The 56,379-nt window shown below is 66.4% G+C and carries 56 protein-coding genes, 2 pseudogenes and 1 riboswitch (2 of these 59 only partly in view); of the genes and pseudogenes, 27 read left to right on the top strand and 31 right to left on the bottom strand.

All coding sequences use genetic code 11. The annotated features are described in order from the left end of the window. From MTY59_RS15425 to MTY59_RS15385, 9 genes are all read right to left on the bottom strand, one after another. Positions 1-1,121 carry the 5' portion of a cytochrome P450 gene (locus tag MTY59_RS15425; protein ID WP_221041920.1) on the bottom strand. The gene continues 148 nt to the left of window position 1, outside the view, so only the first 1,121 of its 1,269 coding nucleotides appear in the window; the start codon lies at positions 1,119-1,121; its stop codon lies off the left edge, out of view. Positions 1,122-1,651: 530 nt separating this feature from the next. Next, on the bottom strand, positions 1,652-2,281 hold the full coding sequence (locus MTY59_RS15420; RefSeq protein ID WP_221041919.1) for a maleylpyruvate isomerase family mycothiol-dependent enzyme: 630 nt from the start codon (positions 2,279-2,281) through the stop codon (positions 1,652-1,654). Positions 2,282-2,332: 51 nt separating this feature from the next. Next, positions 2,333-3,817, bottom strand: coding sequence for an aldehyde dehydrogenase family protein (locus tag MTY59_RS15415; protein ID WP_221041918.1), 1,485 nt, complete (start codon positions 3,815-3,817; stop codon positions 2,333-2,335). Between the two features lie 114 nt (positions 3,818-3,931). Next, positions 3,932-5,146: a cytochrome P450 gene (locus MTY59_RS15410; RefSeq protein WP_221041917.1), complete on the bottom strand. Its 1,215-nt coding sequence runs from the start codon at positions 5,144-5,146 to the stop codon at positions 3,932-3,934. A 10-nt stretch (positions 5,147-5,156) separates the two neighbouring features. Beyond that, positions 5,157-6,161 (bottom strand): SDR family NAD(P)-dependent oxidoreductase, encoded by a 1,005-nt coding sequence (locus tag MTY59_RS15405; protein WP_221041916.1) that lies wholly within the window; start codon positions 6,159-6,161, stop codon positions 5,157-5,159. After that, positions 6,154-7,296 (bottom strand): spirocyclase AveC family protein, encoded by a 1,143-nt coding sequence (locus MTY59_RS15400; RefSeq protein WP_221041915.1) that lies wholly within the window; start codon positions 7,294-7,296, stop codon positions 6,154-6,156. The genes MTY59_RS15405 and MTY59_RS15400 overlap by 8 nt, the downstream gene beginning before the upstream one ends. After that, positions 7,296-8,414: an ABC transporter substrate-binding protein gene (locus tag MTY59_RS15395; RefSeq protein WP_221041914.1), complete on the bottom strand. Its 1,119-nt coding sequence runs from the start codon at positions 8,412-8,414 to the stop codon at positions 7,296-7,298. Before MTY59_RS15395 ends, MTY59_RS15400 begins: the two co-directional genes overlap by 1 nt. Before the next feature lie 85 nt (positions 8,415-8,499). Further along, positions 8,500-9,366 carry a CbbQ/NirQ/NorQ/GpvN family protein gene (locus tag MTY59_RS15390; protein ID WP_065141988.1) on the bottom strand — a complete coding sequence of 289 codons (867 nt, stop codon included), beginning with the start codon at positions 9,364-9,366 and terminating at the stop codon, positions 8,500-8,502. 56 nt (positions 9,367-9,422) lie between these two features. Further along, the gene (locus tag MTY59_RS15385; RefSeq protein ID WP_415823142.1) at positions 9,423-11,147 is read right to left on the bottom strand and encodes a nitric oxide reductase activation protein NorD; all 1,725 of its coding nucleotides are present in this window, start codon (positions 11,145-11,147) and stop codon (positions 9,423-9,425) included. Between the two features lie 124 nt (positions 11,148-11,271). On the opposite strand from MTY59_RS15385, the gene MTY59_RS15380 reads away from it, so the two are divergent. The 9 genes from MTY59_RS15380 to metE all read left to right on the top strand — a co-directional run bounded on the left by MTY59_RS15380 (position 11,272) and on the right by metE (position 21,557). Further along, positions 11,272-12,246, top strand: a complete 975-nt coding sequence (locus tag MTY59_RS15380; protein WP_221041913.1) for an SDR family NAD(P)-dependent oxidoreductase — start codon at positions 11,272-11,274, stop codon at positions 12,244-12,246. Between the two features lie 2 nt (positions 12,247-12,248). Further along, a complete protein-coding gene (locus tag MTY59_RS15375; RefSeq protein ID WP_064952475.1) occupies positions 12,249-12,818 on the top strand; it encodes a nuclear transport factor 2 family protein in 570 nt (189 codons plus the stop codon). A gap of 44 nt (positions 12,819-12,862) precedes the next feature. Further along, complete coding sequence (locus MTY59_RS15370) at positions 12,863-14,029, top strand: acyl-CoA dehydrogenase family protein (protein ID WP_221041912.1); 1,167 nt, start codon at positions 12,863-12,865, stop codon at positions 14,027-14,029. Then, entirely contained in the window at positions 14,026-15,147 is a 1,122-nt protein-coding gene (locus tag MTY59_RS15365) for an acyl-CoA dehydrogenase family protein (RefSeq protein ID WP_221041911.1), read from the top strand. The genes MTY59_RS15370 and MTY59_RS15365 overlap by 4 nt, the downstream gene beginning before the upstream one ends. Continuing rightward, on the top strand, positions 15,147-15,794 hold the full coding sequence (locus MTY59_RS15360; RefSeq protein ID WP_221046462.1) for a nitroreductase family protein: 648 nt from the start codon (positions 15,147-15,149) through the stop codon (positions 15,792-15,794). The genes MTY59_RS15365 and MTY59_RS15360 overlap by 1 nt, the downstream gene beginning before the upstream one ends. A 138-nt stretch (positions 15,795-15,932) precedes the next feature. After that, entirely contained in the window at positions 15,933-17,210 is a 1,278-nt protein-coding gene (locus MTY59_RS15355; RefSeq protein ID WP_221041910.1) for a TetR/AcrR family transcriptional regulator, read from the top strand. Positions 17,211-17,306: 96 nt separating this feature from the next. Then, positions 17,307-18,149 carry an SDR family oxidoreductase gene (locus MTY59_RS15350; protein ID WP_221041909.1) on the top strand — a complete coding sequence of 281 codons (843 nt, stop codon included), beginning with the start codon at positions 17,307-17,309 and terminating at the stop codon, positions 18,147-18,149. Between the two features lie 99 nt (positions 18,150-18,248). After that, positions 18,249-18,896: an SDR family oxidoreductase gene (locus tag MTY59_RS15345; protein ID WP_221041908.1), complete on the top strand. Its 648-nt coding sequence runs from the start codon at positions 18,249-18,251 to the stop codon at positions 18,894-18,896. 48 nt (positions 18,897-18,944) lie between these two features. Beyond that, positions 18,945-19,145: riboswitch (cobalamin riboswitch) on the top strand. A 141-nt stretch (positions 19,146-19,286) separates the two neighbouring features. Continuing rightward, complete coding sequence (gene metE / locus MTY59_RS15340) at positions 19,287-21,557, top strand: 5-methyltetrahydropteroyltriglutamate--homocysteine S-methyltransferase (RefSeq protein WP_221041907.1); 2,271 nt, start codon at positions 19,287-19,289, stop codon at positions 21,555-21,557. Between the two features lie 51 nt (positions 21,558-21,608). Here metE and MTY59_RS15335 read toward each other — a convergent pair whose 3' ends face one another. Continuing rightward, positions 21,609-23,360 carry a DUF3556 domain-containing protein gene (locus tag MTY59_RS15335; RefSeq protein WP_221041906.1) on the bottom strand — a complete coding sequence of 584 codons (1,752 nt, stop codon included), beginning with the start codon at positions 23,358-23,360 and terminating at the stop codon, positions 21,609-21,611. Between the two features lie 125 nt (positions 23,361-23,485). On the opposite strand from MTY59_RS15335, the gene MTY59_RS15330 reads away from it, so the two are divergent. The 4 genes from MTY59_RS15330 (at position 23,486) to MTY59_RS15315 (ending at position 26,873) form a co-directional block, all read left to right on the top strand. Beyond that, positions 23,486-23,698, top strand: a complete 213-nt coding sequence (locus MTY59_RS15330) for a hypothetical protein (protein ID WP_221041905.1) — start codon at positions 23,486-23,488, stop codon at positions 23,696-23,698. A gap of 177 nt (positions 23,699-23,875) precedes the next feature. Then, positions 23,876-25,240, top strand: a complete 1,365-nt coding sequence (locus MTY59_RS15325) for a flavin monoamine oxidase family protein (RefSeq protein WP_221041904.1) — start codon at positions 23,876-23,878, stop codon at positions 25,238-25,240. Positions 25,241-25,368: 128 nt separating this feature from the next. Further along, positions 25,369-25,515, top strand: a complete 147-nt coding sequence (locus tag MTY59_RS15320) for a hypothetical protein (protein ID WP_221041903.1) — start codon at positions 25,369-25,371, stop codon at positions 25,513-25,515. After that, positions 25,512-26,873 (top strand): HNH endonuclease signature motif containing protein, encoded by a 1,362-nt coding sequence (locus MTY59_RS15315; protein ID WP_221041902.1) that lies wholly within the window; start codon positions 25,512-25,514, stop codon positions 26,871-26,873. The genes MTY59_RS15320 and MTY59_RS15315 overlap by 4 nt, the downstream gene beginning before the upstream one ends. On the opposite strand, the gene MTY59_RS15310 is transcribed toward MTY59_RS15315, so the two are convergent. Further along, positions 26,874-27,398 carry a DoxX family protein gene (locus MTY59_RS15310; RefSeq protein WP_221041901.1) on the bottom strand — a complete coding sequence of 175 codons (525 nt, stop codon included), beginning with the start codon at positions 27,396-27,398 and terminating at the stop codon, positions 26,874-26,876. 221 nt (positions 27,399-27,619) lie between these two features. Between MTY59_RS15310 and MTY59_RS15305 the strand changes: the two genes are divergently transcribed. Both MTY59_RS15305 and MTY59_RS15300 read left to right on the top strand, forming a co-directional pair. Further along, positions 27,620-29,200: a pyruvate, phosphate dikinase gene (locus MTY59_RS15305; RefSeq protein WP_221041900.1), complete on the top strand. Its 1,581-nt coding sequence runs from the start codon at positions 27,620-27,622 to the stop codon at positions 29,198-29,200. Next, a complete protein-coding gene (locus MTY59_RS15300) occupies positions 29,197-29,811 on the top strand; it encodes a MarR family transcriptional regulator (protein ID WP_221041899.1) in 615 nt (204 codons plus the stop codon). The genes MTY59_RS15305 and MTY59_RS15300 overlap by 4 nt, the downstream gene beginning before the upstream one ends. Here MTY59_RS15300 and MTY59_RS15295 read toward each other — a convergent pair whose 3' ends face one another. The 3 genes from MTY59_RS15295 to MTY59_RS15285 all read right to left on the bottom strand — a co-directional run bounded on the left by MTY59_RS15295 (position 29,812) and on the right by MTY59_RS15285 (position 32,563). Further along, positions 29,812-31,053: a WS/DGAT domain-containing protein gene (locus tag MTY59_RS15295; RefSeq protein ID WP_221041898.1), complete on the bottom strand. Its 1,242-nt coding sequence runs from the start codon at positions 31,051-31,053 to the stop codon at positions 29,812-29,814. Positions 31,054-31,069: 16 nt separating this feature from the next. Beyond that, positions 31,070-31,978 carry an alpha/beta fold hydrolase gene (locus MTY59_RS15290; protein WP_221041897.1) on the bottom strand — a complete coding sequence of 303 codons (909 nt, stop codon included), beginning with the start codon at positions 31,976-31,978 and terminating at the stop codon, positions 31,070-31,072. A gap of 108 nt (positions 31,979-32,086) precedes the next feature. Further along, on the bottom strand, positions 32,087-32,563 hold the full coding sequence (locus MTY59_RS15285; RefSeq protein ID WP_221041896.1) for a VOC family protein: 477 nt from the start codon (positions 32,561-32,563) through the stop codon (positions 32,087-32,089). A 122-nt stretch (positions 32,564-32,685) separates the two neighbouring features. Here MTY59_RS15285 and MTY59_RS15280 point away from each other — a divergent pair, with 122 nt between their 5' ends. Continuing rightward, positions 32,686-33,549: an alpha/beta fold hydrolase gene (locus tag MTY59_RS15280; RefSeq protein WP_221041895.1), complete on the top strand. Its 864-nt coding sequence runs from the start codon at positions 32,686-32,688 to the stop codon at positions 33,547-33,549. A 4-nt stretch (positions 33,550-33,553) separates the two neighbouring features. On the opposite strand, the gene gnd is transcribed toward MTY59_RS15280, so the two are convergent. Further along, positions 33,554-34,576 carry a phosphogluconate dehydrogenase (NAD(+)-dependent, decarboxylating) gene (gene gnd / locus MTY59_RS15275; RefSeq protein WP_221041894.1) on the bottom strand — a complete coding sequence of 341 codons (1,023 nt, stop codon included), beginning with the start codon at positions 34,574-34,576 and terminating at the stop codon, positions 33,554-33,556. A gap of 13 nt (positions 34,577-34,589) precedes the next feature. Further along, positions 34,590-35,999 (bottom strand): glucose-6-phosphate dehydrogenase, encoded by a 1,410-nt coding sequence (locus MTY59_RS15270; protein WP_221041893.1) that lies wholly within the window; start codon positions 35,997-35,999, stop codon positions 34,590-34,592. A gap of 121 nt (positions 36,000-36,120) precedes the next feature. Here MTY59_RS15270 and MTY59_RS15265 point away from each other — a divergent pair, with 121 nt between their 5' ends. Then, positions 36,121-36,954 (top strand): adenylate/guanylate cyclase domain-containing protein, encoded by an 834-nt coding sequence (locus tag MTY59_RS15265; protein WP_221041892.1) that lies wholly within the window; start codon positions 36,121-36,123, stop codon positions 36,952-36,954. Here the strand turns inward: MTY59_RS15265 and MTY59_RS15260 are convergent. Continuing rightward, entirely contained in the window at positions 36,906-37,115 is a 210-nt protein-coding gene (locus MTY59_RS15260; protein ID WP_221041891.1) for a hypothetical protein, read from the bottom strand. The two genes, MTY59_RS15265 and MTY59_RS15260, sit on opposite strands and share 49 nt — an antisense overlap. Before the next feature lie 155 nt (positions 37,116-37,270). Between MTY59_RS15260 and MTY59_RS15255 the strand changes: the two genes are divergently transcribed. Then, positions 37,271-37,951 carry a guanylate cyclase gene (locus tag MTY59_RS15255; RefSeq protein WP_221041890.1) on the top strand — a complete coding sequence of 227 codons (681 nt, stop codon included), beginning with the start codon at positions 37,271-37,273 and terminating at the stop codon, positions 37,949-37,951. 7 nt (positions 37,952-37,958) lie between these two features. Here the strand turns inward: MTY59_RS15255 and MTY59_RS15250 are convergent, their stop codons facing one another. The 7 genes and pseudogenes from MTY59_RS15250 to MTY59_RS27955 all read right to left on the bottom strand — a co-directional run. After that, positions 37,959-38,282 carry a putative quinol monooxygenase gene (locus tag MTY59_RS15250; protein ID WP_221041889.1) on the bottom strand — a complete coding sequence of 108 codons (324 nt, stop codon included), beginning with the start codon at positions 38,280-38,282 and terminating at the stop codon, positions 37,959-37,961. A 360-nt stretch (positions 38,283-38,642) separates the two neighbouring features. Continuing rightward, positions 38,643-39,220: pseudogene (locus MTY59_RS27965) on the bottom strand (peptidoglycan endopeptidase). Positions 39,221-39,546: 326 nt separating this feature from the next. Beyond that, positions 39,547-39,933: an Mtp family mycobacterial-type pilin gene (locus MTY59_RS15240; protein WP_221041888.1), complete on the bottom strand. Its 387-nt coding sequence runs from the start codon at positions 39,931-39,933 to the stop codon at positions 39,547-39,549. Positions 39,934-39,995: 62 nt separating this feature from the next. After that, positions 39,996-40,394: a VOC family protein gene (locus MTY59_RS15235; protein ID WP_221041887.1), complete on the bottom strand. Its 399-nt coding sequence runs from the start codon at positions 40,392-40,394 to the stop codon at positions 39,996-39,998. A gap of 104 nt (positions 40,395-40,498) precedes the next feature. Further along, positions 40,499-41,050, bottom strand: a complete 552-nt coding sequence (locus tag MTY59_RS15230; RefSeq protein WP_221041886.1) for a VOC family protein — start codon at positions 41,048-41,050, stop codon at positions 40,499-40,501. Between the two features lie 90 nt (positions 41,051-41,140). After that, complete coding sequence (locus tag MTY59_RS27960; protein WP_415823199.1) at positions 41,141-41,422, bottom strand: hypothetical protein; 282 nt, start codon at positions 41,420-41,422, stop codon at positions 41,141-41,143. Positions 41,423-41,551: 129 nt separating this feature from the next. Beyond that, a pseudogene (locus MTY59_RS27955) lies at positions 41,552-41,737 on the bottom strand (helix-turn-helix domain-containing protein); the annotation flags it as partial. Between the two features lie 102 nt (positions 41,738-41,839). On the opposite strand from MTY59_RS27955, the gene MTY59_RS15220 reads away from it, so the two are divergent. From MTY59_RS15220 to MTY59_RS15210, 3 genes are all read left to right on the top strand, one after another. Next, on the top strand, positions 41,840-42,577 hold the full coding sequence (locus tag MTY59_RS15220; protein WP_221041885.1) for an SDR family NAD(P)-dependent oxidoreductase: 738 nt from the start codon (positions 41,840-41,842) through the stop codon (positions 42,575-42,577). Between the two features lie 107 nt (positions 42,578-42,684). Further along, positions 42,685-43,116: a hypothetical protein gene (locus tag MTY59_RS15215; protein WP_221041884.1), complete on the top strand. Its 432-nt coding sequence runs from the start codon at positions 42,685-42,687 to the stop codon at positions 43,114-43,116. Positions 43,117-43,301: 185 nt separating this feature from the next. Then, complete coding sequence (locus MTY59_RS15210) at positions 43,302-43,940, top strand: methyltransferase domain-containing protein (protein WP_221041883.1); 639 nt, start codon at positions 43,302-43,304, stop codon at positions 43,938-43,940. Between the two features lie 66 nt (positions 43,941-44,006). On the opposite strand, the gene aqpZ is transcribed toward MTY59_RS15210, so the two are convergent. The 3 genes from aqpZ to ychF form a co-directional block, all read right to left on the bottom strand. Next, complete coding sequence (gene aqpZ, locus MTY59_RS15205) at positions 44,007-44,777, bottom strand: aquaporin Z (RefSeq protein WP_221041882.1); 771 nt, start codon at positions 44,775-44,777, stop codon at positions 44,007-44,009. 149 nt (positions 44,778-44,926) lie between these two features. Further along, entirely contained in the window at positions 44,927-45,409 is a 483-nt protein-coding gene (locus MTY59_RS15200) for an SRPBCC family protein (RefSeq protein WP_221041881.1), read from the bottom strand. 65 nt (positions 45,410-45,474) lie between these two features. Beyond that, a complete protein-coding gene (ychF, locus tag MTY59_RS15195; protein WP_221041880.1) occupies positions 45,475-46,548 on the bottom strand; it encodes a redox-regulated ATPase YchF in 1,074 nt (357 codons plus the stop codon). A gap of 142 nt (positions 46,549-46,690) precedes the next feature. Between ychF and MTY59_RS15190 the strand changes: the two genes are divergently transcribed. Beyond that, positions 46,691-47,914: a DUF6542 domain-containing protein gene (locus MTY59_RS15190; protein WP_221041879.1), complete on the top strand. Its 1,224-nt coding sequence runs from the start codon at positions 46,691-46,693 to the stop codon at positions 47,912-47,914. A 111-nt stretch (positions 47,915-48,025) separates the two neighbouring features. Here MTY59_RS15190 and MTY59_RS15185 read toward each other — a convergent pair whose 3' ends face one another. Next, positions 48,026-49,024: a 4-hydroxy-3-methylbut-2-enyl diphosphate reductase gene (locus tag MTY59_RS15185; protein WP_221041878.1), complete on the bottom strand. Its 999-nt coding sequence runs from the start codon at positions 49,022-49,024 to the stop codon at positions 48,026-48,028. Positions 49,025-49,113: 89 nt separating this feature from the next. Here MTY59_RS15185 and MTY59_RS15180 point away from each other — a divergent pair, with 89 nt between their 5' ends. The 4 genes from MTY59_RS15180 (at position 49,114) to MTY59_RS15165 (ending at position 52,375) form a co-directional block, all read left to right on the top strand. Continuing rightward, on the top strand, positions 49,114-49,713 hold the full coding sequence (locus MTY59_RS15180; protein WP_221041877.1) for a lipid droplet-associated protein: 600 nt from the start codon (positions 49,114-49,116) through the stop codon (positions 49,711-49,713). Further along, the gene (xseA, locus tag MTY59_RS15175; RefSeq protein ID WP_221041876.1) at positions 49,710-50,954 is read left to right on the top strand and encodes an exodeoxyribonuclease VII large subunit; all 1,245 of its coding nucleotides are present in this window, start codon (positions 49,710-49,712) and stop codon (positions 50,952-50,954) included. The genes MTY59_RS15180 and xseA overlap by 4 nt, the downstream gene beginning before the upstream one ends. After that, on the top strand, positions 50,944-51,213 hold the full coding sequence (locus MTY59_RS15170) for an exodeoxyribonuclease VII small subunit (protein WP_250160572.1): 270 nt from the start codon (positions 50,944-50,946) through the stop codon (positions 51,211-51,213). Before xseA ends, MTY59_RS15170 begins: the two co-directional genes overlap by 11 nt. A gap of 61 nt (positions 51,214-51,274) precedes the next feature. Further along, a complete protein-coding gene (locus MTY59_RS15165) occupies positions 51,275-52,375 on the top strand; it encodes a 3-beta-hydroxysteroid dehydrogenase (protein WP_221041875.1) in 1,101 nt (366 codons plus the stop codon). Here the strand turns inward: MTY59_RS15165 and MTY59_RS15160 are convergent. The 3 genes from MTY59_RS15160 to MTY59_RS15150 are packed head-to-tail and all read right to left on the bottom strand — an operon-like array spanning position 52,372 to position 55,470. Continuing rightward, positions 52,372-53,916 carry a carboxylesterase/lipase family protein gene (locus MTY59_RS15160; protein ID WP_221041874.1) on the bottom strand — a complete coding sequence of 515 codons (1,545 nt, stop codon included), beginning with the start codon at positions 53,914-53,916 and terminating at the stop codon, positions 52,372-52,374. The genes MTY59_RS15165 and MTY59_RS15160 overlap by 4 nt on opposite strands. A gap of 25 nt (positions 53,917-53,941) precedes the next feature. Next, entirely contained in the window at positions 53,942-54,739 is a 798-nt protein-coding gene (locus MTY59_RS15155; protein WP_221041873.1) for a dienelactone hydrolase family protein, read from the bottom strand. A 32-nt stretch (positions 54,740-54,771) separates the two neighbouring features. Beyond that, positions 54,772-55,470: a DUF4245 domain-containing protein gene (locus tag MTY59_RS15150; RefSeq protein ID WP_221041872.1), complete on the bottom strand. Its 699-nt coding sequence runs from the start codon at positions 55,468-55,470 to the stop codon at positions 54,772-54,774. 55 nt (positions 55,471-55,525) lie between these two features. Between MTY59_RS15150 and glpX the strand changes: the two genes are divergently transcribed. Beyond that, positions 55,526-56,379, top strand: partial view of a class II fructose-bisphosphatase gene (glpX, locus tag MTY59_RS15145; RefSeq protein WP_221041871.1) — the 5' portion only. Its footprint extends 226 nt past the window's final position; 854 of the gene's 1,080 nt are visible here — the first part of the coding sequence; the start codon lies at positions 55,526-55,528; its stop codon lies off the right edge, out of view.

Raw genomic sequence — 56,379 nt, 5'->3', positions numbered from 1 at the left:
GATATCCGCCCCTCCGCGCGGGCCAGCGGCGCACCGGGACACGAATGACTGCCCCGCCCGAAGGCCACATGCTCACGAACATTCGGGCGGTCCACCCGAAATTCGTTGGGCTCCTCGAACTTTCTTGCGTCCCGATTGCTCGCTCCGGGCAGCAGCATCACCGTGCTACCGGCCGGGATGACGGTGTCGCCGATGGACGTCGATGTGCGCGCCATCCGGAAGTGACATTTGACCGGGCTTTCCATGCGCAGCGTCTCTTCGACGAAAGCCGGTATCTTGCTTCGGTCTTCGCGGAGCAGCGTTTCCAGCTCGGAATTTTCGGCGATCATTCGCATCCCGAAGCTGAGCAGCTTGGTGGTGGTTTCCTGGCCGGCCGCAAACAAAAACGTAGCGAGCCGCACCACATCGATGACGTCGGGAGTCGACCCGTCCGGATACTTCGCCGTGGCCAGCTCGGTGAGCACATCCTCGCGCGGCTGTCGGCGACGTTCGGTGATATGGGTGGTGAACTTCTCGTCGAGGTATTCCAGCGGATTGTGGTCACGCGTGACCGAATCGTCCCCGATATCGCCAACCACCTTGCCGGAGAACACCGCCCGGAACTCCTCGTGATCCTCGGGCGGGACTCCCAGCAGATCGGCGATAACCAGTCCCGAGAAGGGCCGCGCATAGTCGTCGAGGAATTCACAGCTGCCACGGGAGACGAACTCGTCGAGCTGCTGGTCGGCGAGTCGCCACATGAAGTCTTCATTTTCTTTGAGCCGCTTGGGCGTGAGCAGGCGGCTGAGCAGACCCCTTGTCCGGCTGTGCTCCGGTGGATCTTGGGTCACGATGTGTTCGCTCATCGGGATCTGCGAGCGATGTTGCTCGATCAAGCTGCCGATGTCGTCGCCCGCGGGCTCGAACGGCAGTCCGGAAAACGGGCCGGCGACCGAAACACACGAGGAGAACGCCGAATCTTTGTAGACGGCGAGCGCTTCCTGGTGGCCGGTGATCGCCAAGACGCCCTGATCCGGTCGGGGCATCACCGGGCCACGGCTGCGCAGATGGTCGAAGTACGGGTACGGGTCTGGGATCAGGGCAGGGTCGGTGAAGAAATCGACCGATTCGAACTCACTCAAAAGGACTCCTAGGCATCCGGGTAACCGCCCCCTCAACGTCACCCCGGGGGACACAACCTCTTCTGGTAATCTAGAGCTGAACAAATATTAGGTCAAGCCGGGTCCCGCGGCGATTGCGCGGTGCGTGCGGGCCGGGCCCGCCGACGCCACCTGCTCTTTTGACACCGGTTCTTCGGCGGCGCGTACAGCATCGGTCATTAGTAATTCATTTTCCCAGGGACGGCGGCGCATATGGTCCCGGGATGTGAGCACTCCTGCACCCCGGCCCGGTTGGTGGCTGGCATCAGATGACAGGTGGCATCCCCCGCGATGGGAGAGCACCTTCATCTCGCACACCCATGAGTCATTGCAAACGGTCATTGATGAGGCGAATCGTCTGACGAGGACCTACGGAGAGCAGGGTTGGCAAATCGTGGGGTCCTCGGTGCAACGCACTCAAGTTGCCCACCGCTTCAAGGAATACGACAGGGGTGGGGACCACCATTTCGAGTCGAGCATTGTCTGACGTTGAAACGGCCGCTACCGCCAGGCTAGCCGCATAGTTTCGGCAGCCCCGGCCCGTCGAGCGTGGGTATTAGCGCGCTGCGGCCGGTGACGGTCATCATCAAAGCGGCCGCCGGTCCGCGAATTTCCGGACCGCTCCCCCAGACCCGACAAATGTCACTGGCGCGCAAGCTGATTCCACGCAGCCGGCCGAGAGGAACGAAGCCGAACGGCCACGGGCCGGTCAGGAAGTCCATGGCCAACGCTGCTCGGTAAGAATCGGGCTCGAAGGGCATGCCAAGTGGAATTCTGATGTCACCGCTGTGTACCAGGACGTCTGCGAGCGGATCCAACGGGCCGAACAGCGGCGGACTGATCGGGCTATCGGCGCACTGGCGCCAGCCGGTAACGATCTCTGCGGCAGGCAGTTGGGCACGACGCCGGGCCAACTCATCAATCGCACGGTCCATGCTCCTATGGCGCAGCGCTAGTCGCAGGAATTCGAGAGTGCCGTCGGTCGCGGTACTGATCACATGCGCGGCAACGGTTTTCACGTCCCAACCCCTGCACAAGCTCGGCGTCGCCAACTGCGCGGCGTCCAAGCCTTCCAGCACGCAGGCAATCCGGCGCCGCTCGTCGGCGACGGCCGCGAACACGAACTCGCGGTCTAGGGGCATCGCCTGAAGATGTTGCTTAGCACCACGTTACGAACGCACCCACCCGCCAATTTATCCGGCGGGATAGGCCACCGACTTGATCTCGGTGTACTGGTCGAATCCGGCGATGCCGTTCTGGCGACCCACGCCGCTCTCCTTGTAGCCACCGAACGGGGTGTCCGCGCCGTACGGCGCACCGCCGTTGACACCCATGAAGCCGGCCTTGATGCGGCGGGTCACCGACAGGGCACGCTCGAGGGAACCGGCAAACACGTTGCCGGCCAACCCGTACACGCTGTCGTTGGCGATCCGGATCGCATCCTCTTCGTCGTCGAACGGAATGACCGACAGCACCGGCCCGAAGATCTCCTCCTGAGCAATGGTCATCTTGTTGTCGACGTTGGTGAAAAGCGTTGGCCGAACGTAATATCCCTTGTCGAAACCGGTGGCCGCACCGGGGCCGCCGACCAGCGCGGTGGCGCCTTCGTCCACGCCCTTCTGGATGTAGCCGGTCACGCGCTCGTACTGCCGTTGCGAGATCACCGGTCCACACAGCGTTCCGGGGTCCTGCGGGTCGCCGCACGTGACGTTCTCGTAGATGTTCTTGAGAATCTCGACGCCCTCGTCATAGCGGGACCGCGGCAGCAGCAGCCGGGTCGGGTTGGCGCAGCCTTGACCGGCGTGCATGCACGGCGCGATGCCGACCATGCACGCCGTGCCGAAGTCGGCGTCCTCCAGCACGATGGTGGCCGACTTGCCGCCCAGTTCTAGGAACAGCCGCTTCATGGTCGCGGCACCCTTTTCCATGATCCGCTTGCCGACCACCGTCGAGCCGGTGAACGAGATCAGGTCGACCTTCGGCGACAGCGTCAGCTCCTCGCCCACGAAGTGATCCGACGCGGTGACGACATTGACGACGCCCGCGGGGATGTCGGTCTTCTCGGCGATCATGCGGCCGAGCCGGTTCGCGTTGAACGGGGTGTTGGGTGCCGGCTTGAGCACCACGGTGTTGCCGGTGCCCAGCGCCTGGCCGAGCTTGTTGAGGGTGACCTCGAAGGGGAAGTTCCACGGCACGATGGCGCCGACGACTCCGACCGGTTCCCGCCACACCTTGCGGGTGGTCAGCGTGCCGGTCAGGCTGATCACCTTGTCGCCCAGGTCGGTTTCCCACGCGTACTCGTCTATCAGGCGTGCGGGGTACTTCAGCCCGTCTTCCAGCGGCGCGTCCAGCTGGGGTCCGAAGGTGATGGCCCGGGGGGAGCCGACCTCGAGGATGAGCTCCTCACGCAGCTCGTCGATCTCGGACTCGATCGCCTCGTGCAGCTGCAGTAGGCACCGCTTGCGCAGCTCCTTGTTGGTCGACCAATCGGTCTCGTCGAACGCGCGCCGGGCGGCATCGATGGCACGGTGCATGTCCTCCTTCGAGGCATCGGCGACCTCGCTGAGCGACTCTTCGGTCGCCGGGTTGATGTTTGTGAACGTGCCGGCCTGCCCGTCGACGAGCTTGCCGTCGATCATCATCTTCGGCTCGAAGCGGACCTTTACAGCCTCAATCATATCTGTCACTCTCTTCTGACTCGTTAGAGGGGCGTCCCGCAGCGCGCTGGTTGCCCTACGGGGAGCCTTACTGGAAACTAGCCGATTGACAAGTGAAGCCCCGCGCGGGGCCGGTTATTGGGGGTCGAACAGGACCGGCACCGACGTCGGTGACCGGAAAACCTGGCCGCGAATGTGCGGGTCGTCGCCCTCGGGGTCCAGCCGCAGGTTCGGCAACCGGTCGAGCAGAAGGTTGATGGCGGTGCGCATCTCGAGCCGCGCCAGGTGCATGCCGAGGCAGACGTGCACGCCGTGTCCCCAGCCCAGGTGGCCCTTGGGCGAGCGGAAGATGTCGAACGAGTCCGGTTCGGGGTAACGGTCTTCCTGCCGGTTGGCGGCGCCCAGCATCGGCATCACGCTCGACCCGGCCGGGATCGGCACCCCGCCGAGTTCGGTGTCGCGGGTGGCGACCCGGGTGATGGTCAACAGCGGCGGTTCCCACCGCACGCCCTCCTCGATGGCCTGCGGCAGCAGCGAGCGGTCCGCGCGGATGGCGTCCAGCTGCTTGGGATCCGACAGCAGCGCGAGCAGCAGGTTGCCCAGCGCCCGGTAGGTGGTCTCCACCCCGGCGGGCAGCAACAGGCGCAGGAACGAATAGATCTCCTCGTCCTCGAGCTTCTCGCCGTCGATCTCCGCCTGGGCGAGCGCGCTGATCAGGTCGTCCTTGGGCTCGGCGCGCCGGGCCGCCAGGATCGGCGCGAAGTAGTCGCACAGCGCCGCAGACGCGGCAAGTCCGCGTTCCGGATTCAGGATCCAGCTCAGCAGCGAGATGGACCACCGCTGAAACTGTGGGTAGTCCTCCTCAGGCAGACCAAGCAGGCCGGCGATGATCTGACTGGGATAGTCGAAGGTGAATTCCTTGACCAGGTCGGCCTTGCCGTTGGCGGCGAACTTGTCGATCAAACCATTGGCCACGCGTCCGACCAACTCGTCCTCCCAGCGCGCCAAAGCCTTCTGCGAGAAAGCCTTTGACACCAGTGACCGCAGCCTGCCGTGTATCGGCTCGTCCATGCCGAGCATGACGCGCTCCCCCAGGACGGGGCCGAACGCCGCGATCACCGCCGCCGAGGAGAACGTCTCATTGTCGCGCAGCATCTGCTGCGCTTCCTCGTGTCGGTAGACGATGAAGACAGGCTTGGATTCCTCATGCGGCATCCCGGAGCTGTCCAGCCGCTGAATCGGTTCCTCGCGCCGCAGCCGGGCCAATTCGGTGTACGGGTCGCGCACGTCCCCGGAGACCGCGTCGTCGAACGCGCCGAAGTCGTCCAGATCGTCGAAAAGTTTTTCCATGATTTGCCCCTCAATCCCCTTGCGGTGCCGCATTCTTTTGCGACGAGAACCGCCCCGCCACTGCGGCCAAACGCTGCATTACCGGCTGCGGTAGAACACGGGCGACGAAGACCATCGCCTTTTGACTTGTTGTCAACGGCCACGCCCCATCGCGCATCGACCCCTGCCGGGGTATGCCCAGCACGATCCGCGACACGTGGTGCATGCCCGACGCCGGCAGGACCCTGTTAGCCACCAACAGCATCGAGGCGTCCGGCCCGACGCCTCGGCGGCGGAATGCTCCGCGGTCATCGATCGCCTTGAGCAGGCCGTCGGTGAACCGCTCCGGCGGCCGCGCCAATTTCATCGCGAAGCGCCCGCGGCTGTTCATGGTGTTGTGCAGCCGGGCGTACGGTCCGCCGAAGTTTCGGTCGTCGGTGGTGCCGGCATCCGTGATGATCTCGGTGTCATACGTGCCGGCCACCAGGACGGTGACGCCCAGGCCAAACGGCGCGATCTCGCACGCCATCGATTCCCCCCACCGCTCCAGCGCTCCCTTGGCCGCGGAGTACGGCGCGGTGGCGGGCTGGCCACGCACCCCGGCCGCGCTGGACACCAGGACGATTCGCCCCCGGCCCGCCGCTCGCATCGACGGCAGCAGGGCCTGGGTGAGCGTGACGGGGCCCAGGACGCTGGTGGCCAGCATGCGCTGCCACAACGCCATGTCGGTCTCCTCCACCATTCCTGCGGCCGAAATACCCGCGTTGTGCACCAGCGCGTACGGAGCGCCCACGGCTTCTTCGATTGCCTTGGCCGCCGCGGCGATCGTCGCACTGTCCGTCAGGTCGAGCTGGACGCCGACCAACCGTACGTCGTCGAGGGCGGCCCCGGTAGCGTCGCGCAGCAGCGGCATTCCCTGGTCGGGTGTGCGCATGGCCGCGACCACGCGCCACCCCTCCTTGTACATCCGCACCGCCGAGGCGAAGCCCAGTCCGCGGGACGCACCGGTGATGACGACCGTGCGCGGCTCAGCCATGCTGGCCCGCCGTCGCGCACGCACCCTCACCTGGCGGCGGAGCATCGACATGAGGCCGCCCGTTGGGCTCCCCGCTCGCCCAGGTTGACCAGATGCCGACGGAGTACGGGCCCTGGGCGCCCGCTTTCTCGTAATAACCTTGCGGGTCATACACTTTCGCCTCGGGATACGGCCACGGGCAGGCCACCGAGGTTGCGGCATGACTGACCTTGATGACCCAGAACCAGCCACCGTAGGCGAAATACGACACGTTGATGATGACGAACATCACCAGGAATGTGCCGAGCGTCGGACGCGCGGGGAACAACTTCGCTTTCGCGGCAAGCTTTTCCGCCACCGACTTACCGGTGTCGTCGCGGTAGCAGAGTATCGCGGCCGGCACCATCACGAAGCACACCGAGAACGATTCCCAGATCAGCGGAAACTGGAAAGTGGTGCCGGTGAACACCGATCCCCACGGAATCACCTGCGAGTAGATGTACATGCCCCAGTGGATCAGGATGTTTTCCAGGAAGGCGTCGAAAACGAACCCGATCACCAGCGTCATCAGACCCAGGCTGACCAGGGGATGCCGCGACACATAGCTGGTGGGCCCGTACTTTGCCTGCAGTCTGCGCAGCAACCAGACCGCCGGAAAGTAGGGACCGAAGTAGAACATCACGTAGCCGAAGACCACGAACGGTTCGACGGTCGGCGACAACGACACCAACGGCCAGGATTCGGGCCAGTGAACGAGGTCGGGGTTGTAGACCGCGAACGGTGACCAGTTCATGATCGGGTCCTGCCACACGATCAGCGTGGTGCACAGGAACATCAACATCACCGGGCTGCCGGGATTTCGGCGCCAGCCCCTGAGGAAGACGATCAACAGCACAATCAGCGCCACAACCGTGGCCCAGTCCAGGAACCCGATGTAATCCAGACCGAAAGTGAATTTCACCGGCCGAGGTCGGCCCTGCACGTTCGGGTTCGCGACGCGAGGGTCAAGGGCCACACGGCAATTCGCGATGAAGAACAATGCGAAGGCGGCCAGCGCCGCGCCGGCGATCCAACCGCCCCAGCCGCGCTTGGATTTTCGCTGTGGGGCGGCCGGTTCCTCCTGGTCGGCGGGCGGTGTGGCTTGTTCGGTGGACATCAGTCTTCCTCTCCGAAGCGATCCACCAAGTGCGAGTTGATGCCGTCGGCGTCGAGGGTGCGTGCCACCAGGTATCCGGCGCCCATCCAGGCCCGGCGGGTCCATTTGCCGAACGACACGCGGGTACCGGGCGCGCCAGACGCGGCGGGCATCATCTTGACCCGCTCCAAAGCCTCTTTGACGCCCCGCGGGCTCAACGGATGTGCGTCGGTGAACGCGCGCACGAGTGTCGCGGCGACGTCGCGATTGACCACGGTCACGCAGAACTCGGGGCGACTGCCGTTGTACTTCTTCGCGTAGCTGTCGAGGAAGTCCTGGCCGATCCGGTTCGCCTCGTCGTACTGGTCGACACCGGTCCAGCCCATGAACGCGTTCCACATGATCGGGTTGACCCAGGCGTTCTGCCACGCCGTAGTGGTGAAGCGGGGCGGGTCCCAGCCGAGAGACTCCAGCGCCGGGTTGATGAAGACGATGCCGAAGCCGAAGCCCAGGTGCACGATCGCCTCGGCCTTTGCCTCGTGCAGCGTCTGCACCGCGGCGTTGATGTCCTGGGCCGTCTGCGCGATGGCGACTTCCGCGACGATCCGAATGCCTTTGCGCCGGCAGGCACTTCGCAGATTCTTCAGGTAGCTTTCACCGATGAGGCTCTGCTCGACCAGAACACCGATTTCGGTGAGCCCGCGTTTGGCGATGAGGTCGGCCAGGAATATCGGTTCATCGGTCATCGATCCCTGTGGAAAGGAGAAAGTCCACTCGCCGAGCCAGTCGTCGGTGCCGGTCACGCTGATCGCGGGTACCTTGAACCGTTCCTCGATCGCTTCGCGCAACGGCACGCAGTTATCGGTGATGTTCGGACCGAAGACCACCAGGCAGCCCTCGTCGACCAGTTCGCCATACGCATCGATCACCGCCTTGACCGAACCCTTGGGCAGCCCCTCCACCTCGCGATAGATCATCTGCACGGGACGGTCCATCAGGCCCTGGGCGACGGCCTCTTCGAAGATGAGGTCGAAAGTCTGGGTAAAGGAGGCGAACAGCTCCTCGGGGAACCCCGGCGGGAGGGTGAAGTCCATCAGATAGCCGACCTTGATCGGCTCTGCGCTGCTCTCGTAGGACATCCGACCTCCCAGGTGACTGAATTGCGCGCGCCGATCCGAAAAAACCTAATATTTGTTCAGACCCTAGCGGGGGCGGTATGCAGCGTCAATCATCGGACCCGCCGGACCCGTCCGGATTGAGGTAGATCTGGATCATTTCGCCCAGCGCCTTGCCCACCGCGACGTCGTCGGTCAGCGGGCCCGCGATGGCGGCCCGGGCCGCCTCCTGCATGCTGAGGCCCTCGGCGACCAGCCTGCCCGCGGCGATCAGCACCCGCGTCGACGCCACCTCGCGCAGCCCACCCGTTTCCAGCCGGCGGATGGCCTGACCGAACCGGACCAGCTCGGCCGCGGTGGTCGCGTCGACGCCCGCCTCGTGCGCGACGATGCTCTCTTCGATATCGGCTGTGGGGAAATCGAATTCGATGGCCACCATCCGCTGCCGTGTCGAATCCTTCAGATCCTTCAGCACGCTCTGATAACCGGGATTGTAGGACACCACCAGGCCGAATCCGGGCGCCGCGTCCAGCGTGACGCCGAGTCGTTCGATGGGCAGCTGCCGGCGATAGTCGGCGAGCGGATGCAGCACCACCGTGGTGTCCTGCCGGGCTTCCACCACCTCGTCGAGGTAGCAGATCGCCCCCTCGCGCACCGCATGGGTCAGCGGTCCGTCCACCCACACCGTCTCGTCGCCGCGCAGCAGGTAGCGGCCGACGAGGTCCGCCGTGGTGAGGTCGTCATGGCAGGCCACGGTGATCAGCGGCCGCCCCAGGTCGTGGGCCATCGCCTCGACGAACCGGGTCTTTCCGCAGCCGGTCGGACCCTTCAGAACCAGCGCGAGGCCCTGGCGGTAGGCCGCCTTGAAAACGGCCTCTTCGCCGCCGACCGCTTGGTAGTAGGGCCGCACTTCTTCCTTCCCGTCCGCTTCGGACGGACCGCCGTTGAAGTATGCAAGCCCGGACTCGTTGGCCATAGCTTCCCTTCTGCTACTTCCGGCGATAGGAGCCTAACCGGAACAGATGTTTGTTTTCAAGTGCCCTGACGGGCGGTGTTGACGTTCTCGCGCGCCAACTGTGTTCTGGGACTTGGCATCACCGATATTCTGCGACGAACCTCCGCCGAACGCAGGGCGGATCGGAAGAGCGGTCCGATCACGCCGGCGAGCTGATCGGGGTGCGCGATGGTGGCATGCGCGGTGCTGCCGAACACCCGGCGCAACGACGGCACGTCGGTGCCCGCGCCGATCGTCAGGCACACGCAGCCGGTCCCCCGGCGGCGGGCCTCGGTCAGCGCGCGACGCGCGTCGGCGGCACCGTAAGCCCGCTCGTACCCGTGGTCGTAGGCCAGTCCATCGGAGAGCACCACCAACAGCCGCCGTGACGTGCCACCGCGCGCCTCCAGGGTCGCCGAACCGTGCCGGATCGCCGCGCCCAGGCGTGAATACGCGCCCGGTTCCAGGCTGTTGAGCCGGCGGATCACTTGTGCATTCAGGTGGTCGTCGAACCGCTTCACCGGCACCATGCTCACCGCGCGACGGCCCTGCGAGTAATACGCGTACAGCGCGACGCGGTCACCCAGATCGTGCAACGCCACGGTCAGGTTGGCGACCGCCGCCCGCTGTTGTTCGTGCACCGTGCGCCCGACCGTTCCGGGTTCGCCCGACGAACCGGACACATCGAGCAGCAGCAGCACCGACAGGTCGCGACGGCGCCGCAGGCTGTCGAGGTACACGGCCTCGTCGGGCACCGATCCGGCCCGCACCTCGACCCGAGCCTCGACGGCCGCATCGATGTCGATGTCGTCGCCCTGCGACTGCCGGTGCCGACGATGCAGGCCCATGCCGAGCCGCGACAGCGGCCGCCGCACGCCGATGGCGTCGTCGATGGCCTGGGTTGCCGACGCCTTGATCTGCGGCTCCACCTCGCGCACCGTGCACCACGCCGGCCGGTAGCTCTTGCGCGCGACGTCCCATTCGGGATACCGCACGCCGTCGGCGGCGGTTTGGCCCTCCTGGTCGGCGTCCCCGTCGTCGCCGCCGGAGGTCGAGGCCAGCGATGTGACGGCGTATGCGCCGCGCTTGCCGGACTTGGTGCGATGGGTCGCGTTGTCCGCGCCGGGCGGCCCGCCCCCACTTCCGGTCTTGCGCGCCGACGACAGCATCTTCTTCAACCACTTGCCGATGAATCCGCCACCGCCAACCGGGCTGGTGAACAGGTCGGGATCGTCGGAGTCGTCGACCTCGCCGTCGTCGAGCTCCTCGAGTTCCGTTGCGCCATTGCGCCGCGGCACATGGCCGGCCTTCGCCTCTTCGTCTTGTTTGACCGAACGGGCGCATGCGGCCATCACCTTCGCCGCGCGGATCACGCCGAACTCCGGCGCCGGATCGTCCACCGCCACCCGTGCGCCGGCAATGTCGAGCGACGCGTTGGGCGAATCGCTGCGACCCGCGATCTCGCGGTCGCCCAGCGACGCCAAAACACTTGGTAGCAAAGGGGCATTGGCGACCAGCGCGCGGTGGCCTTCCACCGAGAGGTAACGCTTGGCCAGCTTGCGGCGGCGAACCAACGCGCCCACCACATCTGGCTCCAGGCTGCCGGCGGCGATCATCGACGCCTGCACGGCTACGGCTTTCAGTTGCGCGCGCGGCGCCGCCGCCGCATCGACGTGAATCGTCTGCCCGTCGGTCCATGCCGGTTCACCCGGTGGCAGCCCGGCGACCGCGACGGCCCGGCCCGCGAGCGCGGAGGCGAGCATGCCCAGGGCCTGCAGTCGGTCGGCACCGTCGCCGTCCCCCACGCTCAACCTCCAGATTGTTGACCAAATATCTGTTCCACCGTAAAGTCCGGCTGCACAGCAGTCAATGAATCAGGAGCACACGATGATTGACTTCACCGGCCAGGTGGCGGTGGTGACCGGGGCCGGTCGGGGACTCGGTCGGCTGTACGCGCTGGACCTGGCCCGCCGCGGCGCCGCCGTGGTGGTCAACGACCTCGGCGGCTCGATGCGCGGGGAGGGTTCCGACAGGGGCATCGCCGACGAGGTGGTCGACACGATCAAGCAGGCCGGCGGGACCGCGATCGCCTCGTACGACTCCGTGGACAGCCCGGCCGGCGGCCAGGCGATCATCGATGCGGCCGTGGACGCCTTCGGGCGCCTCGACGCGGCCGTCAGCAACGCCGGCATCTTCGGCAGCGTGCCCTTCGAGGACCTCACGCACGACGACTGGACGCGGATGCTGCGCGTGCATCTCGACGGCGGATTTCACCTGTCCCAGCCCGCGTATCGCGTGATGAAGAACAACGGCGGCGGGCGATTCGTCTTCATCTCGTCCTCCGCCGGGATCTTCGGCCAGCCGATGGAGGCCCACTACGCGGCGGCCAAGGCCGGGTTGGTCGGATTGACGAACGTCATCGCCATCGAGGGCGAAGCGCACGGAATACTGGCCAATTCCGTTATGCCCACCGGGTTCTCGCGGATGGTCACCGAGACCGTCGGCGACGAGAAGTTCCTCGCCGAATCCGGCTTCATGCAAGCCATCCGGCCCGAGCTCGTCGTGCCGCTAGTGACGTTTCTGGCCAGCACCGCCTGCACGTTCACCCACCGCAACTATTCCGCGGCCGCCGGCCGCTACGCGCGGGTGTTCGTCGGCCTCACCGAAGGCTGGCTCGCCGACGCCGAGGGCCGGCCCACGGCCGAGGACATCGAGGCGCATCTCGAGCAGATGTCCTCGACGGAGAAGTTCATCGTGCCGGCGTCGATCGTCGATGAGGTGCTGGAAGTGTGTGAGCGACGCGGCGTCAGCCCGATGCCGGGCAACGCCGAGGTCGCCTTCCCCGACCCTCAAGGGAGCTGAACGTGGACGGCGAATTGCGCGACCAGGTCAGGCATCTCACCGACCGCGCGGAGATCTACGACTGCATGCAGCGCTACGCGCGCGGAATCGACCGGCAGGACCGGGCGTTGCTGCGGTCCGCCTACCACGACGGCGCCGTCGACGACCACGTCGGATTCGTCGGCGAGGTAGACGATTTCATCGACTGGGCGCTCGCGTACCACGGCAGCCAGACGCGATACCAGCACTACCTGCTGAACCACACCGCCGACATCGACGGCGACGAGGCCCACGCCGAGACCTACTACCTGTTCGTCGGGACCGACCGTGAACCGGCGAACCACATGACGGTCTCCGGCGGTCGTTACGTGGATCGGCTGGAGCGGCGCGACGGGCGTTGGGCGATCGTCGATCGCGTCTGCCTGGTGGAGTTCATCAACGAATCGCAATCGCTGCTCACCGACGAAGCCATCGCCATGGTGCCCGGAACCCGCACGCCCCGCCACGACAGGACGGACGCCTCATACGATCGACCGCTCACGGCGTCGCGCATGCCCGCCAACATCGTTGACCAGATATCCGCCCAACCGTAGAGTCCGGCTTGGTCAGGGTTTTACGACGCTGAAGACAGAGGAACGTGGACTTTTCATACCCGGCGGAAGTGGAACAGTTCCGCAGCGAGCTGCGTGACTGGCTCTCGCAGAACCTGACCGACGAGCTCGTGGCGGCGCGCCGGCCCACCGGCCGCGACGACGCCGCGTTCGAGATGTTGCGCGCGTGGAACGCGACGATGGCCGACGCGGGATGGGCCGCGGTGTCCTGGCCGCCCGAATACGGTGGGCGCGGCGCAACAGTGCTCGAGCAGCTGGTCTACACCGAAGAGACCACGCGCGCTCGAGCCCCGATGCCGCTCAACGTGATTGGGCTCAACAACATCGCCCCGGCCATCATGCAGTACGGCACCGAGTCGCAGAAGCTCGCGCTGCTCCCCCGCATGATGCGCGCCGACGACATCTGGTGCCAGGGCATGTCGGAGCCCGAGGCGGGGTCCGATCTCGCGGCGCTGCGCACCCGCGCCGTGCGAGACGGCCCGGAAGATAGTGACTTCGTCGTCAACGGCCAGAAGATCTGGACCTCGCTGGGGCATCGGGCCGACTGGTGTCAGCTCTACGTGCGCACCGATCCCGAGGCGCCCAAGCACAAGGGGATCTCCTGCCTGATCGTCGACATGACACTGCCGGGCATCGAGGTCCGTCCGTTGGTCACGCTGAAGGGTGACGCCGACTTCGCCGAGATCTTCTTCCACGACGTGCGGGTGCCCGCGGACGCGTTGCTCGGCCCGCTCAACGCGGGCTGGCAGGTGGCCACCACCACGCTCAGCCACGAGCGCGCCGGGGCCGCCAGGCTGTACGCGGAGATGCAGGTGCGGCTCGAGGAGCTGGTCAACGATCTCGCCGCGGCCGGCACCGGCGCGCTGGACGATCCGGTGACGCTGCGGCGCCTCGGCGAAATCGCGGTCCGCATCAAGTATCTCGAGGTCCTGTGCCAGCGGTCGATCTCGGCGACGCTGCATGGCGGCTCGGAAAAAACAGCGTTGGGGTCGGCCAGCCTCGCCAAGACCGTGTGGGGCGAGATCGGCCAGGACCTGGCCGCGCTGGCCTTCGACGCTCTCGGCACCCGGGGTGCGGGCGCGCCGTGGGCGAACTACCGCCTGACGTCGCGGTCGCTGACCATCGCGGGCGGTACCACGCAGATCAACAAGAACATCACCGCGCAACGAGTGCTGGGGCTGCCGCGCAAATGAACCTCGAACTCACCGACGAACAGGTGGCGCTGCGCGACACCACACGGCGCTTCCTCGCCGAGAAGGCACCGATTTCGCAGCATGTGCGCGCACTGCTCGACGATCCGGCCGGAACGGACGAGGCGGTCTGGCGCGGCCTCGCCGATCTCGGAACCACCGGCCTGCTGGTGCCGGAGGAGTACGGCGGCGCCGGCATGACGATGGTCGAGGCCGGCATCGTTGCCGAAGAGCTGGGCGCCGCGCTGCATCCGGGCCCGTGGTTGTCGACCGCGGTGGCCGCCGCGCGGGCGCTGACCCGCTTCGGGGACAACGACATCGCACCGAAGTTGTTGCGCGGCATCGCCGACGGCACCACGGTGGCCACCGTCTGCATCCCCGATTCGCCGAACGCCTCGATCGCCGCGAGCCGGCGCGATGACGCGATCGTGCTGCGCGGCGAGATAGCCGCGGTGCCCGACGCCGCGGCCGCCGATGTTCTGCTCGTGGTCGCCGAAGACGACCACGGCAGCTCGCTTTTCGCGGCGCGGGCCGGCTCGTCCGGGTTGTCGGTCGCGCCCGAGCACGGCATCGACCAGACCCGCAAGCAGTTCCGCGTCACGTTCGACGCCGTGCCCGCGCAGCGACTGGCAGCGGCGCCCGCGGACGACTTGGCGGCGGTGATCGACGACGTGCTGATCGCCACTGCGGCCGACGCGCTCGGCGCCGCGCGCGCCATCATGGGTCTGGCCGTCGAATACGCGAAAAGCAGAACACAATTCGGCCAGCCGATCGGCTCCTTCCAGGCCGTCCAGCACCTGTGTGTGGACATGTTCGAGACGGTCGAGCTGGCCCGCAGCGGTGTCATCCACGCGCTGTGGGCCAGCGACGCGTTCCCGGGATCCGGCGGCCAATCCGGCGAGGAGCGCCATCTTGCCGCGATGCGCGCGAAGGCGTTCGCGGGGCGATTGGCCACCGTGGCCGACACCGCGATCCAGGTGTTCGGTGGGATCGGCTACACCTGGGAGCACGATGCTCACCTCTACCTCAAGCGCCTGCTGAGCTGGAGCGCGTTGCGCGGCGGCCCCGACGAATACCTCACCGAACTCGGTGCGCGCCTTGCCAAGAGAGGCCGTCAGTGATGGATATCGAGTACCTGCTCACCGCGACGCCTTCGGCCCGCAAAGCGCTCGACCTCGACGCGCCGGTGGACCCCGACGACATCCGCGACTGCCTGCGGATCGCCCTGCAGGCCGCGAACGGGTCGAATGCCCAGGCATGGCGCTGGCTGGTGATCTCGGATCCGGCGCTGCGCATCAAGATCGCCGAGCTGTATCGCCAGGCCTACCTGCTGCGCGTCGGTGGGCAGCTGATCGCCGACCTGATGCCCGCGGGAACTCCCGAGAGCCGGGTCATGTCGTCGACGGAGTGGCTGGTCGAGAACATTGCGAGGGTGCCACTGCTGGTAATCCCTTGCTATGAGCCCTATTTGCCTCGCATCGAGGGCGACGAATCGTTTCACCTGGCCACGTTGTACGGCTCGATCTTCCCGCCGGTGTGGAATTTCCAGCTGGCGCTGCACACCCGGGGATACGGGACGTGCATCACCACGCTGCATCTGCATCATGAAGAGGAAATCCGGAACCTACTCGGGATCCCGCCGACCTACGTTCAGGGTTGTCTGTTGCCGGTCGGGCGGCTGCGGGCGGGCCGCACCTTCTCACCGGCGCCCCGGCGCCCGCTCGAGGAGGTGGTCGCGTGCGACCGCTGGGACGGTCCGCCGCTCTAGAATGGGACTTTCACCGCTTTGTGCAGCGCATTCATCGCGCACAGTCTGATAGCCTCTAACAAAGATTTGGTTCGGCAAGAGAGGACGAATGCGAATGTTCGCCAGCCCGCAATCGTCCGGATTTGCACACCGCTAACCATGGCGAAGGCCGAGTCACTGCGAGCCAGCGGCACAGCTGATTCTCCGACCCGCCGCGCCGAGATCCTGGCCACCGCCGCGTCATTGATCGCATCCTCGGGGCTGCGGACGTCGCTGCAGGAGATCGCCGATGCGGCAGGCATTCTTCCCGGCAGCCTGTATCACCATTTCGAGTCCAAAGAGGCCATCCTGGTCGAGCTGATCTTGCGTTACCAGGAGGACCTGGAGCGCATCGGGCGGTCCGCGCAGAAGAGGCTGGACGGGCCCGACGCTCGTCCGGTCGCCGACCAGATCATCGAGCTCGGGTCGGCGATCGCCAACTGCGCCGTCGAACACCGCGCGGCGTTGCAGATGTCGTTCTACGAGGGACCGGGTACCGACCCGGAGCTGACCAAGCTGACGCAGCAGCGGCCGGCGGCCATCCAGGAGGCGATGCTGCAGACGCTGCGGGCGGGCCGGTGGAGCGGCTACATCAAACCCGACATCGATCTGCCGACGTTGGCCGATCGATTCTGCCAAACCATGCTGCAGGTCGGCCTCGACGTCATGCGCCACACTTCGTCGGCCAACCAGGTTGCCGAATTGCTGTGCCGAATCATCCTGCAGGGCTTGGCAACTCGTCCTCCAGCGGATGCCGCACTGGACCGGTCCAATGCCTTTGCCGCCGCCAAGGACGTCATCGCGACGTGGTCCGACGACAGCGACGCGGACCCGAGTGACAAGGCGGCGCTGGTGCGCGCGGTGGCGCGAACCGAATTCGGGCGCAGGGGGTACGAGGTCACCACCATCCGGGACATCGCCTCGGCGGCCGGTCTGGGCACCGGCACGGTGTACCGGGTGATCGGATCGAAGGACGAACTCCTGGACTCGATCATGCGCTCTTTCGGCAAGAAGGTGGAGGCGGGCTGGGTCAGTGTGCTGCGTTCCGACGCCACCCCCACCGAGAAGCTGGACGCGCTGAGCTGGGTCAACGTCAATGCGTTGGATCAGTTCTCCGACGAGTTCAGGATTCAACTGGCCTGGATGCGGCTCTCGCCGCCGACCGCGAATCCGGGCTGGTCCTACACGACGCGCCTTCGGCAGATGAAATCGCTGCTGTCCGAAGGGCTCCGCTCGGGCGAGATCGCGATGGACGCCCCGTCGACCGCCATGCTGGCGCGCTGCCTGATCGGCCTGCAGTGGATTCCGGAGAACATCCTTAACGAGATCGGTAAACGCCCTGCTTTGCTGCATGTTCGCGACACGGTCCTGCGTGGCGTCGCCGTCCGCGGCAAGTAAACCTCGATTGACTGCCCCGCTATTGAACCAACTAACTGGTACCCATACAGTTGAGCAGTTAGAACCGCGTTGGCATTATCCGAGAAGGGGATTTCCATGACCATTGTCGATCGGTTGCGCTACGACGGCAAGCGCGCTCTCGTTGTTGGTGGCGCGACTGGCATGGGCGCTGCGGCGGCCAAGTCAGCAGCCGAGCTGGGTGCCGAAGTCATCGTGATGGACTACGCGCCGGTGGACTACAAGGTCGCCCAGTCCGTCCAGGTGGACCTGCGCGACCCCGCGTCCATCGATTCCGCCCTCGAGCAGATCGACGGCCCCATCCACGCGGTGTTCTCCGCCGCCGGCGTCGCCGACGGCACGATCGACCTGATGAAGATCAACTTCATCGGCCACCGCCACCTCATCGACCGGCTGTTGGAGAAGAACCAGCTGCCGAACGGCGCGGCGATCTGCTTCATCTCCTCGGTGGCCGGCATGGGCTGGGAGAACGACCTGGACCTGATGCTGGAATTCCTGGCCACGCCGGACTTCGCGGCCGCCGAGGCGTGGTGCCAGGCGCACGAGGCCGAAGGCATCAACCACTACGGCACCAGCAAGAAGGTGATCAACACGTACGTGGCGACCCAGGGCTATCCGCTGGCGAAGGAGGGCATTCGGATCAACGCGATCTGCCCGGGCCCGACGGACACCCCGCTGGCCCAGGCCAACGCGGACCTCTGGCTGTCCTTCGCCCAGGACTACCGCGACGAGACCGGCTCGAAGGTGCACACCCCCGAGCAGATGGGCGACGTGATGACCTTCCTTAACAGCGAGGCGGCCTGCGGCGTCAGCGGGATCACGCTGCTGGTGGACTCCGGACACACCATGGCCTCGATTACCGGTGCCTACGCGCCCGGCAAGCCGATCATCGACATCATCATGGGCAAGGTAAAGCTCTAGCGGGTCGCCACCGTTCAGCTCTAGCGGCGATCACGAGCGCGGCGTAGCCGGGCGAAGCGGGTCGCCGCCAGCGGGATGAATCGCGCTACCGTCGGGGACATGGCTCGAATCATCGTCTTCGGCGGACACGGCAAGGTCGCGCTGCAAGTCGCCCGGATACTGACCGACCGCGGCGACCGGGTGAGCTCGGTCTTCCGCAATCCCGATCAATCCGATGATGTCGCGGCCACCGGCGCCGATCCGGTGGTGGCCGACATCGAGCGGCTCGACACCGACGCTCTGACCGACCTGGTGACCGGGCACGACGCCGTCGTCTTCTCGGCCGGGGCGGGCGGCGGCAACCCGGCGCGGACTTACGCCGTCGACCGCGACGCGGCGATCCGGGTGATCGACGCCGCCGCACAGGCGGGCGTCAAGCGGTTCGTGATGGTGTCCTACTTCGGCGCGGGTCCGGATCATGGTGTGCCGCCGGATGATCCGTTCTTCCCCTACGCGGAGTCCAAGGCGGCGGCGGACGCCCACCTGCGCGCCAGCGACCTGGACTGGACGGTGCTCGGACCCGGCTGGCTCACCTTGGAGCCCGCGACCGGACGAATCGAGATCGACCGGGAAATGCGCGAAGTCTCGCGTGCGGACGTCGCACTCGTCATAGCCGCCGCACTAGCGGAAGATGCCACGATCCGCCGAACCATCGACTTCAACAACGGCGATGTTCCCATCGCCGACGCCCTGGCCGGCCGAGGGTAAAGTCCGTCTCGCAGCTGGTCTGCTTGCGCCGCAACCGCGGCGCGGGCATCGAGCGAGGCAACGTTAGTAACGCTTCGCGAGAGGGAACCCGGTGAGAATCCGGGACTGTCCCGCAACGGTATGCAGGAACGACCGCCGTCAGAGTTTTTGGCAAGCACTGGTCACTATGACTGGGAAGCGACGGCCACTAGGAGCACCAGCCGGTGCACGCCTGCGAGTCCGGAGACCTGCCAGCCTGTGCCGGGCGCGCCGCGTCCGGCGGCTCATCGCCTCGAGGAATGGGCGCTAGGCTGCAGCCGTTGCGGTTCGTATCCGGGTACGCACCGCTAACGGATCGGCTGCACGTCCGCCGGCGGTGACCATCACGCTGATTGAAGGACGAAAAATATCGTGACCCCCCAAGCTTTCACCGCAACGGTCGTCGGCTCCCCGCGTATCGGCCCGAAGCGTGAACTCAAGCGCGCCACCGAGGGCTACTGGAAAGGACGCACCAGCCGCGCGGAACTCGAAGACGTTGCGGCCACCCTGCGCCGCGACACCTGGAAGAGTCTGGCGGACGCCGGTCTGGACTCGGTACCGGTGAACACCTTCTCCTACTACGACCAGGTGCTCGACACCGCGGTCATGCTGGGGGCGCTACCGGCTTGGGCCGCGCAGGTCCCCGACGACTTGGACCGCTATTTCGCCGCGGCGCGCGGTAACAAGGACGTCGCGCCGCTGGAGATGACCAAGTGGTTTGACACCAACTACCACTACATCGTTCCCGAGATCGAGCCCGCGACGAAGTTCATGCTGAACCCGGCCAAGGTGCTCTCCGAGCTGAAAGAGGCGCTCGAGCAAGGGATTCCCGCACGACCGGTGGTCATCGGACCGGTCACCTTCCTGCTGCTGAGCAAGGCCGTCAACGGTGGCGGCGCGCCGATCGAGCGGCTGCAGGAGCTGGTGCCGATCTATTCGGAGCTGCTGTCGCTGCTGGCCGATAACGGCGCCGAGTGGGTGCAGATCGACGAGCCGGCTCTGGTCACCGACATCTGCCCCGATGCCCCCGCGCTCGCCGAGGCCGTCTACAACGCGCTGGGCAAGGTGAGCAACCGGCCCGCCATCTATGTCGCCACCTACTTCGGTGACCCCGGCGACTCGTTGGGTGCGCTGGCCCGCACTCCCGTCGAGGCGATCGGCATCGACCTGGTTTACGGTCCCGACACCGCGGTCGCGGCAGTGCCCGAACTTGCCAACAAGATCGTGGTGGCCGGTGTCGTCGATGGACGCAACATCTGGCGCACCGACCTCGACGCGGCGTTGGCCAAGCTGGCGACGCTGCGGGGCTCGGCCGCAAGCGTGGCGGTTTCGACTTCCTGCTCCACCCTGCACGTGCCGTACTCGCTGGAACCGGAGACCGGCCTGGACGATGCGCTGCGCAGCTGGCTGGCCTTCGGCCAGGAGAAGGTCGCCGAGGTGGTGGCACTGTCTCGCGCACTGCACGAGGGTCGCGACGCGGTCGCCGACGAGATCGCGGCCTCCAATGCGGCCGTCGCCTCCCGCAAGGAGGATCCACGACTGCACAACGACGGGCTGCGGGACCGCATCGATTCGATCGTGGCCAGCGGAACTCACCGGGGTGACGCGGCGCAGCGCCGCGCCAGCCAGGAGGAGCGGCTGCACCTGCCGCCACTGCCTACCACCACCATCGGGTCGTTCCCCCAGACCGTCGAGATCCGCAAGGCGCGCGCCGCGCTGGTCGCCGGCGAGATCGACGAGGCCGAATACCAGAGGCGGATGAAGCAGGAGATCGCCGACGTCATCAAGCTGCAGGAGAGCCTGGGGATCGACGTGCTGGTGCACGGCGAGCCGGAGCGCAACGACATGGTGCAGTACTTCGCCGAGCAGCTGGACGGCTTCTTCGCCACCAAGAACGGCTGGGTGCAGTCCTACGGCAGCCGGTGCGTGCGGCCGCCGGTGCTCTTCGGTGACGTGATCCGCCAGCATCCGATGACGGTGGAGTGGGCCAAGTATGCGCAGTCGCTGACCGACAAGCCGGTCAAGGGCATGCTGACCGGCCCGGTGACGATCCTGGCGTGGTCGTTCGTCCGCGACGACCAGCCGCTGGCCGACACCGCCAACCAAGTGGCGCTGGCCATCCGTGACGAGACCGTCGATCTGCAGGCCGCGGGCATCGCGGTGATCCAGGTCGACGAGCCCGCGCTGCGGGAGCTGCTGCCACTGCGTCGGGCCGACCAGGAGGACTACTTGCGTTGGGCCGTAGGGTCTTTCCGCTTGGCCACCTCCGGCGTCGCTGACTCCACCCAGATCCACACTCACCTGTGCTACTCGGAATTCGGTGAGGTGATCGGAGCCATCGCCGACCTGGACGCCGACGTGACATCCATCGAGGCGGCACGCTCACACATGGAGGTGCTGGACGACCTGAACTCGATCGGCTTCTCCAACAGCGTGGGCCCGGGCGTCTACGACATCCACTCGCCGCGGGTGCCGAGCACGAACGAGATGGCCGAGTCGCTGCGCGCGGCGCTGCGGGCCGTGCCGGCCGAGCGGCTGTGGGTCAATCCCGACTGCGGACTGAAGACCCGCAACACAGACGAGGTGAACGCGTCGCTGAAGAACATGGTTGCCGCCGCCCGCGAGGTCCGGGCCGGCGTGTAAGACCCAAGCTGAGGCCGAGCTGGGGGCACTCCCCCAGCTCGGCCTCTGCCGTCAGTCCGGCGTGACAGTCGAGGGTGAGTCGTCCGAGAGCAGTTGCACCGGAACGTCGTCGGCCCAGGGTTGGCGGACGACCATGTCGGCGACCCGGACGATGCCGCGCTCGAATTCACCCGTCGCCGCGTCGACCAACCGGTACTGCTGGGTCTGCTTGTGAATCGGTTGCGCGTCAAGCAGAACCACCCGGACCTCGCCCGGTTCGAAGTGGCAGCGCTCCTGCAGGGCGGCGATCAGTTGCTCGTTGTGCATGTGGCCGTCGCCGAAGTTCCAACCGATCGCGGTGCTGCAGATCCGCTCGCCGTCGGTGATGACGTAGTCGTCCTCGTTCTGGCCCGCCATGGCGCGGTGCGCCAGCGTGAACAGCGCGCGTCCGTGAGTGTTGAAGCCGCGGAAGGCATATCCCATGTAGATCGGGATCTGTGCGGCCTCGGGGCTGCCGTAAAACCGCTCCAGCTGGGCCTGCGGCATGCTGGCGATCGCCACGATGCCCCTGCCGATCTTGTCGTTGGCCGAGGGTTTGATGCACCACAGCGTGGTGTCCCAATTGCCGGCGTAGTAACGCATCCCGGGCAGGAACGAGATCTTGCGCGGAAACATGTTGCCCAACACGACGATTCCCGCGATGACGACGAACAAGACCGCCACCACCACCGGGTGCCGCAGGTTGCGCAGCCCGATCTGGGTGTGCGCGACGAACAACGACAACACACCGAAGATCATGAAGACGTTCCACTCCAGCGGCACGCCCATCGGGATCGAGACCAGGATCCCCAGGTGGAAGCAGACCATTACGATGGCGGCGATCGTGACGGGCCAGCCGCCGTGACAGAAGAACAGCGGTAACGGCACCAGCATCTCGATGGCGGTGCTCAGGTGCGCGATCCACCGCGACAGCCGCCCCGGCCGCAGATCATCCGGGAAGCTTTCGAAGAAGCGCCGTTTCAGCCAGCGGGGCCGCACCAACGGATTATTGGACATCATCGTGGAGATGACGAACGGAAAGTGTTTGTTGAGCTTGGAGGTGGCGGCGCCCATCCAGATCACCAGGAACACCACCTTGGACCCGACGATCATGTCCGGCGCGGCGAACAGGAACGTCACCGCCATGGTCGCGTACACCTCGCCGCGGGCGGCCAGGAAGATCACCTTGTCGCGCAGGCCGGCCACCGCCAGCAGCAGCAGGATCAGCGCGATCTTCCATGCGGGCAGCAGCCCGATCTTGGTGCCCAATTCGGGTATCGGTCCGGTGCCGTCGGCGAACAAAGCCGCCAACGTCACCAGAAGGAACAGCGCGTACAGCGCGACGTCGACCGGTTTGCGCTTGGTGCCCTTGGTGAGCGGGACCCGATCCGGCCACGGTGGCAGCCGGATGGTGCCGAAGCGCATCCAGTACAGGATCGAGCCCATCGGCGGGAAGAACCGGTTGTTCAAAGGGCCGAAGCCGCAACCCAGCCCGATCACTTCGAAGAGCATCGTGTAGAGCACGACCTTCTCGAACACAATCGGCTCCGACCACCACGACGCGACGCGCGTGAAGCCGCCGAGGCCGTTGGTGGCCGACGCGAACAGCCACGCGCCGAGGATGTACAGCAGGATCTTGACGACATAGAACAGATGCAGCACGACCGGCGTGCCGAAGCCCACCTCGGCCCAGTGCTTGGCCATCGGCCGGATCTTTTCACTACGGGTGCCGTTGTTCCATTCGGCCATGTCGAGCTGTGGCAGCTCGGGCTTCAGAAATCCCATGGTTTCACAGACTAGAACCTGTTCTAGGGCTACGTACTGCAACCTCGGGCAAGAAACCTTTGTCTGCGCCTTTCGCGCCGATACCGTTGAAGGCGGGTCGGCGTGCGCTTAGGGGGATTGTCATCATGAGCAGGCCTTGGTCCCTCGGATGGGTAACGGTTACCGCCGTCTTCGCGATCACGTCGGCCGCCGAAGGCCGTGCCGATCCGCCGATGCCCGGTGACGAGTGCACGGTGTTGCACTCGATCACCCAGGACGTCAACAACAGACCGATGTGGTGCAACCCGACGACCACCGGACCGCATGCCCTGGTTTGGCAATACGGCGGGCCCTCGTAGCGGTTACTGACCGATTGGTCTGTGCGCCAACTCATCTCGGTCACCCACGGCGCTCGGCCCGAACACCGCCGGACGGCCGGGCGGGCGAACTCCCGCGAAAATCTGCGTTAACCGGCCATCACCGGCACCCGACCGGTGTAGTTTGCTGCTGGGGTGGACGAGGTTGAGGAGCCAACCGTGTCTGAGGTCGATTATTGCGTGGTCGGAGCGGGATTCGCGGGTTTGGCGGCCGCGTTGCGGCTCAAACAGGCGGGCCATGCGGTGGCCTTGCTGGAGGCCCGCGATCGGGTCGGTGGCCGCACCTTCACCGAGACTCGAGCGGACGGGACGTGGATCGACCGCGGCGGCGCGTGGATCGGTCCGGGCCAGGACCGAATCTATGCGCTGATGAATGAGTTCGGCGTGCCCGAGTACAAGCAGCACAACGACGGTGACGCCATGATGATCATCGGCGGCAAGAAGCACCGCTACGGCGGCACCATTCCGTGGACCGTGAGCCCGTGGGCCGTCGCCAACCTCGGGCTTGGATTGGCCGCCATCGAGAAGATGTGCAAAGCGATCCCCCGCGACGCCCCATGGGAGGCGAAGAAGGCCCAGGAGTGGGACCGCATCAGCATCGGGCAATGGATCGAAAAGAATTCCATGTCCAAGGAAGCCGCCGAGATGCTGGACATGGCCTTCGCCGGCCTCTACACCTCGGCAGCCTCGGAGACGTCGTTGCTGTGGGGGCTGCTGCAGACGGCCTCGGCGGGCGGACTCACCTTCGCGATATCGGGCAAGGGCGGCTCGCAAGATGCCCGCCCAGTCGGTGGCATGGGGGCGCTGCACCGCCCGATGGTGGCCGAACTGGGCGACGCGCTGCACCTTTCGCAGCCGGTCCGGCAGATCAGCCAGGATGGCGAAGGTGTGACGATCACCGCGACTGACCTGACGGTGCGGGCGCGCCGCGTCATTGTCGCGATCCCGCTGGCGATCGCCACCTCGATCCTGTACGAGCCGATGCTCCCGGTGGACCGAGCATTTCTGCACCAGCGCATGCCGAGCGGCGCGGTCATCAAGACCTCGCTCATTTACGACGAGCCGTTCTGGCGCGCCGACGGGTTCTCCGGCCAGTCCGCGGCGCCGGGATCCCCGGCCACCCTGACCATCGACGCCTGCACGGATACCGGGGACCCGGGAATCATGTGCGTCATCACCGAAGGACCCACGGCGCGCCGGCTGACAAGCCTCGACGAGGCCGAACGCAAAGCAGTGATCATCGACGAACTCGTCGACCGGTTCGGCAGCAAGGCCAAAACGCCGCTGGAGGTCCACGAACAGAACTGGACGGTGGACCGCTACTCCGGTGGCGGAATGATCGGCCACGCCCCCACCGGCGTGCTGACCGAATTCGGCTATACCTTGCGCGAGCCCTGTGGCCGGATCCATTGGGCCGGCACCGAGAGCTCGGCCGTCATGTGCGGGTGGATCGATGGAGCGATCCGCTCCGGCGAGCGCGCCGCGGCCGAGGTAACCGAGGCCGAGACCGCGGCGGTCGCATAGCCAAATCGCTTGTGCCACTTCGCGTAACGCATTCACCGCACCCGTCTCACCCAAATCACTTGTGCCACATTTGTTTCAGTGGTTTCGGCGGAGCATTTTTTGTCAGTGGCCGCCGATAGGATTCGAACATGAGTTCCATCGATGCTCCGTTGAACGAGGCGGCGCACAGCCGTTTCCTCTCGTCGCGCTTCGACTCGCTAACACCTTCGACGCTGCTCGCGATTTCGGAACGTTATGCCCGGAACGGCCTCAGCATTGGTGGGCGTTCGGCATGACGGTAATGGACCGTGAGCAGATTCAGGACGACGTTAAGGCGTTGTGCGCTGTGGCTTCTCGTTTTCAGGGGCATTCGTATGAGGCGCTGACCAACCCGGAACGCTTGGCGCTCTTGGAGACACTGGAATGCGCAACACGCAAACTCCAGGTGCCCAGCCACCAGCTGATCAACCAGATCGGCGAGCAGGCGGATGCGACCGAGTTGGGTGGCAAGCTGTCCTGGGCGCTGGCTGATCGGCTGCACATCACCCGGGGGGAGGCCGGACGGCGCATCGCCGAAGCCGCCGACCTGGGGCCGCGTCGAGCGTTGACCGGGGAGCCGCTGGCGCCGGTGTTGCCCGCGACCGCGGCGGCCCAGCAGCATGGGACGATCGGGGCCGACCATGTGGCGCTGATCCGGCGGTTTTTCCATCAGTTGCCCGAGTCGGTCGACCTCGAGACCTGTGTGCACGCCGAAAAGCAGCTAGCGGCCAAGGCCGCCGAGTTTCGGCCCGATCAATTCGCCAAGCTGGCCCGGCGCCTGATGAATTGCCTCAATCCCGATGGCAACTACACCGATGCCGACCGGGCGCGAATGCGCGGGCTGGTGCTCGGAAATCAGCAGGCCGACGGCATGTCGCGGCTGAGCGGATGGTTGACACCGGAGGCACGTGCCAGCTGGGAAGCAGTGCTGGCCAAGCTCGCCGCCCCGGGCATGGCCAACCCCGACGATGAAATGCCGGTCGTGGACGGCGCCCCCGCGGAAGAAGCGATCCGTCGCGACACCCGCAGCGCCGGCCAGCGCAACCACGACGGCCTCAACGCCGCCCTACGCGCCCTGCTTGCCAGTGGAAAGCTCGGCCAGCACAACGGTTTACCGGCCAGCATCGTCGTCACCACCACACTCGAGGACCTCGAACGCACTACCGGCACAGGGTTGACCGGCGCCGGCACCCTGCTACCCATGTCCGACGTCATCCGCCTGGCCCGACACGCCCACCACTACCTAGCGATCTTCGACCACGGCAAACCCCTGGCGCTCTACCACACCAAACGCCTGGCCTCACCCGGCCAGCGCATCGTCCTGTACGCCAAAGACCGCGGCTGCAGCGCGCCAGGCTGCGACGTAGCCGGCTACTACTGCGAAGTGCACCACGTCCAAGACTGGGCACACACCCACCGCACCGACATCGACCAACTCACCCTGGCCTGCGGCCCCCACCACCGCCTCCTCGACAAAGGCTGGACCACCCGACAACGCAACAACGGTGACACCGAATGGATCCCACCCCCACACCTCGACCGCGGCGAACCCCGCACCAACACCTACCACCACCCCGAAAAGCTGTTGGTGGATGAGGACGACGACGGCCCGTAACTAACCGACTTGCTGCTTAGCCGGCGGGCGGTAGAAGATCGCCAGCTGGCCGATGGCGCCGGCCAGGCCCAACCCCGCCGAGATCGCCAACCCGTGCCAGCCGTCCATCCAGTTTTTCCCGAAGACGACGTAGTCCAGGCTGAATTTGCCCGCGCCCAGCGTGGCCACGCCGACGGCGCTGACCGCCAGCACCAGGTTGTACTCCCAGCCCTCCTTGACGATGAAGAAGCCGTTGGCGCGGTGCACCGTCCAGGCCGCGACCAGCATCAGCGAGACGAAGCCCGCCGCCGGGATCGGGGTCAGGAATCCAGCGGCCAGGCCCAGCCCGGCGGCCATTTCCGTGGTCGCCGCCACGGTGGCGTGGAATTTCCCGGGCTTCATGCCGATGCTCTCGAACCAACGGGCGGTGCCCGGGATGCGGCCGCCGCCGAAGAACTTGTTGTAGCCGTGCGCGGCCAGCGTCACGCCCAACACCAGCCGCAGGATCAGTACTCCGACGTCATGGAACGTGCCATATGAAGTCATAACTGTAAACCTAGATCATGTGCCGGGTGGCACCACAAGAGCCGCCGAGCAGCTACGTCGCTTAATCCGCTGGTCCATGTGGGAACATAGCGGGCGTTCCGACGTCGGCTCGATCAGTAGCCACACCACCAAGGGGGTGCACCACGGCTGGCACCGCACCAGGCGGCGGCGCCCACCGCAAAGCGTCAAGCGGCCGTGGGTCTGCGCCTACCGAGCACTCCGTGGTGTTGCTGGACGGCACATCGAGCCACCCGCGGGAGCTGCTGGGCAACAAGGGCCACGGCATCGAGGCGATGCGCCGGCACAACCTGCCTGTGCCGCCGGCGTTCTGCATCACGACCGCGGTGGGCCTGCGGTATCTCGACGATCCCGCGGCGACCATGGACGCCGTCTGGGACGACGTGCTCGACCGGATGCGCTGGCTGGAGGCGCAGACCTCGCGCACGTTCGGCCGGGGCCCGCATCCCCTGTTGGTCAGCGTGCGCTCCGGCGCCACCCAGTCCATGCCGGGCATGATGGACACCATCTTGGACCTCGGCATCAACGATGACGTCGAGCAGGCGCTGGCGGCGACCGGTGACCAAGCGTTCGCCCGCGACACGCGCCGGCGGTTCGCGGACATGTATCGGCGCATCGTCGGCGTCACCGAGCACGAATCGGTGCCCTCCGACCCCTACGCGCAGTTGCGCGCCGGCATCGAGGCGGTATTCGCCTCGTGGAATTCGCCCCGCGCGGTCGCCTATCGCGCCCACTACGGAATCGACTATCAGCACGGGACCGCCGTGGTCGTGCAGGCTATGGTATTCGGCAACCACGGGCCCAATTCCGGTGCCGGAGCGTTCTTTTCCCGCAATCCGATCACCGGCGACAACGAACCGTTCGGCGAATGGCTGCCCGGCGGCCAGGGCGACGACGTGGTGTCGGGATCGGTCGACGTCGAACCGATCGTCGCGCTGCGCGACGAACAGCCGGCCGTCTACGACGAACTGATCGGTGCCGCCCGCACTTTGGAACGGCTGGACTCCGACATCCAGGAGATCGAGTTCACCGTCGAGGACGGCAGGCTGTGGCTGTTGCAGACGCGTGCGGCGGAACGGTCGGCGCAGGCGGCGGTGCGCACGGCGCTGCAGCTGCGCCACGAGGGACTCATCGATGACGCGGAGACACTGCGGCGGGTGACCCCGGCGCACGTCCACACGCTGGTGCAACCGGCGTTGCAGCCCGAAATACGCTTGGCGGCACCGCTATTGGCCAAGGGCTTACCGGCGTGCCCGGGCGTGGCATCGGGCAAGGCGTACACCGACGTCGACGAAGCGCTACGCGCCGTCGATCGCGGTGAGCGGGTGATCCTGGTGCGCGATCACACCCGGCCCGAAGACGTGTCGGGCATGCTGGCTGCGCAGGGCATCGTCACCGAGGTCGGCGGCGCCTCCAGCCATGCGGCGGTGGTCAGCCGCGAACTGGGCCGGGTGGCGGTGGTGGGTTGCGGCCACGGCGTCGCGGCAGCGCTGGCCGGCAAGCACATCACCGTCGACGGCGCCGAAGGCGAAGTGCGGGAAGGCAATTTGAGCCTGTCCGCGTGGTCGGAAGACGACACGCCGGAACTGCGCGAACTGGCCGACATCGCACGGCGGATCAGCCCGCTGCGTGCCCACGCCGCGGGCGACCACGTGCGACTGGACGACAGCTCCGAGGCCGCGGTGCGCGCCGCCCTGAACGGCGGGCAGGCCGACGTGGTGTCGACGACGCCGTTGATCGTGATGCTGACCGCGCTGCGCCTGACACCGGGGTCCGCGTCGTGACCGAATTGGCTGTGCTGCAAGGTGTTCGGCTCAAAGGACGGGTGAGTCCCGCCGACCTGGCCGCGACGCTGGGCGCGGACATTGCCGACATCACCCCCGTTGTCGAGCGGTTGACCGCGGCGGGACTGCTGACCGAAGGCCCGACGTTGCGGATCACCCTCAGCGGGACCGACCGGCTCACGGCGCTGCTCGCCGAGGAACGCAAGGACATCGATCCCCAAGCGATGGCCGCCGCCTACGACGACTTCCGCGCCGTCAACGCCGACTTCAAGCGGCTGGTGACGGATTGGCAGCTCAAGGGCGGACCCGACGGTGTTCCCAACACCCACGACGACGCCGCCTACGACGCCGCGGTGCTGGCCCGCCTCGACGACGTGCACGCCCGCACCATGCCGATCATCGAGGCCGCCGCGGCACAACTGCCGCGGCTGACCGCCTACGCGGCGAAACTGGTTGCGGCACTTGACAAAGTCAAGGCCGGGGAGACCACCTGGCTGACCCGGCCGTTGATCGACTCCTACCACACGGTGTGGTTCGAGCTGCACGAAGAGCTGATCGTCGCCGCCGGCCTGACCCGCGAAGAGGCGGCCAGATCCGGCGATGCGCAATAGTTAGAGCGCCGCGTCGAGCAACGCCAGGTAGGCATCGACGTCGGGCACCGCTGAGGCTGCCGCGTGCACGCTGATCGCGATGGTGTCGCCGATACCGTGCACGCCGTGCGTCAGCCCCATCATCGGTGACAGCGCCGGGTATCCCGACGTCAGCACCACCGGCGCGCCACCGAGGCTCAGGTCGGCGGCCCCGCGGTTGACGCTGGACACCACGGTGTTGCCGGACACCTGTGTCGCGCGGTGTTCGACATCGAATTGCCCGATGCCCCAGCGCAGTAGCCCGGCCGGCACCGCCGCGAAAGCGCGGTCGGCGGCCCGGGTTGCCGGGTGCTCAAAGCGCCGCCGGCCGTTGGCCAGGTCGGCCGCGATCCGCTCGGCGCGCGCCCCCGGTCCGAGCTTCGGGTAGAGCCCCACGACGATGTTGCCGAAGTGGTTGTGCGCCTGCGCCGCACCGGGCTTTGCCATGGGCACCTCGGCACCCAGCGAATCGCATTGCCCATCAAGCAGATTGCACAGGGCCTGGGATATCGCGCTCAGCACGCCGACGGTGATCGTGGGGCCGGGCAGCTGCGAACGGTGTCGCACCAACGTCCGCACCGCGCGGGCGCCCTCGGGACGCGCATTCGTCGGCAGCAGCGGACGCGACCCGGCGCCCGGAGAAAGCAGGCCCGCGCGGATGTCGCGCTCCAGCCGGCGATGGGCGCGTGCCGCCTGGACGGCTCGCCAGGGCAGAAAGCCCGGCCGTGGTTTGGGCGCCTCGGGAACCCGGTCCGGGCGCCCGAACAGCCACGCCGCCATCGCCGCGGACCGGGCACCGTCGGCCAGCGCGTGCGCGACCTGCAACACCGCGACGGCGCCGGACTCGGTGACGCCGGGAATGCCACGGACCGGGCTGAAGACGTGCAGCCGCCAGGTCATTCGCCGAACGTCCAGCTGGTCATCGGCGAGGCCGGCGACGGCCGCCAGGGCGCCATCCCAGCTGTGATCGGCGAGGTCGTGGCGAACCACCTGCTCGGACGTGACGGCCACGGACACCCACTGCGGGTAGCGCCATCGGCCCCGGTCCCGCACCCGCATCGTCAGCGCCGGCTCGGCGTTGGCCCGCAAGCAGAGTTGCTCGACGGCGCGCGCGTAGTCGGCGGGCTCACCGTCGAACGCGTAGAGCAGGAACTCGTCGCTGGGGATTTTGGCCGACATCCAGTAGAACTGCGCGTCGACGGCAGCCATCCGGTGCCTCGACATGGCCCGAGCCATGATGTCAGCCGGGTGAGCCGACGAAACCGAGCACCAAATCGGCGACCTTATCGGGCTGCTCGAGCTGCAGGAAATGGCCGGCGTGTTCGACGATGCCGATCTCGCTGCCCGCGGGCAGCACCTTTTCGGCCCAGCGCGCGAAAGCCGGTGTCATGCAACCGTCGTCGCGACCGTGCAGGTACAGGCACGGCAGCACAGGTTCTTCGGTCCACAACTCGTTCAATGCGGCGTACCGCGCCGACGGCCGGGTGTTGCGGATGGTGGCGCGATACGGTCCCAGCGCGGCGCGCCAGCTTTCCGGTGCCCCGATCGCGGCGTCGACGTGACGCAAGTCCTCGTCGGCGCGATAACCGGGCGACCACCGCCGCCACAGCAGCGGCAACACCCAGGATGCGGAACGTTCGGGCAGCCAAGGTAATTGGAAGTACATGATGTACCAGCTGCGGAAGACCTGGCGCGCCAGATGGCCGGCGAGCCGGCCCCGCTCGGCCGCGCCACCGCCGCGCCGCCGGAACGCCGCCGACGGCGGCACCGACATGATCACCGCCTTGGTGAACGGGCTGTCGGGCATGGCGGCCAGCCCGGTCGCGGCGATCGCACCCCAGTCATGGCCGATGACCACGTCGTTGTCGGTGCCGCCCGCGGCCGCTCGCACCCGCAACGCGTCGTCCATCAGCGCACCCACGTGATAGCTACCGTCGACCGGGATCGACGACGGCGCGTATCCGCGCATGAAGGGGGCGATCACCCGCCATCCCGCCTCGGCGAGCCGGGGGGCGACCTTGCGCCAGCCGTAGGGGGTGTCGGGGAAGCCGTGCAGGCACAGCGCAATGGGACCGTCTGCTGGACCCCAAGTGAGGGCTTTGAGGTCCCCCGCAGGGCCGGTCACGTCGATCCAGCCTGGTTCAGCCATGTTCCCTCCCTGCTCGACGTCTCCGCAGGGATCAACCTAACCTGTGCGGCCGGGGGACGCACCGGCCCCGGTCGACAGAGGGTCAAACCGTCGCTGTACCAGCAGGTTTCACCGTTGCAGCGCGGCGGCCCGCTCCAGTTCGGCGATGACGATCTTGCGCATGCCATACATCGCGTTGGTTGCCGCCGCCGCCCGCGTGCGGTCGGGGTCGCCGATCAGTTCGTAGAGCCGGTCCGGGACGATTTGCCAGCTCATCCCGAAGCGGTCTTTGAGCCAGCCGCATTGCGATTCCTCGCCGCCGTCGCTCAGCCGGTCCCAGTAGTAGTCGACCTCGTCCTGGTTCTTGCAATGGATCGTGAACGAGACCGCCTCGGTGAAGTGGAAGTGCGGACCGCCGTTGATCCCGATGAACCGGGTGCCGTCCAGCACGAAGCTGCCGGACAGAACCGTGCCGGGCTCCCCCGGTCCCGCCTCGGTGGTCTGGTTGAAGCCCTCGATGTGGGAGTTGGGGAACACCGAGGTGTAGAACCTGGCGGCCTCCTCCAGGTTGTCGTCGAACCACAACGACGGGGTGATCGATGGCATGGCCGGGGCCTCCTTGATGGCTGGTTGGTCTCTGTCATTGGTAGACCCCGTCGGCGACGAAAACTCATCGCGTCGTCCACCCCCGCATCAGTGCTTAACCGGCCTATGTAACGTCAGGTCGCATGAATACCGTCAGCAGCAGTCCCGAGACGGTGGAGTTCGCCGGCGTCGACGGGATCACCCTGGTCGCCGACGAATGGAATCGCGGCTCCGACTGTGCCGGGCGACCGAGCATCCTGATGTTGCACGGGGGCGGCCAGAACCGGTTTTCCTGGAAAAACACCGGCCAGACGCTGGCCGATGAGGGACTGCACGTGGTGGCGCTGGATTCCCGCGGACACGGGGACAGCGCACGCTCCCCCGACGCCGACTACGAGATCGAGACGCTAACCGGCGACGTCATGCGGGTGCTGGACGCGATCGGCCGGCCCTTGACGATCATCGGGGCCAGCATGGGCGGGCTGACCGGCATCCTCGCCGCTCACCGGGCCGGTCCCGCGAAGGTGACTCGGTTGGTGCTCGTCGACGTGGTCCCCCGGTTCGAAAAGGGCGGCAGCGCGCGCATCCGCGACTTCATGTTCAGCGGTCTCGACGGCTTCGACTCGCTGGAACAGGCCGCCGACGCCGTCGCCGCCTATCTGCCCTACCGGAGCAAGCCGCGCAGCCCCGAGGGCCTGAAAAAGAATCTGCGCCTACGCGACGGCCGGTGGTATTGGCACTGGGATCCCGCGTTCATGACCAAGCCCGGCGACGATCCCGAACTGCGCACCGAGAGCTTCGAGCAGGCCGCCAAGAACCTGACGATCCCCGTCTTGCTGATCCGCGGCAAGCTGTCCGACGTGGTGAGCCCCGAGGGCGTGCGGCACTTCCTGGCCACCGTGCCGCGCGCCGAGTTCGTCGAGCTGTCAAACGCCGGGCACACCGCGGCCGGCGACGACAACGACGCGTTCAGCGACGCGGTGGTCGCATTCGTCAACCGCCGTTGACCCGCTAGTTAGCCGGCTTCTCCGCGTGCCCGCCGAATTGCTTACGCATCGCCGAGAGCGCCTTATTGGCGAAGTCGTCGAGCTGGCGCGACGCGAAGCGCGACTGCAGCGCGGTGGTCAGCACCGGCGAGGGGACGCCCTCGTCGATCGCGGCGATGGCGGTCCAGCGGCCCTCCCCGGAGTCGGAGACGCGGCCGGAGAACTCCTTCAGATCCGGCGATTCGTGCAGCGCGATCGCCGTAAGGTCCAGTAGCCAGGAACCGATGACGCTGCCGCGCCGCCACACCTCGGCCACCTCGGGGATGTCGAAGTCGTACTGATAGAACTCGGGGTGCTCCAGCGGCGCTGTTTCGGCGTCAACCTCCTGCACCTGCTTGCCGATGTCGGCGTTGCGCAGAATGTTCAGTCCCTCAGCGAGCGAGGCCATCATGCCGTACTCGATCCCGTTGTGCACCATCTTCACGAAGTGACCGGCCCCGGCCGGTCCACAGTGCAGATAGCCCTGCTCCGACCGAGCAACCTCGCCATCGCGACCGGGCGTGCGGGCCGCGGCGTCGACGCCCGGTGCGACGGTGGCGAAGATCGGCTCGGCGTGCAGGAAAGCCTCGTCGTCGCCGCCGATCATCAGGCAGTACCCGCGTTCCCGGCCCCACACACCGCCGCTGGTCCCGCAGTCCAAGAAGTGAATACCCTTCTCCGACAACGTTTTCGCGTGACGAATATCGTCGCGGTAGTACGAGTTGCCACCGTCGATCACGATGTCTCCGGAGTCGAGCGTCTTGGCCAGCTCGTCGATCACCCCAGTGGTGATCGTCCCGGCCGGGACCATGACCCAGACCAGCCGCGGGGCCTTCAAATTTTCAGCGAGCTCCTGCAGCGAGGACACTCCGGTGATTTTGTCCTCCCCCGCCATCGCCTTGACCGCGTCGGGGTTGTGGTCGTAGACCACACACTCGTGTCCGCCCGCGACCACGCGGCGGACGATGTTCGCACCCATCCGGCCGAGGCCGATCATCCCAAGCTGCATCGTGTCAGTCTCCTTACTGTTGGGTGGGCTTGCTACGCGGCAGCCACGGCTCTTGCCAGCTGTGGTGACCCCGCAGCAGCGCCTGTGCGGCCTCGGGTCCCCACGAGCCCTGGTCGTAATGGTGAATGCGGCCCGGCTTGTCCAGCACGGGCTGCACGATTCGCCACGTCTCTTCGATGGCATCTTCGCGGGCGAACAACTGGCGATCTCCGTTGAACGCGGCGTAGAGCAACCTTTCGTAGGGTCGCACCGGTTCGCCGAGATCCTCGGCGAACGACGAGTCCAGGTGAACGTCGTGCCACGAATCGCCGGCCTGGGCGGACAACTGCAGCCGCATCCCGGGATCGGGGTCGATGCGCAGCACGATCTGGTTGCACTCGGGCGGCCGTCGATTGGGCAGGAACGAGAACCCCGGAACGTGATGCAGGAACATCCGGACCTCGGTCACCTTCTCCGGCAACGCTTTTCCGGCGCGCAAGAAGATCGGCACCCCGGCCCAGCGCCAGTTGTCGATCTCGGTGCGCAGCGCGATGTAGGTCTCGGTGGTGGAATCCTTTGCCACACCGGCGACGTCGGTATAGCCGCGGTACTGCCCGCGGACGCAACGCTCCGGATCCAGCGCGGGCATCGCCCGAAACACCTCGGCCTTCTTGTCGTTCAGGTCGTCGGCGCTCGCGCCGACCGGGGGTTCCATGGCAACCAAGGCGAGCACCTGCAGCAGGTGGTTTTGCACCACGTCGCGCAGGGTGCCCACCACGTCGTAGAACTTGCCGCGGTCCTCGATGCCGAAGTCCTCGGCCATGGTGATGTGAATCTCGGAGATGCTGTCGCGGTCCCACAGCTTGGCCAGGCCGTTGTTGGCGAACCGCAGGTATTGGAGTTCTTCGACCGGCTGCTTGCCCAAAAAGTGGTCCACGCGCAGGATTTGGTCTTCGTCGAGCACAGCGCGCAGCCTCTCGTTGAGATCGCGCGCCGAGTCCAGGTCGTGGCCGAATGGCTTTTCCACCGCCACCCTGGCCCGCTCCAGCAGGTCCGCTTTTGCCAGGTTCTCCACGATCGGCGCGAACAACGACGGCGGCATTTCGAGGTAGTAGAGCGGATGCGAGTCCGAGGGGATCTTCTTGGCGAGCTGCGTGTAGAGCTTGGCGTCGGTGACGTCGCCGTGCAGGTAGGACAGCCGGGCCGCGAGCCGGTCGAACACGGCGTCGTCGAACGTCTCCCCCGATGCCTTGATGGCGTCGCGCGCCCGATCCTGCAACTGCTCGACGGTGATGTCGTCACTGGCCACACCCACGATCGGGTGATTCAGCTCCTCGCGACGCTCGAGTCGGTACAACGCCCGGAACGTCATTTTGCGCGCCAAATCACCGGTGATTCCGAAGATCACCAGCAGGTCAGATGGGTTAGTGTCGTCCTCGGCCAAAACCGCTCCTCCCGAAAGTCACCCGATCGGCTCCCTTGAGATCACTACCCGCGGCTGGCGGAGTCAACACTAGACACTGCAGATAGGGCCGACAACCTGAGTGGACCGCGGCCTTGAAAGGATGACCGCCATGGCTGACGCGCTGCACGTCACGGTCTACCTCCTGGCCGGCATTGCCGCGATCGAGGGTGTCGCGCTGATCGTGCTGTGGCGATTGCTGGTGCGCAGCCAGCAGGAGCTCGACGAACTGCGTCAGCGAACCGACGCCCGCAATCAACTTCTGTCGGGCGGTCGCGAGGCGGTCAAAAGGGTGTGGAACACCGCCAACCTGATGCGCAAAGAGGGTTTCGGCGCGGCGGTGCGCAGCAGCATCGAGGACCTCGCGGATTGGGCCGAGGTCGAACGGCCCGACCTCGCCCGCGTCACCCCGGACGGTCGGGTGGTGATCCTGTTCTCCGATATCGAGGAATCCACCGCCCTCAACGAGCGGATCGGCGACCGGGCGTGGGTCAAGCTGATCAGCTCGCACGACAAGCTGGTCTCGGATCTGGTGCAGCGACGGTCCGGTCATGTGGTGAAGAGTCAAGGCGACGGATTCATGATCGCGTTCGCGCGCGCCGAGCAAGCGGTTCAGTGCAGTATCGACCTACAGCGCGCATTGCGCAAAGAAGCAAACAGCAAGCGGCGCGAGGTGATTCGCGTTCGGATCGGCATCCACATGGGTCGTTCGGTGCGTCGCGGCGATGACCTGTTCGGCCGCAACGTCGCAATGGCGGCACGGGTCGCCGCACAAGCGGTCGGTGGCCAGATTCTGGTGAGTCAGCCGGTGCGAGACGCGCTTTCCGATACCGACGGCATCCGGTTCGACGACGGCCGCAATGTGGAGCTGAAGGGCTTTTCGGGCACCTACCGCTTGTTCGCCGTCGAGCCTCCGGCCGATTCCGAGCCGGACTGAACGCCGTCCCCGTTGCACTCGGCCAACCGCTGATGCAGGCGGTCGCGGACCTCGTCGGCGGTGTACGCGCGCCGCTTGCGTTGGTCACGAACCACCAGCGCGCCCCCGGCGACGACACCGGCGGCACCGGCCAGCCCCAGCCACTTCCACACATTGCGCATGACACCAGGTTATGCGCAGCCACGTCGCTATGGCCCGGTTGTGATTGACTTGTGTGCCCGCAACATTCGGCAACGCATCGCGCGTGACCTAGCGGCGGGCTCATATCAGCGACGACAGTGGCGAAAGCCGCGGCGGCGGACGGGCTTACACGAAGATGCTCACTTTGAACGAAGCGCTGGAACAGACCCGCACCGGCGACCTCTGGCTGTTTCGCGGCGGTTCGGGACCCGACCGCGCCATCCAGACGCTGACAAACAGCCCGGTGAACCACGTCGGGATGACGGTGGCCATCGACGACCTGCCGCCGTTGATCTGGCACGCCGAACTCGGTGACAAGCTGGTCGACCTGTGGACCGGGACGAATCATCGTGGCGTGCAACTCAACGACCTTGCGCAGTCGGTGCTGCAGTGGTCGCAGCGTTACCACCAGCGGTGCTGGCTGCGCCAGTTGACTCCGCCGGCCAACCGGGAACAAGAGAACAAGCTACTGCGCGTGATTGCCCGGATGGACGGCACCGCCTTTCCCACCACCATGCGCTTGACCGGCCGGTGGCTGCGTGGCCGGCTCCCGAACGCCTACGACTGGACGCGCGGAATCCCGTTCGTGGACAAGAAGGTTCGCGAATCGACGGAACGACGAAAGGAACGCCAGAAACTCGGTCTGGAGGTGGCCTACTGCGCGGAAACGGTGGCCATCACCTACGAGGAAATGGGGTTGCTCAGCACGGAGAAGTACTTCAACTACTTCGACCCGGGCTCATTCTGGAGCGGGGACAGGCTTCCGCTCACACCGGGCTACGCCCTGGGCGACGAAATCGAGATCACGGTCGGCTAGTCAAGGGTTAGCCGACAGCCATCTCGCCCATCTCCGACCATCCCGTGGCATCGATGGTCTGGTTGATGATCTTGGGCGTGGACTTCAGCGCCTGCGGGACCTCTTGTATTAAGCGCTTGAAGTGGTCGCTGTTGACGTGGACGCCGCCCGCCTCATCGTCGCGGAAGGCCTCGACCAAGACGTACTCCGCCGGGTCGTCCAGGCTGCGCGACCAGTCAAACCACAGATTGCCTTCCTCGGCCCGAGTCGCCGCGGTGAACGAGGTGACGAGTTCGGGCCAGCGGTCGGTCCACTCGGGTTTGGTCTCGAACTTGACGACGATGAAGATCATTGCGGCCCCGCCTCGGTTCGCTGCTTCCGTTGCGCCCGCGCGGTGCCCGCGGGCGACGCCAGCCTATCCGTCCGCCGGGTGGCGCCGCGGCGCGTCCGGGGTGGAACATTGACGTAGTTCGCTTAAGTAATGGCTAGAGCAAAGTGTGCTCACGCGTCGCACATGACACATGAGCACACTTTTGTCGCAGGCCGATCGTGTCGACGTCAGTGGCGTAGCTCACAAATCCGCCACGCACAGCGCCATTTCACTATTTCGCATAACGGCCGCATCGGCTGGTGCATAACTACCAATTATGGCCGCCGATTTGCGTTGCATTTGTTATTGATTCGCAATTCCGCGGAGCGGATAAAAGGTGAATCAGGGTGCCGGCGGAGCCGGCGCCGGTGGCGCGGGAGCGTCGATCAAAACGGCGGGCGGCGGAGCGTCCGGCGGGGGCGGCGGAGCGTCCGGCGGGGGGCGGCGGAGCGTCCGGCGGGGGGCGGCGGGGCATCCGGCGCGGGCGGCGGCGGAGCGTCCGGCGGGGGCGGCGGAGCGTCCGGCGGGGGCGGCGCGCCACCATCTTCGGGTGCCATCGGCAGGAACATATGATGGGTGAATCCGGCCTGGTAGGCGCCCGGACCACCGACATGCACGCCGCCACGCTCGCCGCTCGACACGGACGTTCCGTCCGGTAGCGTCACCGCGGTGTGGCCACCGTTCCAGCCGATGACCAAGGCGTTGGGGGCGGTTCCGTATTGGAAGCCGCGCGCCAGCAACGCACCCTCTTCGTTTCCGGTATTGAATCGACTCCCGAAAACGGGCCTGTCAGTTGCTGCATTCGCAATCCACGACGCAAGTCCCGAACAATCGGTTCCGGCGGGCGAATCGCCGCCCGGAATATACGGCGTGCCGGAGACCTGACCGATCAACGACATCAATGTTGCAATAACGACCATGGGCAGCGAGGCTAGCAATAACATTTATAGCCAACCAAAATTTGTGGCGCACGTCATTCGCTGTGCAGCCAATGATGTGCGCCGCAGGTAGAGCACACTTATTACACATTGGTATATTTTCGGCAGCAAATACATGTGTCGCAGGCGTGCCGGGTGGGGGCTGGGCACAAGCGCACTCCCCGAGTCCAAGAGTTGCCAGGTCCCCATTCGCTGTGTGCGCTCTCAGGGTCGACGTCGGCCTGCGCCCGCATGGCGCGGGCACGCATGCGCTGCACCGGCTCCCGCCAGGGGCCGCGTGTCCACAGCCAACCCTGGGAGCGGTCTGATCAGATGGGAGTCCAGATCCCGTTGTTCCAGATTCCCCAGTTGCCGGCGCCGGTGGGGTTCCACATCATTTGCGCCCCTGGCGCCCAGGCCGGTTGAGGTGGTGGCGGCGGCGCCCACGCCGGCGGGGGTCCCCAGGGCCCCCATCCCGCCGGGCCCGTCGGGCCGCCCGGGTGTTGCCAGTCGTGGCACTGATTCCAGTTCCAGTCCGAGACGTTGCCCCAGGCCGGGTTCCATGGATCGCCAGGGCACCAATGACCCGTGGGTGCCGGGGCCGCCTCGGCGACGGTGCCGCCGGCCAGGCCCAGAGTGGACAGCGCCAACGCGCCGCCGACCAGTACGCTCGCAGACCGCCGCAACCGCGGCACCGCCCGGTTCACAGTCGCCATCTCCTAAGAATTTCCCGAGACGCACATCCGGGCAAGTAGTAATTCGCAGTCGAGTCCCCGACTCACACCCCGAACTTGGCCCGCGCCTCCTCGGTCACCGGAGTGAACAGGTTGACCAGGTTTCCGTCCGGATCGCGGAACAGCAACGCGCGGTTCCCCCAGGGCATCGTCGTCGGCGTCGTCACGACCTCGCCGACGTGCTGGCGGAGCCGCTCGTACTCGGAGTCCACGTCGTCGACGATGAACTCCAAAATGGCGCTTCGGTTGGCTCCGGCTTCGGCGGATCCTGATCCAAACAGCGGGACGGTCTTGTCGCTGCCGATGGCCAGCGTGCCGATCGGCGTCGGGATCTCGGCGAACAACTCGTTGCCCCAGATCGCGCTGACACCGGTGACCATCTCGTAGAAATCGACCAACCGCTTGACGTCGGCCGTGATGATTCGGGTCGAAATGAACTTCATGCGGTCCCCTCCAAGTCGCAGGCTGCCTATCTGAGCACCGAATGCTAAACGCCGCCTCCGACAACCTCGGCTGACATTGGACGGCGCGAACCGAATGCGCCGAATCATTCGGCCCGAAGGGTTCTCCTCGCCTGCCATGCGACGCCGGGCACCGTGTTCGCCAGGTCCGGCCGGCTCCTGGCGAAAGCACGAATCGCTCGATAGAACGACCAAAGTTGGCGGGGTGTAGGAACCTTCGGCAACCACGCCAACTCCCAATGAATCCCGTTGATCGGATCGTCGAAGAACACCGCGTAGTAGCCGGGCCAATACTGCGGGTAGTCCTTGGGTTCGTCGGTGACCGGGATACCGCGGGCGACCAGGAATTCGCGATGGAATCGGTCGACCTCTGCTCTGCTACGCGCCCACAGAGCAATGTGGTTGATGCCTACCGCCTGGTCGGTGTGTGTCAGTTTCCCCCCGGTACGGGCGGGCTGAATGCCGATATAGCTGTGCGGGTTGACATTTCGCGTCATGTAATAGGTCGACTCGTATTCCATGTTCAGAGACGAGAAGCTGCCGTAGCCGAGCCAGCCGAACAACGCGTCGTAGAACGCGATCGAATCCTCGTAGTCCAGCACCGCGAACTCGACGTGACACACTCCCCGCCAGCGCATCGTCTCAACCTTAGTCGTCCATGAAATCGAGTGCCTTGCCACGCATCGCGCTAACGGCCTTACGGGATAGCTCGCTGCGCGTCGCGAGATTCACTGTGCGGGCGAGGGAATGGCGCGCTCAATCAGAGCGGCCGCGATGCCGGCAGCGGTCGGGAAGGCGTCAGTGCCCAAGGCCCTGGTCCGAACCGAGGCGCCATCGAGCAACAGCGCCAACTGCTCACCGAGCAGGACCGGGTCGGCGGCACCGGCCTCCCGGGCGGTCTCGCTCAGGCGGGCGAAGACGGAGGTCTTGTACTCGCGGGCCCGCACGCGCGCGGGATGCTCCGGATCGGAGATCTCTACGGCGGCGGCGATGAACGGGCAGAGGGGCATCGGGTCGTGGGTGAACGCGGGCGGCTTCTCGAATACCGCGAGCAGGCGTTCGCGGGGCGTCAGGTCGGCGCGTTCGAAGACCTGTGGCATGGTGTCGACATCGTGACGCCGTAGATACTCAGCGATCAGCTCATCCTTGCTGCCGAAGTGCTGGTAGGCGGTGCGCTTGGACACCTGCGCCGCCGTGCAGAGCAGATCCATTCCGGTGTTGTTGATGCCCCGCTCGCGAAACAGCTGCTGCGCCGCGCCGAGGATGCGCTCGCGCGCTCCCCGGCCCCGCCGCCGGCCCCGCGGACCTTTTTCCAGCTCGGTCACGTCGTCCAGGGTAACGCTAAGTGTACTTAACTGGTGCGGGGTTGCATTGTCCGCTAGCTTAGGTACACAGATCGGTGTATCTAATGCAGGCGAGGAGGGGATGTGAGAAAGCTTGACGGCAAGGTTGCGGTGATCACGGGCGGATCAAGCGGTCTGGCGCTCGCCAGCGCGAGGCTGTTCGTCGACGAGGGAGCGCACGTCTTCATCACGGGGCGGCGGCAGGAAGCTCTGGACGAGGCCGTCGCGTTGATCGGCCACAACGTCACCGCCGTGCAGGGCGACGCGGCCAACCTCGATGACTTGGATCGGTTGTTTGACACGGTGAAGCGTGAGAAGGGCAGCATCGACGTGCTCTTCGCCAGTGCCGGAACGGGCGGGGAAGCGCGCAAGCTCGGCGACATCACCGAGGAGGACTTTGACACAGTCTTCGGTCTGAACACCCGTGCCACCCTCTTCACGGTGCAAAAGGCGTTGCCGCTGTTCAACGATGGCGGGTCTATTTTCATGACAGGGTCGATCGCCTCGGTCAAAGGCTGGCCCGACTACAGCGTGTACTCGGCGAGCAAGGCTGCCTTGCGTTCGTTCGCCCGCACGTGGCTCAACGAACTGAAGGACCGGCAGATCCGGGTGAACGTGCTCAGCCCGGGGCAGATCGCCACGCCGATTCAGGAGAAGATGTTCGACGCGGAGACAAAGCGGCAGTTCGAATCCCTGATTCCGCGAGGAACGATGGGCCGCCCCGAAGAGATTGCGACGGTGGCGCTGTTCCTGGCCTCCGACGACTCGAGCTACGTGAATGGGGTGGAGTTGGCCGCAGACGGTGGCACCTCGGCGATCTGACGCCCGTGCAACGCGCACTCGGCGACTCTGATCAAACATCGGCCCGGACAGCAGGAGATACATTTCCGGTCAGCTTTCTGTTTCACATCTCAACAGGAGGAGCCGATATGGCCCACGAAATACCCAGCTCCGACAACTTCACCGGTCTGTCCCGCAAGGTCATGGAATACAGCGAGCGCTTCAACGCGATTGTGGCATCGATCAAAGAGCCCGACTTCTCCAATGAACTGTGGGAGAAGCTCGAAGAACTGGTGGACGTAGACAACTTCGTCCGCCAGGGCGTCTTCCTTAACGAGACGCCGGAAACGATCGATTGGAAGACGTACAAGGGCTACATCACACAGTACGGCGGGGCCACGCACTGGGAGGCAACGCTGAGACACGTTACGGAGCAGGGCAATCGGGTGATACTGGAACTCCAGGAACGAAACACGTTCGACGGTTTCACGCACGTCGCCAATACGGTGACGGCATACGCGTTCAACGACGAGGGACGCGTCAAGACGCTCGACGTCTACGTGATGAACCTCAATCGATAGACAGCCGTGCCTACTTCTTCACGTTGACGTTGATCCGTGCCGGAATTCGACCACATCGGCGTCCGCGCCAGGTCACGACGCGCCAGACGATATTTCTTCCGTACCGGTCGTCCCTCGTGGCCAGCGCTGCCGTCACTTCATCTGATAACCGTGCCGCAGCAGTATCCGTACCCTACGGTCGAGAGATGGGTGTTCGGGACGCCGTCATGGCGGGTATTGCGAAGCAGCTCGGTCATCCAAGTGGTCTGCGCGGGCGGCTGGTTAGTGCGGCGCTCAATCGGGGCAACCGGCGCTTCGTGACCGCCGCCGCGCGGGCGCTGCAACCCGATGAAGCAGCGGTGGTGGCCGATGTCGGATTCGGTGGCGCGGTGGGGCTGAAGGTCCTGCTTGACCGTGTCGGTCCCTCGGGCAGAGTTCATGGTGTCGAGGTGTCGGAGACGATGCTAAGCCAAGCCGCGGGGCGATACCGCCGCGACATCGCAACCGGGCGGCTGTCTTTGCATTCCGGGTCGATGACGCAGCTGCCCTTTCCCGATGGGGCATTGGACGGCGCCATTACCGTCAACACCATCTACTTCGTCGCGGAGCTCGACAGAGCGTTCAGAGAGCTTGCCAGGGTGATAAACAGCCGGGGTCGACTCGTCATCGGACTGGCCGACCCCGATGTGATGGCAAAACTGCCATTCACGGGGCACGGCTTTCACCTCCGTGCGGTGCCGGACGTGATCGACACGCTGCGCAGCACCGGCCTCACCGTCGAACACCGTCAGATCAGTGAAGACGCCCAGGCGCCGCACCTGCTGATCGCCCGCGCCGTCGCGTGAAACGCCGCGAACGAGTGCGGGACTCGATCGACGCCGGCTTTCGGCTTCGTTCGAAGCCCGATGCCGTCAGTTGGCCTGCGGCGTCGTCTTTGCGGGCGCCGAATTTCGGCTCCCGAACAGGAGCGGGTAGATCACACCGCCGATAAGACCCCCGATCAGTGGCGCCAGCCAGAACACCCACAGTTGGCCCGGCGCGCCTTGCCCGTTGAAGAAGGCGACGCCAGTGGATCGGGCCGGATTGACCGAGCAGTTGCTGATCGGAATGGCCACGAGATTGATGAGAGTCAGCGCCAGACCGATGGCAAGCGGTCCAAATCCATCAGGGGCCCGGTCGTCGGTCGCGCCGAGTATCACGATGAGGAAGAACGCCGTTAGCAAGACCTCGGTGATTATCACCGCGCCCAGCGAGTAGTGGTCCGGTGAATGCTCACCGAATCCGTTCGCGGCCATGTGGCCGGTCGGCGAAAATCCGGCCTTTCCCCTCGCGATGACGAGCAGGACCAAGCCCGCGAGCAGACCGCCGACAACCTGGGAGATCCAATATCCCGGAAGATCCTTCCACGCCAGCCGGCCGCCCACCGCAGCTCCCAGACTGATCGCAGGGTTGAAATGTCCACCCGAGATGTGACCGACGGCGTAAGCCATGGTGGCGACAGTGAGCCCGAATGCCAATGACACACCGAGGAAGCCGATGCCCAATTGGAAGGTGCCGCTGCCACCCTCGGCTTGGGCGATCTGTTTGGCCGCAAAAATCGCGCTGCCACACCCACCGAACACCAACCAGAACGTGCCGAAAAGCTCGGCACCCAATTTTGAAGCGAGCGACGGCGGTGTCATGTGTCGCCTCCTTTGGAGTCCCGCGACGATCGTAATCGTCACCCGGGGAGACCATCAATCGTCAACCAGCCGGCCGACTGCCGACTTCGCGGGTTTTGTTACCTCGTTGCTTGTTGTTGCTCCGTGCCCGGAATTCGACCACATCGCGGTCAGTCTTGATCGACCCTCGCGCCAGTCAAATAGGTCGCAAGATTCGTCAACGACGATCGAAGTCCGTCAATGTGGTCTTCACGGGAGATGCCGGCGGGGACGTCATCGGCTCGGATATCAACACGGGTGCTGCCGGTGCTCACCGCGGTAACCGACCACGTCATGGTCATCGTTCCCGCAAACGACGGGTCATCGGATTCGAAATCGACTGCCTGAACGACACGTTCGTCGGGCACGATGTCGACGAACCGAACATCCACCACATCCGAGTTGGCGCTCGACTTGCCGCCGGACTCGGGCGCGTCGGCGTAGGTCAGCCTCATGCGGTAGGAACCTCCGGGGCGGATGTCGAAGTGTTCGAACTGACCCGACATCCCGTGCGGTGGAAGCCACTTGAGGAGCGCCTGCGGTTCTACCAGTGCCGTGTACACCCGACGCAGCGGAGCATCCATCACCAACGAGGCGGAATCCGTGCGTCCCATACCTCCATGTTCCCGATGGGGTCATCGGCCGAAACAGCGGGTTCTAGCGCGCGGCGGCCTTGCCGCTAGACGTTGAACCGGAACTCGACCACGTCGCCGTCGGCCATGACGTAGTCCTTGCCCTCCATGCGAACCTTGCCCGCCGCTTTGGCCGCCGCCATCGACCCCGCGGCGATCAGGTCGTCGTAGGAGACGATTTCGGCCTTGATGAAGCCCTTCTCGAAGTCGGTGTGAATCACCCCGGCGGCCTTCGGCGCGGTATCGCCCTGGTGAATCACCCACGCGCGCGCCTCTTTTGGGCCCGCCGTCAGATAGGTCTGCAGCTTGAGGGTGTGAAAACCCGCCCGCGCCAACGCATCTAGCCCACGCTCGGTCTGCCCGATCGACTCCAGTAGCTCGGCAGCCGACTCGTCGTCCAGCTCCTGCAGTTCGGCCTCGATCTTCGCGTCGAGGAACACCGCATCGGCGGGTGCGACCATCGCGCACAGCTGGGCCTTGCGGGCATCGTCGGTCAACACGGACTCGTCGGCGTTGAACACGTACAGAAACGGCTTGGTGGTCATCAGATTCAGCTCGCGCAGCAGCGAGGTGTCGACACCGGCCGCGAACAGCGTCTTGCCCGAGTTCAGTACGGCCTCCGCGGCCACGGCCGCCTCATGCACGGGCTTGCGGTCCTTGTTGTTGCGGGCTTCCTTCTCCAGCCGCGGGACGGCCTTCTCGAGTGTCTGCATGTCGGCGAGGATCAGCTCGGTCTCGATCACCTCGATGTCGGAGGCCGGATCGACCTTCCCGTCGACGTGCACGACGTCGTCGTCGGCGAACACCCGCACCACCTGACAGATCGCGTCACACTCGCGGATGTTGGCCAGGAACTTGTTGCCCAGCCCGGCACCCTCGGACGCGCCCTTCACGATCCCGGCGATGTCGACGAACGTCACCGGCGCCGGCACGATCTTCTCGGAATCGAACATCTCGGCCAGCTTGTCCAGCCGCGGATCGGGCAGCGGGACGACGCCCTCGTTGGGCTCGATCGTCGCGAACGGATAGTTGGCCGCCACCACGTTGTTCCGGGTCAACGCGTTGAACAAGGTCGACTTGCCGACGTTGGGCAAACCCACTATTCCCAGGCTCAGGCTCACGGGGAACCAAGTCTAGGGGTGCAAGCGGCGACGGGCGGCGGGGACCGTTGATCACCGCCGATACTGCAGGCCGGGAGGGCACGCCCAGGATCCCTACGAGGTATTTACGGGCCTTTCGGCCCATTCCCGGTACGGTCTACATGTGTCAGCACAGCGGGCAAGTTCGACGGTGGCGGGTGCTCACCGTTCGATCCACCCAAATATCCCAGGTATCCCCTGGTACGCGGCCCTGCTCGTCGCCGTCACAGCGACCGCCATCGGCTACGGAATCGACGCTGGTCACAAGGAACTGACCCACGTCTTCGCCGGCTTCTATATAGCCGGCTGCGTGGCGGCGGTGCTGGCGGTGCGCCAGGACGGCATCTTCACCACGATCATCCAGCCGCCCCTGATCCTGTTCGGCGCGGTCCCCGGCGCCTATTGGCTGTTCCACGACGCCAAGGTCGGCCGCCTCAAGGACCTGCTGATCAACTGCGGCTACCCGCTGATCGAGCGGTTTCCGCTGATGCTGGGCACTGCCGGCGGCGTGCTGGCGATCGGGCTGGCCCGCTGGTACTTCGGAAACGCCTACAAGACGACCGCTTCGGCGAACGCCTCCGAGGATGATTCCGGGGCCGCGAGCGCCGACGTAAAGTCCTTCTTCAACGCCATCGTCGCCAAAGCGCAGTCGGTGCTGCAGTCCGGTGCCGACGCGGACGAGGCCGACGACACCACCGATTCCCGCCGCGCGCGCAGGTCGGACCCGGCGTCAAGGACCCGCCGCACGACGCGGACCACCCGCTCCTCCACCCGGTCGGCGCGCGCCCGCTCCCGGCATTCACGCGAGCCGCTGGGCGATGGGTCCGAGCCGGTCGAGCGGCCCGAGCGCCCGAGACGCAGCAGCACGCGCCGCAGCGCAGCGTCGGCTCGCGACTACGACCCCGCCGACCCGGCCCGGCGGCCGCGCCGTCGGCCGCGGCCGGACGCCGATGCCGATCCGCGTGGCCAATCGCCCCGGGAAGCCCGTCGCGAACCGCGCACCCGCCGCAATCCCTACGAGCGGCCCACCCCGCGGAGCAGTCGTTTCGACGGGTTCGAGTCCTACGGCGACCGGTATGACCCGCCGAGCGGCCCCACTTCAGCGAGCCGGCACGAGAGCCGCTATGAGAGCCGCGAGCCCTACGAGCCTTCCTATGAACCGAGGCGGCGGCGGCCCCCGTCGAGCGGTTCCAGCGGGACGCATCACCCGATCTCGCAGGTGCGCTACCGCGGCGCCGGCTCACAAGACCCACCGCGCGAGCCGCACACCGAGCGCCACAGCCGCTCGCGAACACCGGGACGCTCGCACGGACGGTCGCCGGCGGAAACCTGGGAGTACGACGTCTAGTGACCGCGGCCGTGGCGATCGCAAGCGCGGCGCAGCCGGGCGCAGCGGGTCGCCACAACAGGGCGTAGCCGGGTGCAGGGGCTCATCACCATCGTCTGAGGCGTTGCGCGGTCAGCGACTTGATCGGATCTCGCGCGGCAGCGCGAACACCAGGGTCTCCTGCGCGGTCGTGACCGGCTGCACCACGTCGTAGCCGCACTCGGCCAGCCGCGCCAGCACGCCTTCCACCAGGACCTCGGGAACCGACGCCCCCGACGTCACGCCCACCGTGGTGACGCCTTTTAGCCACGCCGGGTCGATGTCGTCGGCCCAGTCGACCAGGTGCGCGGCGGCGGCCCCGCCGCCCAGCGCCACCTCGACCAGCCGCACCGAATTCGACGAGTTGCGGGACCCGACGACGATCACCAGCTCGCACTCCGGGGCCATCGCCTTGACCGCGACCTGCCGGTTCTGGGTCGCGTAGCAGATGTCGTCGCTGGGCGGATCCTGCAGCTTGGGGAACCGCAGCCGCAGCCGCTCGACGATTTCCATGGTCTCGTCGACCGACAGCGTGGTCTGCGAGAGCCACACCACCTTGTTCTCGTCGCGCACCGTCACGTTGTCCACGGCGGCGACCCCGTCGACCAACTGGACGTGGTCGGGCGCCTCTCCGGCGGTCCCGACGACCTCCTCGTGGCCCTCGTGGCCGATGAGCAGGATGTCGTAGTCGTTGCGGGCGAATCGCCTGGCCTCGTTGTGCACCTTGGTCACCAGCGGGCAGGTGGCGTCGATGGTGTGCAGGTTCCGGTCGGCGGCCGCGGCATGCACGGTGGGTGCGACGCCGTGGGCGGAGAACACCACGATGGCGCCCTCGGGAACCTCGTCGGTCTCCTCGACGAACACCGCGCCGGCCTTTTCCAGGGTGGTAACGACGTGCCGGTTGTGCACGATCTCGTGACGCACGTAGACCGGTGGGCCGTGCTTCTCGAGTGCGCGTTCCACGGTCTCCACGGCCCTGTCCACGCCCGCGCAATACCCGCGCGGTTCGGCCAGGAGCACACGCTTACGGGCTGCGTCGCTGGCTACCGAGCGCACCGCGCCGGGAATCCCCATGTCGATAGTCGGCGGCATGTGGTCCAGGGTACTTACTGCCGACACGGGCTTGCCAGCTCGCGCCGGTGGGCTTGGAGTTAGCCGCCGCTTAGGGCAATCTTGGACCCATGGGCACTGCACCGTATGGCGTTCGGCTGCTGGTCGGCGCGGCAACAGTCGCGGTCGAAGAGACCATCAGGCTGCCGAAAACCATCCTGATGTACCCGATGACGCTGGCCAGCCAGGCTGCACACATCGTGATGCGCTTTCAGCAGAACCTCGCCGAGCTGGCGATCAAGGGCGACAGCACCCTCGAATCGATCTTCCCGCCCCGGGATGAGAAGCCGGAGTGGGCGACCTTCGACGAGGACCTGAACGACGCGATCGACGGCGGCTTCAGCCCGGTGCAGGACGGCGGTGCGGGCGAGCGCCGCGCCGAGGGCCGGTTCGCGCTGTACTCGGTGGCCGACGCGCACGAAGACGCCAGCGCCCTGACCAAGCCCGCGCGGCAATCGAAGAAGCCGGCCGCCAACGCCTCGGTTCCGCAACCGGCGGTGGTCACCGAGCTGGACTACTCGTCGCTGACGCTGGCGCAGCTGCGGGCCCGCCTGCAATCGCTGAGCGTGGACGAACTCGAAGCCCTGCTGGCCTACGAGCAGGCCACCAAGGGCCGCGCACCGTTCCAGACGCTGCTCGCCAACAGGATCACCCGCGCGAACGCGAAGTGACCCCGGCCGTTACCTCCGAACCGAATTCCGCCGAGAACCCGTTTCCGGTGCGCGCGGTGGCCATCCGGGTCGCCGGCTGGATCGACAAGCTGGGCACCGTCTGGGTCGAGGGCCAACTCGCCCAGATCTCGATGCGGCAGGACTCCAAAACCGTGTTCATGGTGCTGCGTGACCCGGCCGCCGATATGTCCCTGAGTGTGACGTGCCCGCGCGATCTGGTGCTGAACGCGCCGGTGAAGCTGGCCGAAGGCACGCAGGTGGTGGTGCGCGGCAAGCCGTCTTTCTACACGGGTCGGGGCACATTCTCGTTGCGGCTCACCGAGATTCGCGCGGTCGGGGTGGGTGAGCTGCTGGCCCGCATCGAGCGGCTGCGCAGGCTGCTGGACGCCGAGGGGCTATTTGATCCTCGACTCAAACGACCAATCCCCTTCTTGCCCAACATGATCGGCTTGATCACCGGCCGAGCCAGCGCGGCCGAACGCGACGTGACGACCGTGGCTGCCGCACGGTGGCCAGGGGTGCGCTTCGCGGTGCGCAACACCGCGGTGCAGGGACCCAACGCGGTCGCCCAAATCGTCGAGGCGCTGGGCGAACTCGATCGCGACGCCGAGGTGGACGTCATCGTGCTGGCCCGCGGCGGCGGCAGTGTGGAAGACCTGCTGCCGTTCTCCGACGAGACGCTGTGCCGCGCCATCGCGGCCTGCCGTACCCCGGTGATCAGTGCGGTCGGCCATGAGCCCGACAATCCGCTGTGCGACCTGGTCGCCGACCTACGTGCGGCCACTCCCACCGACGCGGCGAAGAAGGTGGTGCCCGATACCGTCGCCGAGCAGCGGCTGATCGGCGACCTGCGCCGGCGCAGCGCGCAGGCGCTGCGCAACTGGGTGTCTCGCGAGCAACGGGCGCTGGCCCAGATACGCAGCCGCCCGGTGCTGGCCGAGCCGCTGGCGGCGCTGACCGCGCGCGCCGAGGAGGTGCATCGCGCCCGGTCGGCGATTCGCCGCGACATCACCCGGCTGGCCGCCACCGAGAGCGAGCGTGTCGGCCACCTGAGCGCACGGCTGGCGACGCTGGGGCCGGCGGCGACGCTGGCCCGCGGTTACGCCGTCGTGCAAGCCATCGGGCCGACGAACCGGGTGCTCCGCTCGGTCGACGACGCGCCGGCGGGCACGCGGCTGCGGGTGCGGGTGGCCGACGGCGCCGTGGCAGCGGTCAGCGAGGGGCGGACCGATGGCGCGTAAAAACGACGGCGGAGACGACGCCAGCACCCCGGAAGAGGGCGAGTCCATTACACCTATTAGTCACCTGGCCTATGAAGCGTGCCGGGACGAATTGATCGAAGTCGTCCGAGTGCTCGAGCAGGGCGGGTTGGATCTGGACGAGTCGCTAAAGCTGTGGGAAAGAGGCGAGCAGCTGGCTAAACGCTGCGAAGAGCACTTAGCTGGCGCTCGGAAGAGGATCGAAGATGCGCTGGCGGCGGGCGAGGCCGAGGACGCCTGAATGCGGGGATATCGGAGGGCTTTGTTGGAGACTTTTTTCCAAACTGGAACACGTTTCAGTTATGCTCTCAGGCATGGGTGATGCATCACTGACGGCCGACCTCGGCCGTGTCCTGGTCACCGGGGGGTCCGGATTCGTCGGCGCCAACCTGGTGACCACCTTGCTCGGCCGCGGGCATCAGGTCCGTTCCTTCGACCGTGCGCCCTCACCGCTGCAGCCCCACCCGCAGCTGGAGGTGCTGCAGGGCGACATCACCGACACGGCCGTGTGCGCCCAGGCGGTCGACGGCATCGACACCGTCTTCCATACCGCCGCGATCATCGACCTGATGGGTGGCGCGTCGGTGACCGACGCGTACCGGCAGCGCAGCTTCGGGGTCAACGTCGGGGGCACCGAGAACCTGGTCCGCGCCGGGCAGGCCGCCGGGGTGCAGCGCTTCGTCTACACCTCGTCCAACAGTGTCGTCATGGGCGGCCAGAACATCGCCGGCGGCGACGAGACGCTGCCCTACACCAATCGGTTCAACGACCTGTATACCGAGACAAAGGTGATCGCCGAGCGATTCGTCTTGGGCCAGAACGGGGTTGACGGCCTGTTGACGTGTGCGATCCGGCCGAGCGGCATCTGGGGCCGCGGCGATCAGACGATGTTCCGCAAGCTGTTCGAAAGCGTGATCGCCGGCCACGTCAAGGTGTTGATCGGGCGCAAATCGGCCCGGTTGGATAACTCCTACGTGCACAACCTGATTCACGGTTTCATCTTGGCGGCCGAGCACCTGACGCCCGGCGGAACCGCGCCCGGCCAGGCGTACTTCATCAACGATGCCGAGCCGATCAACATGTTCGAGTTCGCCAGGCCCGTCGTCGAGGCCTGCGGGGAGAAGTGGCCGCGGGTCCGGGTGAACGGCCCCATCGTGCGGGCGGCGATGACGGGTTGGCAGCGGCTGCATTTCCGGTTCGGGATACCGGCGCCCCTGCTCGAGCCGCTCGCCGTCGAGCGGCTGTATCTGGACAACTTCTTCTCCATCGCCAAAGCATCGCGCGATCTCGGGTATCAGCCCCTGTTCACCACCGAGCAGGCGTTGTCGGAATGCCTGTCGTACTACGTCGAGATGTTCGACCAGATGAAGCGACAAGACTTGGCGGGCAAGGCATCCGCCTAGCGGAAGCTCACCATTTCGCTGCCCCAGGCCGCGCGGATGCCGGCATCGACGTCGTGCGCGACCGTGTCGCTGCGGCCGATGATCAGGCAGGAACGGTGGTCTTCTGCGTACGGCGTCCATTCCGGCTCGCCGGCGGGACCCGCGGGCGTGCCCTGCGCGGCGAAGTTGATCCACCGGGCGCGCACCCTCTTGGATACCGCCTTGGCGGTTTTGGCACCGCCGAGTTTCAGGGTGGGATCCTTGGGCGCACCGAGAGTGCCCCAGACATAAGGTAATTCGGTGGCATGCGCGGCGTTGACCATCAGCAGCTTCAACAACGGGGTGGCGTAATCGAACCGGTACAGATAGACCGGCGCGACCCGGCTGTGGCCCTCGGCGAGCCACACCGACGGCATCCGGAAGCCGACGTCGGTCGCAATGCTCAAACTCCTTGTCTTGCGCCGCATTCGCGAATACGCCGAGCCGATCACCTCTTCGGTGGGCAACTGCAGGTCGGGTTGTTCGGCGGCGATCTGGTTGAACATCGACGTTATCGCGCTCGGAGTGATCGGCATCAGCGGCGAGCGCATCAACCGAAACAGCGCGGCCTCATGCTTGTTGGTGCCGATGATCAGCGGGACCGGAAGTGAGCGGCCCTCCTGTGCCAGCTTGACCGGGTAGTCGGTCAGCACGTCGCCGTCGACGATCGGGACGAACGCCAGCCTTCCCGGGTTACGCACCGGCACTTCGTCGAACACCTGTTGCGACGCGGCCAGGATCGCCGCCATGGGCAGGTCGACCAGCTGTTGCGATTCCGATGGGCCGACACCCAGCCGGTCGAGGAAGGCCTGGGCCACCAGGGTGGCCCGCTCGCGGTCGTAAACCGAAGTGGCCGGCGAACTTTGCGCGATCGCCGCCCCGAACAGACCCTCGGCCGCCGGGCTGGCCAGCAGCGTGGTGACAATACCGGCCCCGGCGGACTCACCGAACAGCGTGACCCGGCGCGGATCGCCGCCGAAGGCGGCGATGTTGTCGCGCACCCACTCCAGCGCCGCCAGCACGTCGCGCAAGCCGACGTTCGAGTCGAAATTCCGCCCGGCGCTGTCGAACGATGACAGGTCGAGAAAGCCGAGCACACCGAGCCGATAGTTGACGGTCACCACGATGTCGTCGCCGTGGCTGACCAGCCTGCGACCGTCATACAGCGTCTGGCTGCTCGACCCCAGGACATACGCGCCGCCGTGTAGCCAGACCATCACCGGCTTGGCGTCGCCGGGCCGGGTGGCAGAAGACGCCCAGACGTTGAGCCGCAAGCAGTCCTCACCCTGTGGTGCGCCCAGATCCAGTGGCATGTTGGGAAATACGGGCTGCGGGCAGGCCGGCCCGAATGCGGTGGCGTCGGCGACCGCGGTACTGCGCGGGGGCGGTTGGGGCGCCCGGAAACGCAACTCCCCGGTGGGGGCCGCCGCGTACCGAATGCCCTTCCACGCCTTGATGTTGTCCTCTGCGATGCCCCGGACCGGGCCGTAGTTGGTTTCGACCACCAGGTCGTCGATTGCCATGCGCGTGCGAAATCTCCTGAAGAACCTAGAAAAGGCGTTGCGTGAGGAACTCGACCACGCGTTTACGGGCCTCGTAGGCGGGGTGGCCGTCGACCTCGCGGACCTCGTCGGTGAGCACCGAGTGCGCCATTTTGCCGAAGCCGTGCTCATTGTTCGGGCCCGAGTCGATGTCGATCACCTCGAAGGCGTCGCCGAGGCGCTGCTTAAGCGTCGCGAACCGCTCGGCGGGCGCCGTCTTGTCCTCGCTGAACCGCAGGCCCATCGCACACAGGCCGTCGTTGGCGCACCGGTCCGCCACGGTGGCCAGCTCGGATTCGCTCAGGCCGGGGTCGCGGCGCCGCGCGGCGCCCAGCGGGAACGGGACCGACGGCTGCGAAAGCACCGGCGCCAGCACGCTGTCGTCGACCGCAGCAGCCAGCGCGAACCCGCCGGTGAAGCACTGGCCGATCACCCCGACACCCTTGCCGGGCGTCGATGCGTTGAGATCACGGGCCAGGGCGCGCAGGAACGACGACACCGGCCGCTGCTTGTTCAGCGCGAGTGCCGCGAATTCTCTTGCCACGCAAGCTCGCCCGATGGAACCGATGATGTAACCGGCCGTCTTGGCCTTGCCTGGCTCACCGAACAGTGACGGCATGGCGACGGTGAAGCCGTTGCCCACCAGGTGATTACCCAGGGCGAGCACGCCGGGATGGATTCCGGGCAGCTCGGGAATCAGCACCACCCCGGGGCCGCTGCCCTTGCGGTAGACGTCGTGGGTGTATCCGCCACCGCTGAACGGTGCCGCCGACCAGCCGGACAGATCAGCCTGTGGTGCAGTCACGTCGACAGGGTCCCCTTGCTTGCGCGGGTGGGCTAGCGGCTCGGCAAAGGCGGTTGTGATTGCGTCGCCGAGGCCAGCGTACGGAACTGATCGGTGTTTCCGGCGCCGGTTATCGCAATTTGGGTGACACCGCCCGGGCCGCTGAGCCGGGTCGTCCACACCGGCTCGGCGTCCGCCCCGTCCTGGCCGGAACCCTGATAGACCACCCAGCTGGTTCCGGCGACGTCGACCGCCCCGGTCGGGAAGGCCGACGGATGAATCGAGTTGACGAGCTTGTCCTCGTCGGCGTCGCTCTGGGTCAGGCTCAGATACATCCCGGTCGGACTGATGTAGCCGACGACCGAGATGGGCGCGTTCACCCGCTGCCCGCTGCCGGGGTCGGTCCGCCCGCCCTGGATGCCACCGCGGTGGCCGGAGTTGGCCTGCCAGCCGGCGGGCAGCCGGGGTTGGCGGATGGGAAAGCCGAGCGCGGAAGCGTCGGCACGCAGGGCCGCACCGGCGTCATAGGGCGGGACGGGGCCCTCGTGGTTGCCGAGCTGGAACGAGCACATGCCCAGCATCCCGGCCAGCACGATGCACCCGATGACCAGCGGAATCAGGGACCAAAACATGTCCCGACCGTCCTGCAACAGCCGAGGTTTCGCCGGCTTGGGCGCCGGGCCGGCCTGCGGAGAAGGTGCGCCGGCTACGTTCCCATCAAGCTGGGCATTCAGCGGCGGCTCCTCGGTCATCCCCCAAGTATCCCAGTTCCAGCGGACCGATCCGCTTCTGGGACAATCGACAACCATGACAGTTGAGGGTGAGCACTCGACCGCCACCACCGGCCGGGCCACAGCGCAGGGGCGACCGCGCGGTGAGGCTCCGGACCGCAACCTGGCTCTGGAACTGGTACGCGTCACCGAGGCCGGAGCCATGGCCGCAGGTCGCTGGGTCGGCCGCGGCGACAAAGAGGGCGGTGACGGCGCGGCCGTCGACGCGATGCGCGAGCTGGTCAACTCCGTGTCGATGCGCGGCGTGGTGGTGATCGGCGAGGGCGAGAAGGACAACGCGCCGATGCTCTACAACGGCGAGGAGGTCGGCAACGGCGACGGCCCGGACTGCGACTTCGCCGTGGACCCGGTGGACGGCACGACGCTGATGAGCAAGGGCATGCCCAACGCGATCTCCGTGCTGGCGGTGGCCGACCGCGGCGCGATGTTCGACCCGTCCGCGGTGTTCTACATGAACAAGATCGCCGTCGGCCCGGAGGCCGCGCACGTGCTCGACATCACCGCCCCGATCGCCGAGAACATCCGCGCGGTGGCCAAGGTCAAGAACCTGTCGGTGCGGGACATGACGGTGTGCATCCTGGACCGCCCGCGGCACGCCCAGCTGATCAAGGACGTGCGCGACACCGGCGCCCGGATCCGGCTGATCACCGACGGCGACGTCGCCGGCGCGATCTCGGCGTGCCGGTACCTGTCGGGCACCGACATGCTGGCCGGCATCGGCGGCACCCCGGAGGGCATCATCGCCGCGGCCGCCATCCGGTGCATGGGCGGCGCCATCCAGGCGCAGCTGGCGCCCACGGACGACGAGGAGCGCCAGAAGGCCATCGACGCCGGCTACGACCTCGACCAGGTGCTGACCACCGAGGACCT

Source organism: Mycobacterium senriense (assembly GCF_019668465.1).
GTDB classification, from domain to species: Bacteria; Actinomycetota; Actinomycetes; order Mycobacteriales; family Mycobacteriaceae; genus Mycobacterium; species Mycobacterium senriense.
This window is presented reverse-complemented; position numbering and strand designations above follow the sequence as displayed.

Coding starts and splice junctions, on each gene's coding strand:
- MTY59_RS15420 (WP_221041919.1), bottom strand. CDS start 2,281: ATGCCCCTAGACCGCGAGTTCGTGTTCGCGGCCGTCGCCGACGAGCGG.
- MTY59_RS15415 (WP_221041918.1), bottom strand. CDS start 3,817: ATGATTGAGGCTGTAAAGGTCCGCTTCGAGCCGAAGATGATGATCGAC.
- MTY59_RS15410 (WP_221041917.1), bottom strand. CDS start 5,146: ATGGAAAAACTTTTCGACGATCTGGACGACTTCGGCGCGTTCGACGAC.
- MTY59_RS15405 (WP_221041916.1), bottom strand. CDS start 6,161: ATGGCTGAGCCGCGCACGGTCGTCATCACCGGTGCGTCCCGCGGACTG.
- MTY59_RS15400 (WP_221041915.1), bottom strand. CDS start 7,296: ATGTCCACCGAACAAGCCACACCGCCCGCCGACCAGGAGGAACCGGCC.
- MTY59_RS15395 (WP_221041914.1), bottom strand. CDS start 8,414: ATGTCCTACGAGAGCAGCGCAGAGCCGATCAAGGTCGGCTATCTGATG.
- MTY59_RS15390 (WP_065141988.1), bottom strand. CDS start 9,366: ATGGCCAACGAGTCCGGGCTTGCATACTTCAACGGCGGTCCGTCCGAA.
- MTY59_RS15385 (WP_415823142.1), bottom strand. CDS start 11,147: ATGCTCGCCTCCGCGCTCGCGGGCCGGGCCGTCGCGGTCGCCGGGCTG.
- MTY59_RS15380 (WP_221041913.1), top strand. CDS start 11,272: ATGATTGACTTCACCGGCCAGGTGGCGGTGGTGACCGGGGCCGGTCGG.
- MTY59_RS15365 (WP_221041911.1), top strand. CDS start 14,026: ATGAACCTCGAACTCACCGACGAACAGGTGGCGCTGCGCGACACCACA.
- MTY59_RS15360 (WP_221046462.1), top strand. CDS start 15,147: ATGGATATCGAGTACCTGCTCACCGCGACGCCTTCGGCCCGCAAAGCG.
- MTY59_RS15355 (WP_221041910.1), top strand. CDS start 15,933: ATGGCGAAGGCCGAGTCACTGCGAGCCAGCGGCACAGCTGATTCTCCG.
- MTY59_RS15350 (WP_221041909.1), top strand. CDS start 17,307: ATGACCATTGTCGATCGGTTGCGCTACGACGGCAAGCGCGCTCTCGTT.
- MTY59_RS15345 (WP_221041908.1), top strand. CDS start 18,249: ATGGCTCGAATCATCGTCTTCGGCGGACACGGCAAGGTCGCGCTGCAA.
- MTY59_RS15335 (WP_221041906.1), bottom strand. CDS start 23,360: ATGGGATTTCTGAAGCCCGAGCTGCCACAGCTCGACATGGCCGAATGG.
- MTY59_RS15330 (WP_221041905.1), top strand. CDS start 23,486: ATGAGCAGGCCTTGGTCCCTCGGATGGGTAACGGTTACCGCCGTCTTC.
- MTY59_RS15320 (WP_221041903.1), top strand. CDS start 25,369: ATGAGTTCCATCGATGCTCCGTTGAACGAGGCGGCGCACAGCCGTTTC.
- MTY59_RS15315 (WP_221041902.1), top strand. CDS start 25,512: ATGACGGTAATGGACCGTGAGCAGATTCAGGACGACGTTAAGGCGTTG.
- MTY59_RS15310 (WP_221041901.1), bottom strand. CDS start 27,398: ATGACTTCATATGGCACGTTCCATGACGTCGGAGTACTGATCCTGCGG.
- MTY59_RS15295 (WP_221041898.1), bottom strand. CDS start 31,053: ATGTCGAGGCACCGGATGGCTGCCGTCGACGCGCAGTTCTACTGGATG.
- MTY59_RS15290 (WP_221041897.1), bottom strand. CDS start 31,978: ATGGCTGAACCAGGCTGGATCGACGTGACCGGCCCTGCGGGGGACCTC.
- MTY59_RS15285 (WP_221041896.1), bottom strand. CDS start 32,563: ATGCCATCGATCACCCCGTCGTTGTGGTTCGACGACAACCTGGAGGAG.
- MTY59_RS15280 (WP_221041895.1), top strand. CDS start 32,686: ATGAATACCGTCAGCAGCAGTCCCGAGACGGTGGAGTTCGCCGGCGTC.
- gnd (WP_221041894.1), bottom strand. CDS start 34,576: ATGCAGCTTGGGATGATCGGCCTCGGCCGGATGGGTGCGAACATCGTC.
- MTY59_RS15265 (WP_221041892.1), top strand. CDS start 36,121: ATGACCGCCATGGCTGACGCGCTGCACGTCACGGTCTACCTCCTGGCC.
- MTY59_RS15260 (WP_221041891.1), bottom strand. CDS start 37,115: ATGCGCAATGTGTGGAAGTGGCTGGGGCTGGCCGGTGCCGCCGGTGTC.
- MTY59_RS15255 (WP_221041890.1), top strand. CDS start 37,271: ATGCTCACTTTGAACGAAGCGCTGGAACAGACCCGCACCGGCGACCTC.
- MTY59_RS15250 (WP_221041889.1), bottom strand. CDS start 38,282: ATGATCTTCATCGTCGTCAAGTTCGAGACCAAACCCGAGTGGACCGAC.
- MTY59_RS15240 (WP_221041888.1), bottom strand. CDS start 39,933: ATGGCGACTGTGAACCGGGCGGTGCCGCGGTTGCGGCGGTCTGCGAGC.
- MTY59_RS15235 (WP_221041887.1), bottom strand. CDS start 40,394: ATGAAGTTCATTTCGACCCGAATCATCACGGCCGACGTCAAGCGGTTG.
- MTY59_RS15230 (WP_221041886.1), bottom strand. CDS start 41,050: ATGCGCTGGCGGGGAGTGTGTCACGTCGAGTTCGCGGTGCTGGACTAC.
- MTY59_RS27960 (WP_415823199.1), bottom strand. CDS start 41,422: ATGCCCCTCTGCCCGTTCATCGCCGCCGCCGTAGAGATCTCCGATCCG.
- MTY59_RS15215 (WP_221041884.1), top strand. CDS start 42,685: ATGGCCCACGAAATACCCAGCTCCGACAACTTCACCGGTCTGTCCCGC.
- MTY59_RS15210 (WP_221041883.1), top strand. CDS start 43,302: ATGGGTGTTCGGGACGCCGTCATGGCGGGTATTGCGAAGCAGCTCGGT.
- aqpZ (WP_221041882.1), bottom strand. CDS start 44,777: ATGACACCGCCGTCGCTCGCTTCAAAATTGGGTGCCGAGCTTTTCGGC.
- MTY59_RS15200 (WP_221041881.1), bottom strand. CDS start 45,409: ATGGGACGCACGGATTCCGCCTCGTTGGTGATGGATGCTCCGCTGCGT.
- MTY59_RS15185 (WP_221041878.1), bottom strand. CDS start 49,024: ATGCCGCCGACTATCGACATGGGGATTCCCGGCGCGGTGCGCTCGGTA.
- MTY59_RS15180 (WP_221041877.1), top strand. CDS start 49,114: ATGGGCACTGCACCGTATGGCGTTCGGCTGCTGGTCGGCGCGGCAACA.
- MTY59_RS15170 (WP_250160572.1), top strand. CDS start 50,944: ATGGCGCGTAAAAACGACGGCGGAGACGACGCCAGCACCCCGGAAGAG.
- MTY59_RS15165 (WP_221041875.1), top strand. CDS start 51,275: ATGCTCTCAGGCATGGGTGATGCATCACTGACGGCCGACCTCGGCCGT.
- MTY59_RS15160 (WP_221041874.1), bottom strand. CDS start 53,916: ATGGCAATCGACGACCTGGTGGTCGAAACCAACTACGGCCCGGTCCGG.
- MTY59_RS15150 (WP_221041872.1), bottom strand. CDS start 55,470: ATGACCGAGGAGCCGCCGCTGAATGCCCAGCTTGATGGGAACGTAGCC.